This window comes from Halodesulfurarchaeum formicicum (assembly GCF_001886955.1).
Classification (GTDB): domain Archaea; phylum Halobacteriota; class Halobacteria; order Halobacteriales; family Halobacteriaceae; genus Halodesulfurarchaeum; species Halodesulfurarchaeum formicicum.
The window spans coordinates 1995144-2047292 of record NZ_CP016804.1 but is presented as its reverse complement, the minus strand read 5'-3'; the positions used below and the strand labels follow the sequence as shown (position 1 = coordinate 2047292).

At 65.2% G+C, this 52149-nt stretch carries 59 protein-coding genes, 1 tRNA gene and 3 pseudogenes (2 of these 63 running past the window's edge); 29 read left to right on the top strand and 34 right to left on the bottom strand.

Going from position 1 to position 52149, the window contains the following annotated elements:
- Window positions 1-19, bottom strand: the 5' portion of a protein-coding gene (gene thpR, locus HSR6_RS10540) for an RNA 2',3'-cyclic phosphodiesterase (RefSeq protein WP_071933579.1). 536 nt of this gene lie to the left of the window's left edge; only the first 19 of its 555 coding nucleotides appear in the window; it begins with the start codon at window positions 17-19; its stop codon lies off the left edge, out of view.
- 54 nt (window positions 20-73) lie between these two features.
- On the opposite strand from thpR, the gene HSR6_RS10535 reads away from it, so the two are divergent.
- On the top strand, window positions 74-811 hold the full coding sequence (locus HSR6_RS10535) for a tetratricopeptide repeat protein (protein ID WP_071933578.1): 738 nt from the start codon (window positions 74-76) through the stop codon (window positions 809-811).
- On the top strand, window positions 808-1098 hold the full coding sequence (locus HSR6_RS10530; RefSeq protein ID WP_071933577.1) for a DUF424 domain-containing protein: 291 nt from the start codon (window positions 808-810) through the stop codon (window positions 1096-1098). Before HSR6_RS10535 ends, HSR6_RS10530 begins: the two co-directional genes overlap by 4 nt.
- Here HSR6_RS10530 and HSR6_RS10525 read toward each other — a convergent pair whose 3' ends face one another.
- Window positions 1099-2118, bottom strand: a complete 1020-nt coding sequence (locus HSR6_RS10525) for a lysylphosphatidylglycerol synthase transmembrane domain-containing protein (protein ID WP_071933576.1) — start codon at window positions 2116-2118, stop codon at window positions 1099-1101. It abuts the gene before it with no gap.
- A 58-nt stretch (window positions 2119-2176) separates the two neighbouring features.
- Window positions 2177-3052, bottom strand: coding sequence for an alkaline phosphatase family protein (locus HSR6_RS10520; protein ID WP_070365831.1), 876 nt, complete (start codon window positions 3050-3052; stop codon window positions 2177-2179).
- Between the two features lie 123 nt (window positions 3053-3175).
- On the opposite strand from HSR6_RS10520, the gene HSR6_RS10515 reads away from it, so the two are divergent.
- Together HSR6_RS10515 and sufU are read left to right on the top strand one after the other, a co-directional pair.
- Window positions 3176-4423, top strand: a complete 1248-nt coding sequence (locus HSR6_RS10515; RefSeq protein ID WP_071933575.1) for an aminotransferase class V-fold PLP-dependent enzyme — start codon at window positions 3176-3178, stop codon at window positions 4421-4423.
- A 52-nt stretch (window positions 4424-4475) separates the two neighbouring features.
- Entirely contained in the window at window positions 4476-4895 is a 420-nt protein-coding gene (gene sufU / locus HSR6_RS10510) for a Fe-S cluster assembly sulfur transfer protein SufU (protein ID WP_071933574.1), read from the top strand.
- Window positions 4896-4899: 4 nt separating this feature from the next.
- Here the strand turns inward: sufU and HSR6_RS10505 are convergent, their stop codons facing one another.
- The 7 genes from HSR6_RS10505 to htpX form a co-directional block, all read right to left on the bottom strand.
- Window positions 4900-5310, bottom strand: a complete 411-nt coding sequence (locus HSR6_RS10505; protein ID WP_158514146.1) for a DUF1641 domain-containing protein — start codon at window positions 5308-5310, stop codon at window positions 4900-4902.
- Window positions 5311-5322: 12 nt separating this feature from the next.
- On the bottom strand, window positions 5323-6462 hold the full coding sequence (locus HSR6_RS10500; protein WP_070365827.1) for an NAD(P)/FAD-dependent oxidoreductase: 1140 nt from the start codon (window positions 6460-6462) through the stop codon (window positions 5323-5325).
- Between the two features lies 1 nt (window position 6463).
- Complete coding sequence (locus tag HSR6_RS10495) at window positions 6464-6703, bottom strand: sulfurtransferase TusA family protein (RefSeq protein WP_070365826.1); 240 nt, start codon at window positions 6701-6703, stop codon at window positions 6464-6466.
- A gap of 10 nt (window positions 6704-6713) precedes the next feature.
- A complete protein-coding gene (locus HSR6_RS10490; protein ID WP_070365825.1) occupies window positions 6714-7112 on the bottom strand; it encodes a DsrE family protein in 399 nt (132 codons plus the stop codon).
- Between the two features lie 150 nt (window positions 7113-7262).
- Window positions 7263-8297 (bottom strand): DNA repair and recombination protein RadA, encoded by a 1035-nt coding sequence (radA, locus tag HSR6_RS10485; RefSeq protein WP_071933572.1) that lies wholly within the window; start codon window positions 8295-8297, stop codon window positions 7263-7265.
- 126 nt (window positions 8298-8423) lie between these two features.
- Entirely contained in the window at window positions 8424-9020 is a 597-nt protein-coding gene (gene pspAB / locus HSR6_RS10480) for a PspA-associated protein PspAB (protein ID WP_071933571.1), read from the bottom strand.
- A 1-nt stretch (window position 9021) separates the two neighbouring features.
- Window positions 9022-9903, bottom strand: a complete 882-nt coding sequence (gene htpX, locus HSR6_RS10475; protein WP_070365822.1) for a zinc metalloprotease HtpX — start codon at window positions 9901-9903, stop codon at window positions 9022-9024.
- 85 nt (window positions 9904-9988) lie between these two features.
- Here htpX and HSR6_RS10470 point away from each other — a divergent pair, with 85 nt between their 5' ends.
- Window positions 9989-11083, top strand: a complete 1095-nt coding sequence (locus tag HSR6_RS10470; RefSeq protein WP_070365821.1) for a 60S ribosomal export protein NMD3 — start codon at window positions 9989-9991, stop codon at window positions 11081-11083.
- Window positions 11076-12095: a class I SAM-dependent methyltransferase gene (locus HSR6_RS10465; RefSeq protein ID WP_070365820.1), complete on the top strand. Its 1020-nt coding sequence runs from the start codon at window positions 11076-11078 to the stop codon at window positions 12093-12095. The genes HSR6_RS10470 and HSR6_RS10465 overlap by 8 nt, the downstream gene beginning before the upstream one ends.
- Window positions 12096-12375: 280 nt before the next feature.
- Here the strand turns inward: HSR6_RS10465 and HSR6_RS10460 are convergent, their stop codons facing one another.
- Together HSR6_RS10460 and HSR6_RS11165 are read right to left on the bottom strand one after the other, a co-directional pair.
- Complete coding sequence (locus tag HSR6_RS10460; protein ID WP_071933570.1) at window positions 12376-12579, bottom strand: DUF7561 family protein; 204 nt, start codon at window positions 12577-12579, stop codon at window positions 12376-12378.
- A gap of 40 nt (window positions 12580-12619) precedes the next feature.
- Window positions 12620-12793 (bottom strand): DUF5786 family protein, encoded by a 174-nt coding sequence (locus HSR6_RS11165; RefSeq protein ID WP_198400417.1) that lies wholly within the window; start codon window positions 12791-12793, stop codon window positions 12620-12622.
- Between the two features lie 96 nt (window positions 12794-12889).
- Here HSR6_RS11165 and HSR6_RS10455 point away from each other — a divergent pair, with 96 nt between their 5' ends.
- Window positions 12890-13684 carry a PHP domain-containing protein gene (locus HSR6_RS10455; RefSeq protein ID WP_070365818.1) on the top strand — a complete coding sequence of 265 codons (795 nt, stop codon included), beginning with the start codon at window positions 12890-12892 and terminating at the stop codon, window positions 13682-13684.
- Between the two features lie 32 nt (window positions 13685-13716).
- The gene (locus tag HSR6_RS11160; protein ID WP_198400416.1) at window positions 13717-13878 is read left to right on the top strand and encodes a DUF6757 family protein; all 162 of its coding nucleotides are present in this window, start codon (window positions 13717-13719) and stop codon (window positions 13876-13878) included.
- On the opposite strand, the gene alaS is transcribed toward HSR6_RS11160, so the two are convergent.
- From alaS to HSR6_RS11250, 4 genes and pseudogenes are all read right to left on the bottom strand, one after another.
- Window positions 13875-16649, bottom strand: coding sequence for an alanine--tRNA ligase (alaS, locus tag HSR6_RS10450; RefSeq protein WP_071933569.1), 2775 nt, complete (start codon window positions 16647-16649; stop codon window positions 13875-13877). The two genes, HSR6_RS11160 and alaS, sit on opposite strands and share 4 nt — an antisense overlap.
- A 46-nt stretch (window positions 16650-16695) precedes the next feature.
- Window positions 16696-17319 (bottom strand): annotated as a pseudogene (locus HSR6_RS11260) (replication factor C small subunit); the annotation flags it as partial.
- A gap of 3 nt (window positions 17320-17322) precedes the next feature.
- A pseudogene (locus HSR6_RS11255) lies at window positions 17323-18576 on the bottom strand (NUMOD3 domain-containing DNA-binding protein); the annotation flags it as partial.
- 51 nt (window positions 18577-18627) lie between these two features.
- Window positions 18628-18981: pseudogene (locus tag HSR6_RS11250) on the bottom strand (AAA family ATPase); the annotation flags it as partial.
- Window positions 18982-19098: 117 nt separating this feature from the next.
- Here HSR6_RS11250 and HSR6_RS10440 point away from each other — a divergent pair.
- The 3 genes from HSR6_RS10440 to HSR6_RS10430 are packed head-to-tail and all read left to right on the top strand — an operon-like array spanning window position 19099 to window position 20835.
- A complete protein-coding gene (locus HSR6_RS10440) occupies window positions 19099-20226 on the top strand; it encodes a bactofilin family protein (RefSeq protein ID WP_070365815.1) in 1128 nt (375 codons plus the stop codon).
- A 40-nt stretch (window positions 20227-20266) separates the two neighbouring features.
- Window positions 20267-20464 (top strand): ubiquitin-like small modifier protein SAMP2, encoded by a 198-nt coding sequence (gene samp2 / locus HSR6_RS10435; protein ID WP_070365814.1) that lies wholly within the window; start codon window positions 20267-20269, stop codon window positions 20462-20464.
- Window positions 20461-20835: a GNAT family N-acetyltransferase gene (locus HSR6_RS10430; protein WP_071933567.1), complete on the top strand. Its 375-nt coding sequence runs from the start codon at window positions 20461-20463 to the stop codon at window positions 20833-20835. The genes samp2 and HSR6_RS10430 overlap by 4 nt, the downstream gene beginning before the upstream one ends.
- A gap of 59 nt (window positions 20836-20894) precedes the next feature.
- On the opposite strand, the gene HSR6_RS10425 is transcribed toward HSR6_RS10430, so the two are convergent.
- Window positions 20895-21449 (bottom strand): mechanosensitive ion channel domain-containing protein, encoded by a 555-nt coding sequence (locus HSR6_RS10425; RefSeq protein WP_070365812.1) that lies wholly within the window; start codon window positions 21447-21449, stop codon window positions 20895-20897.
- A gap of 48 nt (window positions 21450-21497) precedes the next feature.
- Window positions 21498-22880: a phosphoglucomutase/phosphomannomutase family protein gene (locus HSR6_RS10420; RefSeq protein ID WP_071933566.1), complete on the bottom strand. Its 1383-nt coding sequence runs from the start codon at window positions 22878-22880 to the stop codon at window positions 21498-21500.
- Window positions 22881-23160: 280 nt separating this feature from the next.
- Between HSR6_RS10420 and HSR6_RS10415 the strand changes: the two genes are divergently transcribed.
- Window positions 23161-23328 (top strand): DUF1931 family protein, encoded by a 168-nt coding sequence (locus HSR6_RS10415; protein ID WP_070365810.1) that lies wholly within the window; start codon window positions 23161-23163, stop codon window positions 23326-23328.
- A gap of 18 nt (window positions 23329-23346) precedes the next feature.
- Here the strand turns inward: HSR6_RS10415 and rpiA are convergent, their stop codons facing one another.
- Both rpiA and HSR6_RS10405 read right to left on the bottom strand, forming a co-directional pair.
- Window positions 23347-24036 carry a ribose-5-phosphate isomerase RpiA gene (rpiA, locus tag HSR6_RS10410; RefSeq protein WP_071933565.1) on the bottom strand — a complete coding sequence of 230 codons (690 nt, stop codon included), beginning with the start codon at window positions 24034-24036 and terminating at the stop codon, window positions 23347-23349.
- A gap of 38 nt (window positions 24037-24074) precedes the next feature.
- Window positions 24075-24671 carry a protein sorting system archaetidylserine decarboxylase gene (locus tag HSR6_RS10405; RefSeq protein ID WP_071933564.1) on the bottom strand — a complete coding sequence of 199 codons (597 nt, stop codon included), beginning with the start codon at window positions 24669-24671 and terminating at the stop codon, window positions 24075-24077.
- A gap of 83 nt (window positions 24672-24754) precedes the next feature.
- Between HSR6_RS10405 and priL the strand changes: the two genes are divergently transcribed.
- Window positions 24755-25819 (top strand): DNA primase regulatory subunit PriL, encoded by a 1065-nt coding sequence (priL, locus tag HSR6_RS10400; protein WP_071933563.1) that lies wholly within the window; start codon window positions 24755-24757, stop codon window positions 25817-25819.
- On the opposite strand, the gene HSR6_RS10395 is transcribed toward priL, so the two are convergent.
- The gene (locus HSR6_RS10395) at window positions 25816-26016 is read right to left on the bottom strand and encodes a DUF7472 family protein (protein ID WP_070365806.1); all 201 of its coding nucleotides are present in this window, start codon (window positions 26014-26016) and stop codon (window positions 25816-25818) included. The genes priL and HSR6_RS10395 overlap by 4 nt on opposite strands.
- A gap of 139 nt (window positions 26017-26155) precedes the next feature.
- On the opposite strand from HSR6_RS10395, the gene HSR6_RS10390 reads away from it, so the two are divergent.
- Window positions 26156-27463: a phosphoribosylglycinamide synthetase C domain-containing protein gene (locus HSR6_RS10390; RefSeq protein ID WP_070365805.1), complete on the top strand. Its 1308-nt coding sequence runs from the start codon at window positions 26156-26158 to the stop codon at window positions 27461-27463.
- Window positions 27464-27518: 55 nt separating this feature from the next.
- Window positions 27519-27767, top strand: coding sequence for a hypothetical protein (locus HSR6_RS10385; RefSeq protein ID WP_070365804.1), 249 nt, complete (start codon window positions 27519-27521; stop codon window positions 27765-27767).
- A 506-nt stretch (window positions 27768-28273) separates the two neighbouring features.
- Here the strand turns inward: HSR6_RS10385 and HSR6_RS10380 are convergent.
- The 7 genes from HSR6_RS10380 to HSR6_RS11245 form a co-directional block, all read right to left on the bottom strand.
- Window positions 28274-28356, bottom strand: a tRNA-Leu gene (locus HSR6_RS10380).
- Between the two features lie 38 nt (window positions 28357-28394).
- Window positions 28395-28910, bottom strand: coding sequence for a peptidylprolyl isomerase (locus tag HSR6_RS10375; RefSeq protein WP_071933562.1), 516 nt, complete (start codon window positions 28908-28910; stop codon window positions 28395-28397).
- Between the two features lie 37 nt (window positions 28911-28947).
- The gene (locus HSR6_RS10370; RefSeq protein WP_071933561.1) at window positions 28948-30066 is read right to left on the bottom strand and encodes an ORC1-type DNA replication protein; all 1119 of its coding nucleotides are present in this window, start codon (window positions 30064-30066) and stop codon (window positions 28948-28950) included.
- A 64-nt stretch (window positions 30067-30130) separates the two neighbouring features.
- The gene (locus tag HSR6_RS10365; protein WP_070365801.1) at window positions 30131-30469 is read right to left on the bottom strand and encodes a hypothetical protein; all 339 of its coding nucleotides are present in this window, start codon (window positions 30467-30469) and stop codon (window positions 30131-30133) included.
- A gap of 2 nt (window positions 30470-30471) precedes the next feature.
- Complete coding sequence (locus tag HSR6_RS10360; protein WP_394327103.1) at window positions 30472-31875, bottom strand: sodium-dependent transporter; 1404 nt, start codon at window positions 31873-31875, stop codon at window positions 30472-30474.
- A gap of 257 nt (window positions 31876-32132) precedes the next feature.
- On the bottom strand, window positions 32133-34115 hold the full coding sequence (locus tag HSR6_RS10355) for a helix-hairpin-helix domain-containing protein (protein ID WP_071933560.1): 1983 nt from the start codon (window positions 34113-34115) through the stop codon (window positions 32133-32135).
- Between the two features lie 41 nt (window positions 34116-34156).
- On the bottom strand, window positions 34157-35575 hold the full coding sequence (locus HSR6_RS11245; RefSeq protein WP_071933559.1) for a twin-arginine translocase subunit TatC: 1419 nt from the start codon (window positions 35573-35575) through the stop codon (window positions 34157-34159).
- Between the two features lie 98 nt (window positions 35576-35673).
- On the opposite strand from HSR6_RS11245, the gene tatC reads away from it, so the two are divergent.
- The 4 genes from tatC to HSR6_RS10330 all read left to right on the top strand — a co-directional run bounded on the left by tatC (window position 35674) and on the right by HSR6_RS10330 (window position 39633).
- A complete protein-coding gene (tatC, locus tag HSR6_RS10345) occupies window positions 35674-37866 on the top strand; it encodes a twin-arginine translocase subunit TatC (RefSeq protein ID WP_071933558.1) in 2193 nt (730 codons plus the stop codon).
- A gap of 15 nt (window positions 37867-37881) precedes the next feature.
- The gene (locus HSR6_RS10340; protein WP_071933658.1) at window positions 37882-38610 is read left to right on the top strand and encodes a hypothetical protein; all 729 of its coding nucleotides are present in this window, start codon (window positions 37882-37884) and stop codon (window positions 38608-38610) included.
- 130 nt (window positions 38611-38740) lie between these two features.
- Window positions 38741-38920 carry a ribbon-helix-helix domain-containing protein gene (locus HSR6_RS10335; RefSeq protein ID WP_070365796.1) on the top strand — a complete coding sequence of 60 codons (180 nt, stop codon included), beginning with the start codon at window positions 38741-38743 and terminating at the stop codon, window positions 38918-38920.
- Window positions 38917-39633, top strand: a complete 717-nt coding sequence (locus HSR6_RS10330; RefSeq protein WP_070365795.1) for a queuosine precursor transporter — start codon at window positions 38917-38919, stop codon at window positions 39631-39633. The genes HSR6_RS10335 and HSR6_RS10330 overlap by 4 nt, the downstream gene beginning before the upstream one ends.
- Here the strand turns inward: HSR6_RS10330 and HSR6_RS10325 are convergent.
- The 3 genes from HSR6_RS10325 to HSR6_RS10315 are packed head-to-tail and all read right to left on the bottom strand — an operon-like array spanning window position 39630 to window position 43096.
- Entirely contained in the window at window positions 39630-40394 is a 765-nt protein-coding gene (locus tag HSR6_RS10325) for an RlmE family RNA methyltransferase (RefSeq protein WP_071933557.1), read from the bottom strand. The genes HSR6_RS10330 and HSR6_RS10325 overlap by 4 nt on opposite strands.
- Window positions 40395-40447: 53 nt before the next feature.
- Window positions 40448-41929 (bottom strand): aldehyde dehydrogenase family protein, encoded by a 1482-nt coding sequence (locus HSR6_RS10320; RefSeq protein WP_071933556.1) that lies wholly within the window; start codon window positions 41927-41929, stop codon window positions 40448-40450.
- A 51-nt stretch (window positions 41930-41980) separates the two neighbouring features.
- Window positions 41981-43096 carry an NAD(P)-dependent alcohol dehydrogenase gene (locus HSR6_RS10315; protein ID WP_071933555.1) on the bottom strand — a complete coding sequence of 372 codons (1116 nt, stop codon included), beginning with the start codon at window positions 43094-43096 and terminating at the stop codon, window positions 41981-41983.
- Between the two features lie 240 nt (window positions 43097-43336).
- Between HSR6_RS10315 and HSR6_RS10310 the strand changes: the two genes are divergently transcribed.
- The 7 genes from HSR6_RS10310 (at window position 43337) to HSR6_RS10280 (ending at window position 49100) form a co-directional block, all read left to right on the top strand.
- A complete protein-coding gene (locus tag HSR6_RS10310) occupies window positions 43337-44080 on the top strand; it encodes a DNA polymerase sliding clamp (RefSeq protein ID WP_070365793.1) in 744 nt (247 codons plus the stop codon).
- A gap of 45 nt (window positions 44081-44125) precedes the next feature.
- A complete protein-coding gene (gene hjc / locus HSR6_RS10305; RefSeq protein WP_071933554.1) occupies window positions 44126-44617 on the top strand; it encodes a Holliday junction resolvase Hjc in 492 nt (163 codons plus the stop codon).
- A gap of 143 nt (window positions 44618-44760) precedes the next feature.
- Window positions 44761-45081, top strand: coding sequence for a MarR family transcriptional regulator (locus HSR6_RS10300; RefSeq protein WP_071933553.1), 321 nt, complete (start codon window positions 44761-44763; stop codon window positions 45079-45081).
- A complete protein-coding gene (locus HSR6_RS10295; RefSeq protein WP_071933552.1) occupies window positions 45078-45413 on the top strand; it encodes a hypothetical protein in 336 nt (111 codons plus the stop codon). The genes HSR6_RS10300 and HSR6_RS10295 overlap by 4 nt, the downstream gene beginning before the upstream one ends.
- A gap of 67 nt (window positions 45414-45480) precedes the next feature.
- On the top strand, window positions 45481-46737 hold the full coding sequence (locus HSR6_RS10290; protein ID WP_071933551.1) for a DNA double-strand break repair nuclease NurA: 1257 nt from the start codon (window positions 45481-45483) through the stop codon (window positions 46735-46737).
- Window positions 46738-46821: 84 nt separating this feature from the next.
- On the top strand, window positions 46822-48633 hold the full coding sequence (locus HSR6_RS10285) for an ATP-binding protein (RefSeq protein WP_071933550.1): 1812 nt from the start codon (window positions 46822-46824) through the stop codon (window positions 48631-48633).
- Between the two features lie 50 nt (window positions 48634-48683).
- A complete protein-coding gene (locus HSR6_RS10280) occupies window positions 48684-49100 on the top strand; it encodes a universal stress protein (protein ID WP_070365786.1) in 417 nt (138 codons plus the stop codon).
- Here HSR6_RS10280 and HSR6_RS10275 read toward each other — a convergent pair whose 3' ends face one another.
- Together HSR6_RS10275 and HSR6_RS10270 are read right to left on the bottom strand one after the other, a co-directional pair.
- On the bottom strand, window positions 49101-49568 hold the full coding sequence (locus HSR6_RS10275) for a DUF5813 family protein (protein ID WP_070365785.1): 468 nt from the start codon (window positions 49566-49568) through the stop codon (window positions 49101-49103). It abuts the gene before it with no gap.
- 46 nt (window positions 49569-49614) lie between these two features.
- Complete coding sequence (locus tag HSR6_RS10270) at window positions 49615-49848, bottom strand: Lrp/AsnC family transcriptional regulator (RefSeq protein WP_070365784.1); 234 nt, start codon at window positions 49846-49848, stop codon at window positions 49615-49617.
- Between the two features lie 108 nt (window positions 49849-49956).
- On the opposite strand from HSR6_RS10270, the gene HSR6_RS10265 reads away from it, so the two are divergent.
- Window positions 49957-50190, top strand: coding sequence for an Lrp/AsnC family transcriptional regulator (locus HSR6_RS10265; protein WP_071933549.1), 234 nt, complete (start codon window positions 49957-49959; stop codon window positions 50188-50190).
- On the opposite strand, the gene tmk is transcribed toward HSR6_RS10265, so the two are convergent.
- Window positions 50191-50781, bottom strand: a complete 591-nt coding sequence (gene tmk / locus HSR6_RS10260) for a dTMP kinase (RefSeq protein WP_071933548.1) — start codon at window positions 50779-50781, stop codon at window positions 50191-50193.
- A gap of 102 nt (window positions 50782-50883) precedes the next feature.
- Between tmk and HSR6_RS10255 the strand changes: the two genes are divergently transcribed.
- Together HSR6_RS10255 and HSR6_RS10250 are read left to right on the top strand one after the other, a co-directional pair.
- Entirely contained in the window at window positions 50884-51771 is an 888-nt protein-coding gene (locus HSR6_RS10255) for a complex I NDUFA9 subunit family protein (protein WP_071933547.1), read from the top strand.
- A 153-nt stretch (window positions 51772-51924) separates the two neighbouring features.
- A protein-coding gene (locus tag HSR6_RS10250) for a tubulin/FtsZ family protein (protein ID WP_070365780.1) crosses the window boundary here: on the top strand, window positions 51925-52149 show its 5' end (the start). 957 nt of this gene lie beyond the right edge of the window; only the first 225 of its 1182 coding nucleotides appear in the window; it begins with the start codon at window positions 51925-51927; its stop codon lies off the right edge, out of view.

Genomic DNA, 52149 nt, shown 5'->3' with positions numbered 1-52149 from the left:
CGCTGACGAACAGTCGCATAGCGGCGTTTCGCGGGCCGGTGGCCTTAACCCTCCGTCTCTCATATCCGGCGACATGACTGAGGACGACGAGCGACACGAGTTCTCTTCGGGCCAGGGATTCGAGGAGCCCTACGAGGGGTTCGACCTGGATCCGCCGGAACTCGACGTCGAGGACCCCACGCAGGTCGACCCGGTGGACTCCCGGGCGCTCACGGACCTGCTCGATGACCGAAACATCGCCGCCGACGAGGTCGATCCCGACCAGCTCATCGACGTCGGCATCGAGTACATGTCGATCAACCGCCACGAACAGGCCGTCGAGACCTTCGAGCGGGCCGCCCGGTACGCCGAGGACGACACCCGCGAGGCCGAGGCCTGGGTCAGCAAGGGGATCGCCCACGGCGAACTCGAGGAGTGGGACGCCGCCGTCTCCGCCCATCGCGAGGCGTTGCACGTCGACGAGGACGGCGAGTTCGCCGCCCTGGCCCACACGAACCTGGCTTACGCGCTCTGGGAGCGCGGCGAGACCGAGCCCGCCTTCGAGCACGCCGAGGACGCCGTCAAGGCCGACCGACGGGTCCCGCAGGCGTGGTACAACCTCGGATTCATTCAGGTCGAGCAGGGCCGCCACGAGGACGCCCTGGAGTGTCTGGACAACGCGATCCGCCTGGGCTTTACCGAATCTTCCGTGTACGAGGAGAAGGCCCGGGCCCTCGAAGGCCTCGAGCGCGACGAGGAGGCCGCCGAGATGCGCGAGACCGCGACGGAGATGCAGGAAGCCGAAGAGGAGCGCCTCGTCCAGCAGGAATGATCCTCTCGGAACGACGGACGGATCAGGGGCTGCTGGTCACGGTCTGTGACGCCGAGGTGCTGGGCGAGACCTTCGAGGACGATTCGGTCTCCATCGAGGTCACCGAGGACTTCTACGGCGGTGAGCCAGTCGAGACCGAGACCGTCGTGGAGGCCCTCTCGCGGGCGACGATCGCGAACCTCGTCGGCCGGGAATCAGTGGCCCTCGCCATCGAGGAGGGATTCGTCGACGAGGAGCGAGTCCTCGACGTGGGCGAGACCCGACACGCTCAGTATCTCCGCCTGTAGCTACCCCAACCGGGCCCGCGCACCCAGAGTGAGTGACACGCCGCCGCCCAAAAGCGTGGGCAGCCAGTAAGTCGCCGCCCGGTGGAGCAACACGGCGGCGGTCGCCAGGCCGCTATCGACCGGTGTCGTGGCAACCAAAAGCGCCACGAGTGTGGCCTCGATGCTCCCGAATCCGCCGGGAAGGGGCATGAAACCGGCGAGCTTTCCGACCGGAATGACGACCAACAGCGTCGCGAGTGGGACTGGGCCGCCCAGGCCCCACAGCGCGACCGCGAGTGCCCCGACCTCGAAGAGCCAGCCGGCACTCGAAAAGCCAAGTGCCGTGACGAGCGTCACCCGATCCGACGCCACTCGACCCAGATCGGCCCTGAACGTAACGTATCGCTTCCGGGCCGCCTGCAGGAATCGGGAGGCGGCCGCCGGGAGCGCCTCGCCGAGTCGGTGGAGGCCCCGCTGAATCGGGGATTCGATCCGTTCGATGATCGACCGCCGATACCGCAGCCCGATTCCGGCCAGGGCCGTGAGCAGGGCCGCGATTCCGAACACGGCCAGCACGACCTGGGTCAGCTTGCGGTTCGGCGAGAAGACAGTGACGGTCAAAAGCGCCCCGAACACCGCGATCGAGATCGAGGTGAAGATGTGGGCCGCATCGACGGTCGCGATGGCCGCGAGCGCCGATTCGTATCGCGTGTCGGTCACCCGGTTGATCACGTAGGCGGTGACTGGCTCGCCCCCCGCCTGACCGAACGGGGTGACGTTGTTCGCGAACATCGCCGAGGCGTACAGGGCGATCCCCTTGGGACGGCTGACGGACACGCCGAGCGAGCCAAGCACTGTGCGAAGGGAGAGGCCCCAGGCGGTGATCTGTGCGAGGCCGAAGGCCGCGACAAGCCCGACTAGCTGGGGGTTCGCTGCCGAGAGGGCCTGTCCGATGCGTTCGACCCCGACGAAGGAGAGCAACACCCCCATCACCGCGAGCGAGCCGAGAAATCCGACGAACGCGACCTGGCGGCGTCTCACACTCGCTCACCACCGGACTCGAACCAGCCGGCGACCGTCCGCGACCCCTCGATCGACATCACTCCACGCGAAGCCAGGGGACCTCGACCAGCGGCGGGATGTACGTCTCGATGTGATGCTCCCAGACCCCCTGCTCGCCGAAGGCCTCCCCGTGGTCGGCGGTGACCACGACCTCGCCGTCGAGTTCCGCGACGAGCTTCTCGACCTCCGCCAGGGCGAGTCGGAGGTTCCCCTCGTAGTACTCCCGGAGGGTGTCCTCGATGCCGCCGCTCACGAGGTCGGTGGCGCTCGCGGCGTCGAGTTCGACGAGCATCCCGAGTCGCTGGGCCAGTTCGCTGTCGCCGAGTTTCGGCTCGATCCAGCGCCGGAACCGTCCCAGCAGGGTCTCCGGGTCGGTCTCGCTTGCATTGCCGCTCTCGGGCACGTCGTCGAAGCCGGCCTTGATCCGCTTCATCTTCCGGCCGGTTCCCTCCTGGATGAACGGGGCATGGGGCTGGAGGTAGTGGACGACCAGGCGCCCGTCATAGCCCTCGTTCAGGTGTCTGCGAGCCGACTCGGTCACCGCGCCCGGCGTGACCGCACCGATGTCCTCGTCCCACTCCTCCTGCCAGAGGTCGACGATGGTGTCGATGTGCTCGGTGGCGGTCCACTCGTAGCCCGAGGAGGCTCCCCACTTGAGTTCGTTGAGCGGGATGCCCAGGCTGTTGATGAAGGGGTTCGCCGAGAGGTAGGTCAACTCGTGGTCGCCGGTGAACGTCTTGGTCGCCCATTCGGGCGTTGCAGAGCCCGGACTGCGGACTTTCGTCAGTTCGCCGTCCAGGTATTCCTCGTAGATCCGCTCGAAGGTGTCATAGCGGGCCGCGTCCAGCACGATGAGGTAGTCCCAGTCCGTTCCCACGACGTCCTGCTCCGGGAGTGTGTCGAGTTCGCTCATAGTAGTCTCAACGCGGCCTCGTTGGCCGAACTTCGCCACTCGGCGGGTAAAGTATTGTGATACCGCGATGTTCGCCCGAGCCCACCGGGAGACACTTGGGGATCGGTCCCCAATCGAGGGCCAATGACGGCCACGGAGCACCAGGGACTCGACGTCGAGGCCGTGCGCGCGGACTTCCCGATCCTCTCCCGGACGGTCGGCGAGGACACGCCACTGGTCTATCTGGACAACGCGGCGACGACCCAGTCCCCCACCTCGGTCATCGAGGCGATGAACGAGTACTACCGGACGTACAACGCGAACGTCCATCGGGGCATCCATCAACTCTCGATGGAGGCCTCGATCGAGTACGAGGAGGCCCACGACCGGATCGCCCGCTTCATCGGGGCCGCGGGCCGCGAGGAGATCGTCTTCACGAAGAACACGACGGAGTCGATGAACCTGGTCGCCCAGGCCTGGGGCCGGGAACACCTCGAACCCGGGACCGCCGTGGTCCTCACAGAGATGGATCATCACGCCTCGCTGGTCCCCTGGACACAGATGGCCGAGCGGACCGGCGCGGAAGTCAGGCACATTCCGATCGACGACCACGGGCGACTCGACCTGGAGCGGGCCGCCGAGTTGATCGACGACGACGTCGAGATGGTGAGTGTCCCCCACGTCTCGAACACGCTGGGCACGGTCAACCCGCTGTCCACGCTCGCGGATATGGCCCACGAGCACGACGCCCTGATCCTGGGCGATGGAGCCCAGGCCGTGCCGAACCGACCGGTGGACGTGGCCGCCCTCGACGTGGATTTCTATGCCTTCTCCGGCCACAAGATGGCCGGCCCGACGGGCATCGGCGTGCTCTACGGGCGGGAGTCCCTGCTGGAGTCGATGGTGCCCTTCCAGTTCGGCGGCGGCATGATCGAGCGGGTCACCCTGGACGGGGCGACCTGGGCCGAACTGCCCTGGAAGTTCGAGGCCGGGACGCCGCCCATCGCCGAGGGGGTCGGGCTGGCCGAAGCGGCCGATTATCTGGATCATCTCGGGATGGACCGCGTGCAGGCTCACGAGGAGCAGATCACCCAGTACGCCCACGAGCGTCTCGCGGAACGGGACGACGTGACGGTGTACGGGCCGCCACCGGGCGAGGACCGTGGCGGGCTGGTCTCGTTCACGCTCGATGGGGTCCACCCACACGACCTCTCCTCGATCCTGAACGAGGCCGGCGTGGCCGTCCGGGCCGGTGACCACTGTACGCAGCCGCTGCATGACTGTCTCGGCATTCCCGCCTCGGCCCGGGCGTCCTTTTATGTCTACAACTCCACCGAGGAGGTCGACGTGCTCCTTGAAGGCCTGGACACGGCCCGAGAAATTTTCGCGTAAACTCGGCCCTCCGTAGCACCCTTGTACCCCGCTCGCCTACCCCCGTGTAATCATGAGTATGGGATCGGACATGTACCGCCAGCAGATCCTGGATCACTACAAGAACCCCCGCAACTACGGCGAACTCGACTCCCCGACCTTCAGCCACCGGGGGTACAACCCCTCCTGTGGGGACGAGATCGAGTTCGACATCGAACTCGCTGATGACGGGGAGACCATCGAGGCCGCGACCTTCCACGGCGAGGGCTGTGCCATCAGCCAGGCCGCGGCGAGCATGCTCGGGGAGCGACTGCCGGGGATGACACTTGCTGAAGTCGAGGCGATGGATCGAGAGGACATGACCGAGATGCTCGGCGGGGACATCAGCCCCATGCGGATCAAGTGTGCAGTGCTCGCGGAGAAAGTCGTCCAGGACGGTATCGAGATCTATCGCGGCGAGCGCGACCCGGAAACGACCGAAATCTCGGAGTAAGGGTCTAGGACTGGTCGTAGGCCTCGGCACGACGGTCGATCTGTCGACCGAGCGCACCCAGGAAAGCCATCAGGAAGCCCAGCCCGCGCTGGACGTCCTCGTCACGCATTTTCCGCACTGCGCCCATCATGCCGACCTTCTCGGGATCCTCGAAGGTGTCGGCCTCGTCCATCGCGTCCATCATGGCCTGGAGCGTGCGAATCGTGTTCGTCTGACTCGCGCTTCCGGCAACCAGGCCCAGGTCGTTCGCCAGCCCGGCGACCTCGACGACCATCTCGTCGTCGAGGGCGTCGGCCAGAAGCGAGATGGCCGTGGCCGCCTCGGTGAGGTCATCGAGAGTTCCGTCCTGCTGGAGTTCGACCATCGCGTCGGCCGCCTCCTGAATCGCTTCGGACTCGGCTTCGAGTTCGTCCATGTCATCTCCCATTTACATCACCCCTCTGGCGGTGAGCCAGTAGGCCTCGTTGTATCCCAGTTTCGACCAGTGGAGGAAGCGGTTCTCGTCCCGCACCACGGGTTCGCGGTCGTACGCGAACTCGATAAAGGTGCCCTCCTCCGTGCCGGCCTCGATGAAACAGATCGTCTTGCCGTCGAAGGTGGCGGTTGGGACCTGTCCGCGGACCTCACTCGCGATCCGGGAAACCAGTGTGCCGGACGCGTAGTGGGCCACGCTGCCGGCCTTGCTGGTCGGGAGGTTGGTCACGTCGCCGATGCCATAGACGTCTTCGGCGTGGTCGGATTCGAGCGTGTGACGGTCGACTTCCATCCACTCCTCGCCGAGGCCGGCGTCCTGCACGAGCGAGGACGCGGTGAACTCGGGGACCCCGACCATGAGGTCGAAGTCCAGTTCCTTGCCCTCGAGGGTCTCGATCGTGCCGTCCTCGACGCTGTCGACGTTGAAGAACGTCTTCGAGTCGATGTCACGCTCCTCGAATCGCGGGACCATCCACTCCGCCGTGGGGCGAACCCCGTGGAGGCGCTGGATGGGGTAGGTGTACGTGATGTCGATGTCCTCGCGGACGCCGCGTTCCCGGAACCACTGGTCGACGATCATGGGGAACTCCACCGGCGCCGCCGGACAGACGTGTGGCGTGCCGATGACCGAGAGGACGAGATGCCCCTCGTCGAAGTTCGCCAGGGCCGTCCGGAGGTCCTCGGCGGCCTCCGGGCCGTAGAAGTGATGGCCCGGCTCGTCGTCCCCGAGTCCGGGTGTCTCCTCGGGCTGGGGGATCGCGCCGGTCGCCATCACGAGGTAGTCATACTCGAGTTCGGACCCGGCGGCCGTCGCGATGGACTTGCTGTCCGTGTCGATGTCGGTGACGTGCTCGAAGACCAGGTTCACCCGGTGGTCGACCAGGTCGACCAGCGGTCGGCTGGCGTCTTCGAGGGTCGCCTCCCCGAACGGCACGTACAGATACAGCGGCTTGTAGATGTGGTTCGGGTTGTCACTGACGATCGTGATCTCGACCTCGCCGGCCTCGATCTGCGGTTCGAGCTCCTCGGCCAGGCGGTTCGCGGTGATCGTGCCACCGCTCCCGCCCCCGACGATGACGATTCGCGCTGTCATATCAGGTCTTTTTCACGTAGATCGTGTAGTACTCCCCGTTATCGTCGATGTCGAGGAGTTCGTGGTTCGCCTCTTCGACCCATTCGGGAACGTCGTTCTTCGAGCCCTCGTCGCCGGTCAGAAGGGCCACGACGGTGCCTTCCTCGACGTCTTTGATCTTGCCGATCAGGTCCATGAGGGGGCCCGGGCAGGCCGAGCCGCGTGCGTCTACCGTTTCGTCAGCTTCGATGGATTCGCTCATTGTTGTGTTGTTAGACGAAGATGATCTGTTTGTCTTGTGCGCGATTCAGGAACCCGGAGACGCCAAGCGTGTCGTCAAAGACGTCGACGTAATCGTCGAGGTCGTTGCCGAGCACGTCCATGGCCATCTCACAGGCGTACACCGAGAGCGGGCCGATGGCTTTTGCCTTCTCCAGCTGCTCGGTGAAAAGTGGGCTCTGCTGGTCCTCGGCCGCCAGCATCGCTTCGGCGACCCGACCGCCTTCGAAGTCCAGGTTCTCGACCGTGTCCTTCTCGAAGGCGTTGAGTCCGTTCATCGTCACGAACACCTCGACGGGGACGTCCGAGGAGGCAGCGACGCTTCCGATCATACTCACTGCCTGTACCCGCTCGAACTCCTCGGAGGCGAGGACGATTGCATAGCCGGTCATTCTGTTTTCACCACAGAGGCCCTACGGGTGCGAGTGTAGTAATGCATTTTCATTCCAACATTGTAGGAATCCGCCGGCCATAGAGAAACCCTTTAGTATATCAAAACGGGCTGGCTGCCTGGAGTGTACCCGCAAACGGAGAAAACGGCGTTATTCGGGCTTGAGGCCCCCGTCTTCTACACGCATCACGGCCTCACCGTCGGCGAGGTTCGGCGCGTCGACGAGTCGGACGATGCGTTTGTCCCCTTTGGACTTCCGGAGGTAGATTCGGAACGTGGAGGTGTGTCCCAGGATGTTACCGCCGATTGGCTTGGTCGGGTCACCGAAGAAGGCGTCGGGGTTTGACTGAACCTGGTTGGTCACCAGGACGGCAGTATTGTAGAGATCGCCGATCCGCATCAGGTCATGCAGGTGTTTGTTGAGCTTCTGCTGGCGGTCCGCGAGTTCGCCGCGACCCACGTATTCGGCCCGGAAGTGGGCGGTGAGCGAATCCACGTTGAGCAGCCGAACCGGCCACTCGCTGTCCTCGGCCTCCGAGGCGACCTCCTTTGCCTTCTCGGCCAGCAGGATCTGGTGGTTGGAGTTGAAGGCCTTCGCGACGTGGATCTTGTCGAGGATGTCCTCGACCAGTTCCTCCATCGCCGCCTCGTCGTCCGGTCCGCCCTCGATCTCGCGCTGTTCCATCGTCGCTTCGAGGGTGGCATCGGGTAGCCCCCGGACCATGTCGTCGATCCGCTCGGGGCGGAAGGTGTCCTCGCTGTCGATAAAGATCGCGCTGCCAGCCAGTCCGCCGTGTTCCTCGGGGAGCTGGACGTTCACGGAGAGCTGGTGGGTGATCTGGGACTTCCCGGACCCGAACTCGCCGTAGACCTCGGTGATGGACTGGGTCTCGCTGCCCCCACCCAGGAGCTCATCTACTTCATCGACCATCCAGGAGAGCTTCCCGATCTGCTCGCGGCGTTCGAGAACGTCACTCCCGGTCTCGAAGCCACCCACGTCGGCCTCCTCGCGGGCCGCGTTGATGATGTCCGCCGCCGTCGACTCGCCCACGTCGGCCGTGTTCGAGAGCTCGCCCGGGGAGGCGACCGCGAGGCCCTGGTAGGACTCGAACCCGGCGTCCTTGAGTTTGTCAGCCGTCGCCGGCCCGACTCCTGGCAGCTCCTCGAGATCCGCGTCACTTGCCATGCTCTCGGATTGTTCGGCCCGGGGGATAAACCCTCGTAAACACCAAAGTGAAAGTGAAACCGCCCGATGGAGCCGTGATAACTCGAGCCGAACGGGAACGTTTATCGGGAAAAACGAGTCGGCCGGTCACTCCCAGGGATGGGATCCGCGTCGGTCGGGCCAGAGGGGATACCAGTACTGCGTGTCCTCCTCCACGTCGAGTTCCTCGTCCATCACCGACTGGAGTTTGACCTCGCGAGCGTCGTCCCGGGCGGACGGGCCACTTGGGGCGAACGGGTAAAACGAACCACGGCGGAAGGAGTAGATCCAGTAGACGTCCTGGCCACTCGATTGGGGCTCGAAGTGAAAGACGGCGGCGAGGAGTCGGTCGCCGTAGCCCCGGTCGGCGAGCGTATCGGCAGCCACGTAGATGTCGGCGACGAGTTCCTCGAAGCCGTCGCGGGTCGCCACGGCCCAGGTGTACCCGTGGTCGTCCTCGTGCACGCTCGACCAGCCCGACCCCTCCAGGACGGCTTCGACGTCCCGCAGCGCGCCCTGGAAGTCCGTCGAGTCCATCGCCGAGAAGACCAGGCCGGCGGTGTCTCCCGGCTCATAATCCAGGTCGACGGTCATCGTGACCGAGGCGGCGGTCAACTGGAAGAGGTCGTCCGGGTCGGCGTCCCGGGTGGCATCAGCCTCGGCCTGGCTCCCGAAAAGCCGCCGAAATCTGTCGAACAGCCCCATCTCAGGCCGTCTCCAGTTCCCGTTCGAGTTCGCGGAGCCGTTCGACCCGGTTCTCGGTGCTGGGGTGGGTGCTGAAGAGTTTGCCGACGATCCCGGCCTTGATCGGGATGATGAAGAAGGCGTTCATCTCGGCCTCGTCCCGGAGATCCTCCTTGGGAACCCGATCGATCCGGGTGTCGATTTTCAGCAACGCCGAGGCGAGTTTCGAGGGCTTCCCGCTGATCATCGCGGCCCCGCGATCCGCCGCGTACTCGCGATATCGCGAGAGGGCCCGGATCAGGAGGAAGGAGATGATCCAGACCACGATGGACACGGCGATCGCCACGAAGACCGGGGCCCCCCCGCCCTGGCGGTTCCGGCCGCCGGCGAACAGCCAGCCCCAGCGAACGACGATAAAGGCCATCGTCGAGAGGAACGAGGCGATCGTCATCACGGCCATATCGCGGTTCTTGATGTGGGAGAGTTCGTGAGCGAGGACCCCCTCTAGCTCCTCCTCGTCGAGGGTCTGCATGATCCCCGTCGTCACCGCGACGGCGGCGTGGTTCTTCGAGCGTCCGGTCGCGAAGGCGTTTGGCACCTGGGAGTCGACGACGGCCACTTTGGGCTTTGGCAGGTCTGCCTGCTGTGAGAGTCGCGAGATCGTGGCGTGTAGCTGTGGGTACTCCTCCTGGGTGACCTCTGTTGCGCCCATGCTCCAGAGGGTGAGTTTGTCGCTGAAGAACCACTGGACCAGCGAGAACCCACCGAAGAAGAGCAACATCATGGTCGCGCCGCCACCCAGATAGGCGGTGATCACGCCGGCGAAGACGATGTAGAGGGCAAACAGGAGGAACATCGTCACTCCCATCCGCAATCGCAGTCCCCAGTCCGATTTCCACTCCATGTGAGCGGTGTTTGCACATCGAGGTAGAAACCCCTTCCGGCCCATCGCGGGCCACTTAACAGCCTCCACGGCCTACCCCGGGCCAATGACGACCGAGTCCGGGGTCTTCTGTCCCCGCTGTGGTTCGCCCGTCGACCCCGAGCAGGCCGCGGCCTCGGAGCGCGGGCTCTGTACGGACTGCTATCTCGAAGATTTCGAACTGGTCGATGCCCCCGACACCGTCGAGGTAACCGTCTGTGCCCGGTGTGGGGCGGTCAAGCGGGGCGAGAAGTGGGTCGACGTGGGCGCACGTGACCTCACAGACGTGGCGATCGAGGAGGCCACCGCAGCCGTTTCGGTCCACCGCGAGGCCGAGGACGTTTCCTGGACGGTCGAACCCGAACAGATCGACCGCAACACAATCGTGTTGCACGCGACGTTCACGGGCGTGGTGCGTGGCCGCGAACTCACCGTCGAGCGACCGATCCGGGTCGCGATCGGCCGGGGCACCTGTCGCCGGTGTGGGCGCATCGCGGGCAACTCCTATGCGAGCATCGTCCAGGTCCGGGCGAGCGGCCGCAGGCCACGCGAGGCGGAAGCCGACCGGGCCGTGGAACTGGCCCACGAGATCACGACCGAGATGGCCGAGGGGGGCGACCGCGAGGCCTTCGTCACGGAGGTCAACGACTCGGGACACGGTCCGAACATCAAACTTTCGACCACCAAACTCGGACGCCGGGTGGCCACGAAACTCCGCGAGGAGTTCGGTGGCTCGATCTCGGACTCCGAGACCCTGGTGACCGAGGACGGCGACGGCAACGAGGTCTACCGCGTCACCTACGCCGTGCGACTGCCGGCCTTCCGGCCGGGCGATGTCATCACGGTGCCTGAAGCTACTGGCCCGGTGCTGGTCCAGGGCGTGCGGGGCAACCTCAAGGGGGTGGAACTGGGGAGTGGGGAGCCATTCGAAACTGCCTTCGACGACGGTCGAGTGCCCGATGCCCAACTGGTGGGCAACCGCGAGGACGCCGCCGAGACGACGGTCGTGTCGGTGCTCGACGAACATGCAGTTCAGGTGCTCGATCCCGAGACCGCCGAGACCCGAACTGTTCCCCGGCCGTCGTACTTCGACGCCGACGCCACAACCGTCTCCGTGATTCGCATCGACGGCGACCTCTATGTCCTCCCCGACAATGAGTAATCTCGCCGCAGTCGTCGCAAAACCGGACGTCGAGGTCGCCATCGCCTCGCTGCAGGAGGAAGGCATCCACGACGAGAGCCGTCGCCTGGTGGAACAGGACGAGGAGACGGTCGCGATCCCGGTCACCGAACCCCCGGCTGCCACCCGGGTCCGGGACGTGATCGAACAGGTCGATCCGGAACCCCGAGCGTCGGATCTCCCGACGCTGCTCGAAGCGCGTGGGTTCTCGCCCGCGGAGATCGAGGCCGCCCCGAGTTCCTGGGCGGTTATCGGCGACGTGATCCTCGTCCAGTTCGGGGAGTGCGGGCGTCGCGAGGCCGTGGCCGAGGCGCTTCTGGAGCTTCATCGCGGCGCGGACACCGTCCTCCACCGGGCGGGGATCGCGGGCGAGAAACGCGAGCCCACAGTGGAAGTCGTGGCCGGGTCGGGCGACACCGAGACTGTCCACACAGAACACGGGACGAAGTACGCTCTGGATCTCGCCCGGGTGATGTTTGCACCCGGAAACAAGACCGAACGGGCTCGTATGGGCGAGGTCGTCGAAGCGGGCGAACGCGTCCTGGACATGTTTGCGGGCATCGGCTACTTCTCGCTCCCGATGGCCCGGGCTGGCGCGCAGGTCACGGCCGTCGAGAAGAACCCCACGGCCTTCCAGTACCTCTCGGAGAACGCCCGGCTCAACGATGTGACAGACCGCCTGGAACTCATGCTGGGAGATTGTCGCGATGTCGTGTCCGTTCGCGCCGAGGCGGGCGAGCAGTACGACCGAATCGTGATGGGCTACTACGACGCCTTCGAGTACCTCGACCCGGCCATGGCGGTTCTGGCACCCGGCGGCACACTTCACATGCACGAAGCCACTCCCGACGCCCTGCTCTGGGACCGGCCGGTCGAGCGCCTCGAAACGGCGGCCGAAGCGGCCAACCGGACCGTGCTCGAAATCGACCGCAGGCGGGTGAAGACCCATAGCGAGGGCGTCACCCACATCGTGCTCGACGCCACGATCGAATGACTGGGGCCTGCTCGACGGGCCGATCGAATGACTGGGGCCTGCTCGACGGGCCGATCGAATGACTGGGGCCTGTGCTCGATGTCCCGATCGAGTGACTGGGCCTGTGCTCGATGTCCCGATCGAGTGACTGGGGCCTGCTCGACGGGTCGGCGAGGACGGGGAAACGGCTAACTCGCTCCAGGAGAACCATTCCGTATGGATCGTGAACAACTCATGGCGCTGTTTCTGGTCGTCCTGATGCTCGGCTCCGTCCTGGCCTACGGCGTCTCCTTTTTCTGAGCTACGAGTCCCCGAGTGCTGCGACGTCGGCTGCCGTCGCTTCTTCGGGCAGGGCCTCGATACAGTCAAAACAGAGCAGGTGCTCGGATCCGTCGGGTAGTTCCAGGGTCATACCGCTCGTGTGAGTCGGCTCCGTCGACCAGATGTTCGCGATGCCGCCGGCGACGGAGATCTCGACGCCACACCCATCACACGTCTGGGTCATGCCCTGATCTGGGGCCCGTCCGGGAAAACACTGGGGGCGATCACCCGTCGCTGATCTCGTGGAACTGATCGAGCAGCGCCTCGGCGGACTCCCCCGAGTCGAACTCGACCGAGCCGTGATAGGTCGACCTGGTATCCGCTTCCGAGAGGTCGACGGACGAGTTCTTCCGCTCACGCCGCTCGTGTTCCTGCTCGTCGTAGGCACCTAGTGACATGGGAAGTGTACCCACTACTTGTGTGGGTGTGGTTATCAATGTATCGGCGATTTCCGCCGGCGAAAGGCGTATGCACTCGCCCGTTCCCGGTCCGGTATGGTCTATGCGGATCTCCACGTCCATACCGAGAACTCCGATGGCACCCTCTCCATCGAGGCGGTGCCGCGGGCCGCCAGGGCTGGGTCAGTGGCTGTGGTGGGCGTGACCGACCACGATCGGCCCCATCCCGACCTCGAGGCGCCGGTCGTCGAGCGGGACGGCGTAACTATCGTGCACGGCATCGAGTTGCGGGTGGAGACTCCGTCCCAGCGGATCGATCTGCTGGGCTATGGCCTCGACCCGACGCCCGAGCTCCGGGCTGAGACCGAGCGGTTGGCCCGGAATCGTCGAGAACGGGCTCACGAGATCGTGGCCTGTCTGGAGGCCGAGTTGGGCATCGACCTCGACCTCGGGATCGACGGCCGAACCGGTCGCCCACACATCGCCCGGGCGGTGGTCGAGCACCCGGAGGCGGACTACCAGACGGTCGAGAGGGTGTTCCAGGACCTGATCGGGACCGACCGCCCCTGTTTCGTTCCGCGGGCGATCCCGGATTTCGACCGCGGCGTCGAACTCCTCTCGGGGGCCGCGGACCTGCTCAGCCTGGCCCACCCGTTTCGGTACGCCGACCCGGCCGCCGCGCTCGCTCGCTGTAGCCGGCTCGATGCGGTCGAACGGTACTATCCCTACGGGGCTGACGTGGTGGACCAGCCGCTGCTCGAATCGGCTATCGAGGACCACGGGTTGCTGGTGACTGGCGGGAGCGACGCCCACGGCACCGAAATCGGGGCCGCCGGCCTCGATCGCGCGGACTACGAATCCATCGCGGCCCGGATTTCGCCCGAGCCGTGAGGTTCAGGGTGCTCGGGCCGCTTGGCTCTCGTATGGAGTGTCACTACTGTGGGCGCACCGCCGATGTCACCGTCGAATCCGACGGTGTCCGGGTCGGACTCTGTGAGGACCACTTCAAGGAACGGCTCGAGGAACTCTCCGAGTCGGCGGCGTTCGAGGACCTCCAGGACGAACTCGATATCGACCGCGCCTAGTTGGCTTCGGCCCGTGACTCCAGGAGTTCGGGCACTGCCTCCAGAGCCTCGTCCAGCGCGTCGACGTTTGGCCCGCCACCCTGTGCGAAGTCGGCCGGGCCACCCCCGCCGCCGCCGACTCGACTGGCGAGTTCGGAGACGACCGCACCGGCGTTGACCGGGGCCCCGTCCGGTGCGGCGACGACGAACTGCGCCCCGTCGACCCCGCTTGCGACCACTGCTATCGTGCCGTCTTCGGCGAGGGCGTTGGCCGTCGCCCGGAGTTCGTCCATGTCCACGTCCAGGCGTTTGATTACGGCCTCCCACTCGCCGACCGAGACCCGTTCGCCGCTCTCGGCTCCGGCGGCCCGGGCTTCTGCGAGTTGTTCTTTCAGCTGTTCGATCTGCTTGCCGCGTTCCTTCCACTCCTCGAAGAAGCGTTCGGCAGTCGCCGGTACGTCGGCCGGCGAGACGTCGAAGGTTGCTGCAGCCGCCAGGAGATCCCGCTCCATCGACTCGACGTGCTCGACCGCGGCCTCGCCGGCGGCGAAGGTGAGTCGCTCGACCCCGTCCTGCACGCGTTCGGTCGAGAGGATCTTGATCGCCCCGATCTCGCCCGTGCGAGCGACGTGGGTGCCGCCACAGGCCTGGACGTCCTCGCCGACGTGGATCAGGCGGATGTTCTGCCCGGCCGGAATGCCACCCTGATAGAGGTCAAAGCCGTAGGTCTCCTCGGCCTCGTGGCGGTCCGGCCACTCCTGATGGACATGGAGGTCCTCCATCACGGTCCGGTTCGCCCGCCGCTCGATCTCCTCGACTGTCTCCCGGTTCAGTCGCTCGAAGTGCCGAATGTCGATTCGCGAGGAATCCGTGCCCTTCTGGGCTCCGGCCTGTCGGACGTGATCGCCCAGGACCGACCGGGCGGCGTCGATGACCACGTGGGTGGCGGTGTGATGGCGCATCAAGCGTCGCCGGCGCTCCACGTCGATCTGGCCGGTCACGAACTCGCCCTTGCCGGGGTTGTCGTCCGTGTGGTGACGTATCACGCCGTCCTCGATCTGCACGTCCAGGACCGTGACGGTGTTCTCGCCGGTCGAGAGGGTGCCATGATCGGCCGGCTGGCCCCCACCTTCGGGATAGAACATTGTCTGATCGAGGACCACGTCATACCCCTCCTCGCGCTCGAAGACATCGAGGACGATGGCCTCGAACTCGGTCCGGTACTGGTCGTCGTAGTAGAGTTGCTCGGTCTCGGGCAGGTCGGCAAACCGGGAATCGCGGGTCTCCTGGGCTGTCTCCCCGCCCTCCTTGTCGTGGCGTTCGGCGACGAGGCCGTAGAAGTTATCGGGGGTCTCGACCGCAACGCCGTACTCGGCGGCGATCTCCTCGACCATGTCCGGCTGAATGCCATGTGAGTCATAGAGCTCCACGAGGGCCGACTCGGGAATCGGCGTGCCGGATTCGGCGTGCTCCTCGGCGAGCTGGCGCACCCGTCGGCCGCCCCGTTCGAGGGTCTCCTGGTACTTCTCGACCTCCGAATCGACGATGTCCCGGATCGTCTCCCGGTTCTGATACTCCAGGCGCTCGGCCTGCATGTCGACCAGGTCGGCGATCGGAACCTCGATGTCGACCGATTCGAGGAGCCGGACGGTGCGACGGAGGACCATCCGGGCCAGATAGCCCGTGCCCACGTTCGACGGGACGATCCCGTCCCCGAACATGTATGCGAGCGTGCGGGCGTGGTCGGCGATCGCGTAGATGTCCTCCAGGGGCGACATGAGCTCGTCGATGTAGGCGGCCTCGACGTCTAGCTCCGCGGCGATCGTCTCCCGGGCGGCGTCCACGTCCTCGACCTCGTCGATGTCGAGTCGGCCGGCGAGCTTTGAGGCGCGATGGATCAGTGCCTCCTCCTCGGCGGTGAGCTCGATCGCCGCTTTCTCCTTGAGGAACTCGATCATCTCGGGGTAGATCGCCTCGTAGACGGTGGGTGTCCCCTGGCTCACCCAGGTCCACCGCTCCAGCCCGTAGCCCGTGTCCACGATGTAGGTGTCCATCGGGCTGTAGCGGTTGCCGTCTTTCATCTCGTACTCGCCCTCGGGGTCCTGCTCCATCGACATGAAGACGAGCGTGGCGAGTTCCGCCCCGCGATACAGCACCTCGAAGGCCGGGCCGGCGTTGCCCCCGCCGACCCACGGATCCTCGATGTAGGTGATCTCTTCGGGGTCCACGCCCATCTCGACGAAGAACTCATCGCAGAGTTCGACGGTCTCGTCCTTCCAGTAGACCTCGCCGTCGTAGGCGTACTCCTGGTCTGCGTCCTCGCGGACGTTGAAGGTGTGGTGGGCCATCATCTCGAAGGCCATCGTGTGTCGACCCGTCTTGCCCACGTTGTCGATGTCCTGCATCCGGATGCAGGGCTGGCTGATCGTCAGCGGATTCGCCGGTGGCGGGGTCTTCCCGCTGGTCACGAGGGGCTGGAAGTCATAGATCGAGGCCTGAGTGAGCAACACGTCGTCCCGCCAGCGGTTCGCGGCCACTGGGTAGGGCTCGATACGCTCGTGATCGTGGGCCTCGAAGAAGGAGAGGAACTTCTCGCGCATCTCCTCGAGGGTGTACTCCCGGTCGAGGCTGGGGTTGTCGATGAACTCGTACTCGTCACAGGGGGGCTCCCCGCAGGTCTCCCGGTCGGGATCGCGAGTCCAGAAGAAGCTGCCACACTCCGAACACTGCTTCCGGACAAAGTCCTCCGTCTCGAAGTATTCGAGACGGTAGGCCTCCTCGAGGTCGCTCATTGCAGGGTAGTGGCCGATGCTGGGGTAAAACAGTTCCGGGAGCGTGTTACTCCTGGTCGTTGGCGGCCAGCGCGACCGAGGCCAACAGCGCTTCGAGCTGAACCTGCTCGTTGGCCCCGGCACTGATGCGGTAATCGGCCTCGCCCAGCCGATCCATAAGCTGCACGGCGGCCGCCTCGTCCAGATCGAACTCCCAGACCGAGCGATGGAGCTGATCGATGATGTCCCCGCCGGCCAGACCTCGTTCGGTGATCAACTCGACCAGCCGCGCCCGCGCCCCCGTGAAGTCCCCGTCGAGGGCCCGCTCGATCATCGCCTCGATCTCCTCCGGGCGAGCGGTGCTCGTGATCGCATAGACGGCCTCCTCGTCGACGACGCCGCCCGATGCCGCGGCGGCCTGCAAGGCGTTGATGGCCCGTCGCATGTCCCCGTCGGCGGCATACGCCAGGGCCTCCAGCCCCGTCTCGGTGAACTCGATGCCCTCGATCTCGGCGATCTCACGGATCCGGTCGATCACTGCCGCGTCGTCGATCGGCGAGAATCGGAAGACGGCACAGCGGGACTGGATCGGGTCGATGATCTTCGAGGAGTAGTTACAGGAGAGGATAAAGCGGGTGTTCTTCGAGAACTGCTCCATCGTGCGCCGAAGCGCTGATTGAGCGTCCGAGGTATTATGCGTCAAGATACCATTACCCAGCATGAAGTTGGGCGTCCCCTCCATGCTGATATTGTAGGCTTTGCCCCGGTGGCTATATTCGATATTGCTCACCTCGACTGTGTCTACTGATTGTGCACCACCATCGGCGACAAGTGACGGCTCGAATTCGTCCCTCGTGTAATGTTCGTGATGGGGGAGCTCTTCATCACCGATGACGACGAACTGGTACTCCTCACCGTAGGTCCGCAGGAACTCCTTAACCTTCTCAGTTTGGCCCCATAACTCGGCAACTCCTTTCACTTCGATGACTGTTTCACCGACGAGAAAGTCGGGGTGGAACATCGAATCGGACAGCTCAAACTCCGGCTCGTATTCGTACTCTACGTCGGCGTCCTGTAGTGCTTTGGCGACTTCGTATTCCCAGTTTGACCGAACCAGATGGCCGAGTTCCTCGCTGTACCTAACGTTCGACCCCCCCGTGGGTGGGTGGCCTTGTAACGCCTCGGAGACCTTCTGTGCGACCTCCGGGTCACGCATCGGATTGTTATCTCCGCTGATGTCACAGACCGGATAGTCACAGCTCTCGGCCGTTTCCGCAACTATCCGTTCTTTCTCATCCGCATCAAGGCTGTCCCACCACGCTGCGGAGGACCGGCCGATCTGTTCTTTGACCGCTTCGGCATCCGCATCAACGACCCAGTCCTCCCAGGTCGTCTCGGATCGTCTCTCACTGATCTTCTCCCGGAACGCCTCGATGGACTCCTCGTCCATCTCCCAGATAGAGACCCCGTGGAACTCACCGCCGTAATTCGGGTTGTTTTCGCCTTCGAGTCGGCCATCAGAGAGCTTTTCGACGATTTTTTCCCGACGCTCGTCCGACCAGGATGTTCCGTACATGGGGTTATCCTCCCCTTTCATCTCCTGGCTGTGCCCCTCGTTCTTACATTCGACCGAGCAGAACCGTCCCGCCGTCCAGTCGCCACAGGTCTCACAGCGCGAAACGCCGATGTCGTCCTTGAAGTCGGCGATCCGGTCCCCCGCTGAGAGTTCTTGGAGTTCTTTCTCGACGAGTGTCCCGTCTTCTCCGACGACAAAAAACGGGTGGCTGAGACTCGCTAGGACATCCCGCCCGTCGGACAGTTCGACCTCGAAGAAGTCTGCAACGCCCGAGTCGACGAGTTTCCCCTTGTCTGATTGAACCTCGTTCGTCTCGAAGTCGACTGATGGTATCGGTTCGCCGTCTTTGGCCACCTCTTCGATGGGCTTCACTTCTGGAGCTGACGGGTACCCTGTGACGACGTCGGTACCGGGAGGGACACAAAGCGCGTCTGCCTCATCAAGGAAGATGATCCGATAGTTGTACCCGCCAAAGGAGGTGCGGGCAAAATCCTTGATCCGCTCGCGAACGACGTCGATCCCGCGCTCGTCGGAGGCGTTGAGTTCGAGGAAGTTCTCCTGCCAGTCCTCGCCGTACAGCTCTTTGGCGATGGCCTGGGCTGTTGCCGTTTTCCCGGTCCCGGCTGGCCCCGCAAAGAGCAAGTTCGGCAAATCGTCCCGTTCGACGTAACTTTGCATCCGCGAGATGATATCCTCGTGGCCGACCACGCCGTCCAGGCGCTCGGGCCGGTACTTCTCGACCCAGATCTCGTCGCGCCCGGCCGCGGACTCTGTCATGGCCCGAATTGGGTCCCTCGTGCTCTTAAAGTCCCCGAGACGGTGTGGCGGGCTGGTTTCGGCCTGCCATTTCGTGTCAGCCCACATTTATTGTTTGTCCAATCTAATATAGGGGACATGAACCACCACACTTCGCGCAGTCGAATCGCTGTCATCCTCCTCGTCGTCTTGCTTTCGCTGGGTCTGGGGATCGGCCCGGCCGCCGCCCAGACCGGCAGCACCGACTCGACGATGATGAGTGGCACCGTGATCGTCGACGCGGACGAGACCGTCGAGGGCTTCACGGTGATGGCGGGGACGATCGTGGTCCGGGGCACCGTCACCGGCGATCTAGAGGGCTTCGGCGGTGACGTGGTCGTCGCCGAGTCCGGGGTCGTGCAAGGCGATTTGAGCGTGGCGAGTGGCTCGCTCCGGATCGCCGGGGCCGTCGATGGCAGCGTCTCGGCCGGGACGGGTTCGCTCGTCCTCACGCCGACGGGCCGGGTCGGCGGTGACTTCTCGGCCGGTGCCGGGTCGGTCCTCATCGAGGGGCAAATCGACGGCAACGCGGACGTCGGGGCCGAGACGATTACGCTGGGCCCGACTGCGGTCATCGGTGGCGAACTCCGGTACGACGGCGCGCTCACCCAGCAAACCGGCGCGACCGTCGGCGGGTCGGTGGTCCAGGACTCCGAACTCGGCACGTTCGGGCCAGTGGGTGTCTCCGGCTACTCCTGGCCGACGATGGGCTGGCTCGACGCCGTCTATGGGCTCTTCGCCAACCTGCTACTGGGCGCGGTCTTGCTGTTCCTCGTCCCCTCGTTCTCCGAGGGGGTGGCGACCCGGGCCACCGAATCGACCGGTCGCTCGGCGCTCGTCGGGCTTCTCGCCCTGTTGGGAATTCCGGTCGTCCTCGTGCTCATCGCGGTGACCATCGTCGGTATCCCGCTCGCGGTGCTGGGCGTTTTCGCCTACCTCTTCCTGCTCTGGGCCGGGGTGGTCTATGGCGAATACGCCGTCGGCCACTGGCTTTTGGCCCGGCGAACCGACCCGCCGAACCGGTGGTACGCACTCGGCCTCGGACTCCTGCTCTTCACGATCCTCGGGGCCGTCCCCCTCATCGGTGGCCTGTTCGTCCTGGCCGCGCTGCTGGTGGGGATGGGCGCGCTGGCGTCGGCACTCTGGGGTTCGGCCCGTCGGCGACGTGGTTCGGGTGCGACGCCGACGACGGCCACTGACGACACGGACACGGCCAGCCCGGCCTGAGCCGGCACCCCTATTATCGTCGGTCCAATATCCCGCGCCAATGCAGGTGACCGTAAACGTGATCGGCGAGGGAAGCGAGACGGTCACAGTCGATGACCCCGCCTATGGGGACCTCCTGGCGGCCGTCGATCTCAGCCCGCACGAGGCTAGCGTGTTCGTCGACGGCCAGCCGAAACCGGCCGATGGCAGCGTCACCGAGGCCGAGGTGCAGGTCGTCCGACTCGTCCGCGGGGGATGATCGTCGAACCGGCCCAGGCGGGTGAGCTGGCGGCCGTGATGAACGTGCTCGACGGGGCGGACCTCGCCATCGAGGTCGGACACGTGGAGCAAGCAATTGGGGCGGAGCAGGTACTTCTCGCCCGATCGAGGGCGGGGACGGTGCTGGCCGCGCTCGTCGGCTGCGCTCGGGAGGATTCGACTCGAATCGAGGCCATCGCGGTTCGACCGGGCCGGCGGGGACAGGGCATCGGTACGGCACTGATCCGCGCGGCGGGTGAGCGATGGGGCACGCTGACGGCCGAGTTCGACCCGCCGCTCGCACCGTTTTACCGGCAGGCCGGGTTCGAGATCGAGGGCACTGATCGGTGTCACGGCCGGCGGTGGCCGTGACATCCACCTCGCCTGAAGCGGGGGTTTCTCGCTGGTCTCCGCAATCTGTCCAGCAGTTCCTACTGTTCGGCCCGCTGGGTCCAGCGCTTTTCGACGTCGCGGTTCGCGACGACGACCAGGTCCTCGTTTTCGGTTCGGATCCGTGTCTTTCGGAGGTCGACCTGGACGATCGTCCCCGTGATCGAGGCCGTCTCCACGGCATCGCCGACGTTGAAATCGGGATCTCGGAGGAGATACACGCCGGCAACGGTGTCAGCGATCATCTCCTTGAGTGCGAAGGCCACTCCAAGCGCGATGAACCCGGTGGCGGTCCCCAGGCTGGCCGCGACCTCGCCCATCCCGAGGATCTTCAACAGGACGAGCAGCGCCCCGAACCAGAGCAACCCGCCGATGATCACGATCGCGAGATCCACGATCATGTCCTGTTCGGCCGGATACGCCCGATCGAGCACCCGACGCAGGACGCCCAAAATCGATTTGATCGCCACCCAGGCCAGACTCACGAAGAGCAGCCCGGAGAACAACCGCGGCAGCGACTCGCGCAGGGCCGCGAGGAACTCCGCGAACGCACCGCCCAGAAGTGCGGTGGCTCCATTCCAGGCAAGCAGGGTCATACCATACGCTGCGTGCAGGCGGTGCAAAAAGGGCGGGGCCTCCGGGGGTTACGAGTTCACGAGTGGTTCGACGAGCTCCTGACCGGCCGCGAGGAGGGCCTGGACCCGCTGTTCGCTCTCCGCTTCGGCGTAGACCCGCATCTTGGGCTCGGTCCCGCTGGGCCGGACCAGCAGCCACGAGCCGTCGTCGAGGAGCGCCTTGACGCCGTCGGCGGGGTTGACCGACTCCACTTCCCGGTCGGCGATCGTTTCGGGGAGGGTCTCGGCCAGTTCGTCGATCACCCGGGTCTTCGCTGCGTCGGGGCAGTCCACGCTCACCTTGTCCTGGTGGATTTCGCCGTGTTCCGCCCGCAACTCGTCGAGCCGGTCGTCGAAGGGCCGCTCAGACTCGACGGCGGCTGCGAGCAGCCCCATCAGCACCCCGTCTTTCTCCCGGATGTGGCCCCGGATGGAGAAGCCGCCGGACTCCTCCCCGCCCATCAGCGCGTCGTGCTCCGCCATCGCCTGGGCGACCCACTTGAACCCGACCGGCGTCTCGATCACGTCCTCGCCGTGGGCCTGGGCCACCCGGTCGATCAGGAAGGTCGTCGAGACGGTACGAACGGCGGGTCCGGACTGGCGTTCGAGCAGGTGATCGTAAGTGGCGGCGAAAAACAGGTTCTCGTCGAGTGTGCCCCGTTTGGGGGTGACGATCGCGACCCGGTCCGCGTCGCCGTCGTTGGCGATCCCCAGGTCGGCCCCGGTCTCCCTGACCACCTCGGCGAGGCCCGCGAGATTCTCGGGACTGGGTTCCGGCGGCGTCCCGCCGAACGCCGCGTCGAGTTCGCAGCGCCGGCGCCGAACACTGGCACCGGCCGCTTCGAGCAACTGGTCGGTCACACCGCGGCCGCTGCCGTGCATGGCGTCATAGACGATCGAGAGCCCCGAAAGGTCCGGATCGAGCAGGTCCATCGCGTGCTCGGCATGGGGGCCCTGGAAGTCCACTTCCCGAATGGTGCCCCAATCCGCCTCCGGGGCCGGGTTCGGCGGTGCGAGCCGCGATTCGATGTCCGCCGTGACCGCTGGCATGGCAGGGGCGGCGTCCGCCGGGAAGAACTTGATGCCGTTGTACTCCGGTGGGTTGTGCGAGGCCGAGATCACCAGTCCGCCGGCCAGGTCTCGGTCCCTGATGGCGTATGCCACGAGCGGCGTCGGGACGTCCCGCTCGGGGAGCAACACCTCGTGGCCATTGACCGCGAGCACGCGGGCGACCTCCTCGGCGAAGCCCCGTGAACTCTCCCGGGCGTCATAGCCCACCGCGACTGGCTCGCCGGCCGCCCCCTCGGCCGCGAGGTGGCTGGCCGTCGCCTGGGCGACCATCCGAACCCGTCGGTTCGTGAACGTATCCAGGGTCGCCCGCCACCCCGAGGTGCCAAAGGAGATCTGCTCCATAGCCGGTGGCTAGGGGCCGGTGGAAAAAACCGCTCCGGTCGCCAATCCCGGTGGAAAATCGCCGTTCCGTCGCCCGATTTCGCCGTTCGAGCCCGCCCGTTTCGAATCGTAAAACGGTGGCGTTGGCTCTTTATTGGGCCGAAATCGGGGGTTTCGCCGTTTCTGGAACCGATCGTGGCCGGGCCCCATTCACGTAGCATTTGCGGTGTACGGACAGTTCGGGCTCTATGCTGCTTGATTTGAGAACGTTTATTACGGGCCGTAGGGAAAAACGAGGCGTATGGCAGATCTGATCGTCAAAGCCGCCGTGAAGGAAGCACTCGACGACAAAAACGTATCCTCTGACTTCTACGACGCGCTCGACGAGCGTGTCGACGACCTCCTCGCCGACGCCGCCCGTCGCGCCGAGGAGAACGGTCGAAAGACGGTGCAGCCGCGCGACCTGTAACCCGGCTCACCCGTCTTTTCAGTTCGTTTCGAGGACCCGTACACCGTTGGGTCCGCCCACGACGATTTCGTCCGCGAGATCGACGAACAGCCCGTGTTCTAGCACGCCCGGCACCGAAGCGAGCGAGGCTCCCAGCGCCGCTGGGTCCGCAATTCGCCCGAAGTCCACGTCGAGAACGACGTTCCCGTGCTGTGTGATCACGGGTCCGTCCTTCCGGCCCGCGTCCCGGAGGGTTGGCTCGCCGCCCAGATCCCTGATTGCGGCCATCGCCGTGGGCCGGGCTTCAGGAACCACTTCCACGGGGACCGGATGGGTGAGTTGATCGGCCAGTTTGCCGTCGTCGACGACCACGACGAACCGATCGGCCGCCGCGTCGACGATCTTCTCCTGGGCGTGGGCGGCCCCGCCGCCTTTGATCAACTGCCCCGCGACCACCTGGTCCGCCCCGTCGATGGCGATGTCGACGCCGTCGACGGCATCGAGGGCCGTAAGCGGAATACCCGCATCGAGTGCGAGTGCCCGGGACTGGTAGGACGTGGGGATTCCCTGGATATCCAGGCCCTGTTCGACCGCCTCGCCGAGCGCCTCGATCGTGTAGGCCGCGGTGCTTCCGGTCCCCAGTCCAACCACGTCACCTGTCCTGACCATTTTGGCCGCTCGCTCGCCGGCCCGTCGCTTCCGCGCGGCCCTGGTACCCCCGTCGCTCATAACTGGGTGACCGCCCCCGACCGACAAAAAGCCGCGGATCAGTGCTGGGGGTCCTCAGCCAGCACGGACTCTCCGGCCCGAACCGTCTCGCCTGTCTTGACGGTGACATCAGCCATCTCGAATCGCGGTGGCAGCAGCACGTCGGCCCGGCTCCCGAAGGAGACGTGACTGATCCGCTCGCCTCGCGACACCGTCGCCCCGGACTGGACGTGGGGGTGAATCCGCCGGGCCACGGTGCCGGCGATGAGTGTCACTCGCAGCTCCTCGTAGTCGATGTGAAGCCGTTCGTTTCGCTCTGCCTCCTTCGAGAACGCCGGCCAGTGGCCGCCGGGAACGTGCTCGACGCCAGTGATCTCCCCGGCGACCGGCGAGCGGTTCACGTGCACGTCGGTGACGTTCATGAACACGCCCACCCGAACCCGATCCCCCTCAGTGCGGAGCACCGTCACCGTGCCGTCAGCCGGCGACAGGACGCCCGAATCGGGGGGCTCCCGGTCCGGGTCGCGGTGGAACCAGACGACGAACCCGCCGAGTACCAGCCCGAAAAGCCCCCAGATCGGGGCGAAAACGAGCCCGAGCCCGCCGAGTGCCAAAAGCGGCGCGGCGAGTCGCCAGGTACCGGGAGCCAGATCCATACCCGTCCTTCACCGCCCGCCGAGTAGGGCCTTTCGAACGATCGGGCGAGGCCTTTATCGGCATCGAGTGGGAACTCCCGTCGATGGACGCCTACCACGCCCGTTACCCGTTCCTCCGGGCGGCCAGAGCGGCCGTCGAGGAGGCCGGCGTGGACCTCTCGGAGCTTGTCCGGACCGACGACGCAGTTGTCGATCGGGCCCGCGAGCGCGTCGAACGGGCGCTCACGGATCGGGAGATCGGCCCGGCGTCCCGATCGACCCGGGTCGAGTTGCTCTCCTATCCCGTCGCCCGCGTGATCGCCTCGCTCGTCGACGCGAACATCGTGAGACAGCGCTACGCCGAGGCGGAGGCCACGGCCGCCCGCGAGCGGTTCCAGGCCGATTTCGCGGATAGCGAGGAGATCAATTCGGTCGGGGCCCCCTCGCTGGACCGGGAGACGCTCCTCCGGGAGTTCGACCTGGAGTCGGCGGTCCGCCGGGCCGACGGGGGATTCGAGATGGCCGTCAGCGACTATCTGACCTACGCGGCGTCGCTCCGCCCGAGCAAGTGGCGACTCTCGACCCGTGTTCTCGCGGACGGCTGGGTTTCGATCACGGCCGACGAACTGGACCGGTTGCTCCAGCAGGCCGTGGAAACGCGAGTCGAGAGCGGGCTCCCGCTGTCGGTCCCCGATTCGATCGCGACGGAACTGACCGCGGCTGTCACCGCGATCGAACGCACACTGGAGGAACTGGATCTCACGCGGGAGATCGACACGGTCGTGCCGGAACTGTTCCCGCCCTGTATGCAACACCTGCTCGACCGGGTGCAATCCGGTGAGCACCTCGCCCATCACTCCCGCTTTGCGATCACGTCCTTTCTCACGAACATCGGCCTGCAGACCGACGAGATCGTCGAACTCTACCGGACGAACCCGGGGTTTGGCGAGGAGATGACCCGCTATCAGACCGATCACATTCGGGGCGATTCCAGCCCGACCGAGTACACGGCCCCGGCCTGTGCGACGATGGTCGCCTACGGCGACTGTGTCAATCCCGACGATCTCTGTGATGCGATCTCACACCCGCTCTCGTACTACGAGGTCAAACTCGACGACGAGGCCGAGGACCACACCGACTGGCGCGAACGGGCCGAGGCCGAGGACTAGTCCTCGTCCAGAAAGAGCAGTCCAAGCGCGCCCATGACGACGACGAAGGCGACGATCCCGCCGACCATCACGAAGGTCCCCATCGGTTCTCCCTCGCCGGCCCCCATGAGGCTTCCGACGACGAGAAACCCGACGAAGACGGCGACCCCGATCACGGCGAGCCCCGCCTCGCGGAGGGCCTGGCCTTCGATTTCCATGCCACCTGGTTCCGGACCGGCGGCAAAAAAGCCGTCGAAGGTCGGCTGGGGGAGTGCGCTGACCGTGATCCGCTCCGGTACGTATTAAGTCGGCTGCAACCATTGGTACTTGGTAACGGAGCTAAAGCGACCACGACCGATGGACACCCACAACTTCCTCTTCGTCTCGGCCGACGCGGCACTGATCACCGACCTGGCCTGGCAGGTTCACCGGGAGGGCCACGACGTGAAGTATTACATCGAGGCCGAACGTGATCGGGAGATCGGCACCGGGTTCGTCCCGAAGACCGAGGACTGGCGCGCGGAGGTCGAGTGGGCCGACGTGATCGTCTTCGACGACATCTGGGTCGGTTCGAGCGTCGGGACGGGGGCGCTCGCCGCGGAGCTTCGGGAGGCGGGCCAGGCCGTGATCGGCGGCACGCCCAACACCGACCGCCTCGAGGACGATCGCGGATATGCGATGGACGTGCTCGAAGACCATGGGGTGACCACCGTCGAACACCATAGTTTCAGGGACTTCGAGGCCGGCATCCAGCACGTCCGGGACCACCCGGCTCCGTACGTCATCAAGCCGCTCGGGGAGGTCCAGAACGTCAAGCGACTCCTCTACGTTGGGCGCGAGGACGACGGCAGCGACGTCATCGACGTGCTGCAGGCCTACAAGACGGCCTGGGGCCACCGGATGAAGGGATTTCAGCTCCAGCGGCGTGTCGAGGGCGTCGAAGTCGCCATCTGTGGCTTCTTCGACGGCGAGCGCTTTGTCGATCGAGTCAACTTCAACTTCGAGCACAAGAAACTCTTCCCGGGAAACATCGGGCCCTCGACCGGCGAAATGGGTACCTCGATGTTCTGGGCCGGGAAGAACCGGCTGTTCCGGGAGACCCTGGGCAAACTCGAAGACTGGCTCGCCGCGGAGGGCTATGTGGGGAGCATCGATCTGAACTGCATCGTCAACGAGAACGGGATCTATCCACTGGAGTTCACCCCCCGGTTCGGGTACCCGACGATCGCCCTGCAGGAGGAATCGATCGAGTCCTCGACGGGCGAGTTCTTCTACGCGCTGGCTCACGGCAACGACCCCGAGCCGACCGTCCACCGGGGCTATCAGGTCGCCGTTCGCATCGTCCTGCCACCCTTTCCCTTCGACGACGAGCAGACCTACGACGAGAACTCCCGGAACGCGGCCGTGGTCTTCGAGGTGGGCCGCGAGGGGATTCACCTGGAGGACACCAAACGGGTCGACGGCCAGTGGCGGGTCGCCGGCGAGAGCGGCATGCCACTCGTCGTGACCGGCAAAGGCGAGACGATGCAGGCGGCTCGCCAGCAGGCCTACGAGCGTGTCGACCACGTTTTGATGCCCAACATGTACTACCGGGACGATATCGGCGAGCGCTGGATCGACGGCGACGGCGACCGGCTACAGGCGTGGGGGTATCTGGGTCCGTAAACGAACGGGAGTGGGACCGGGAGGCTTATCCGGCGATCCAGCAAACCGGCTGACGATGGCAGCCGAACGACACTTCCAGCTACACCCCGAGTATACAGACGACGACGGTAATTTCTTCGCCGTCGATACCAGCGGCCAGTTCTACCTGCTCTCCGACACGGCGCCCACCGACGACCGGGTCGACGTCAGCGAACTCAGCGACGGCATGCGAATGCTCGCGATCGACGATGAGGAGGTCGTCGCCGATCTGGTGCTGTCCGACGATCTGGGGCCCGACGAGGTGCCCATCGTCGACGGGTTCTGACTCAGAGTGGCGGAGAACCAGCCGTTCGAAAACCCGCTCACTGCAGCCTGAAAGTCGTGACAATGGCCAGCCGCTAGCGGTCTTTTTCCTCACGCTTTTGCGAGGGGCTGCGAAGCACCCGCTCGGAAAAAGTGAGAGCGGCTCACGGGTCGTCCCTCCCCGTTCGCCATCGAGGTCTCACGAACTTCAACAGCCGCTAGCGGTCTTTTTCCCCAAGTTTTTGCGAGGGGCTGCGAAGCAGCCCCTCGGAAAAAGTGGGAGTTGGCTCGCGGTTTCACCGCTCGCCATCGAGGTCTCACTGCGTTCGACCTCGCATGCGAGGGATGGGATTCGAACCACGGTCGGAGCAAAGCACCTCCCTACTTCGAATCTGCGTCTGCTCGTTCGCTCATAAATTCGCTCACTGCGCGGGTCAGGATTCGAACCGGAGGAAGATTCGCTCCCGCTGGTCGCTCGTCTTCCAGGGCTCGAACCCATCCGTCTCGTTCGCTCGAAAACTCGCTCACTGCGAGGGATGGGATTCGAACCCACGGACTCCTTCGAGAGCGGGTCTTAAGCCCGCCGCCGTTGGCCACTTGGCTACCCTCGCGCGCTATCGTTCGTGAAGAAGTGGGTAAGCCCTTTCGCTTACTCTTCGATCGTGACCGATTCGAGCAGGATGTCCTTTTTGGGGTAGTCCTGACGGTCGGTCTTCGCGCCGGCGATCTCCCGAACGACGTCCATCCCGTCGGTTACTGTCCCGAAGACGGCGTGCTTGTCATCGAGGTGGGGCTGGGGGGCCAGCGTGATGAAGAACTGCGAACCGTTCGTGTTTGGGCCGCGGTTGGCCATCGAGACGGTCCCGGCCTCGTCGTGGCGCAGGTCCTCGTGGAACTCATCGTCAAAGGTGTAGCCAGGGCCGCCGCGCCCGGTTCCGGTCGGATCGCCGGTCTGGATCATGAAGTCCCCGATGATCCGGTGGAACGGAACGTCGTCGTAGAGCGGTTCGCCCTCGACCTCCGTCTCGGTCTCGGGGTCGACCCAGGTCTTCTCACCGGTCGCCAGGCCGACGAAGTTCTCGACGGTCCGGGGCGCTCGCTCGTCGTAGAGTTCGATCTCGATGTCGCCTTCTGTCGTGTGCAGCACTGCAGACAGGTCTCCCATGGGTGAAAATGCCGCTCTGCGGGGAAAACCCTGCTGCTTAGCCCAGTCGATTCAGCACCGCCTCCGGGTCGTAAGCCAGGCGCAGCGACCGGGAGCGCCCGCGCCCCTCCAGGGACTCGTACTCGGCCTCGATGAGTCCCAGATCGTCGAGTTTGTTGACGATCTCGGTGTACCGAGTATACCCCAGGTCCGTCTCCTCGTGGAACGTCTCGTAGACGGCCCCGGCCTGCTCGGCGTCGGTCTCGGCGATGACTGTGAGGAGGATGCGCTCCGGGTCCGAGAGCCCCTCCAGGTGTCGTTCGAGGTGGACGTGACGGGCGGTGTCGAAGGTCTGCTCGATGTCTCGATGTTCGATCGTCTTGCTGGCCCGTCCCTCCGCGTTGAGCCCGGCCCGTCTGAGCAGATCGATGCCCACCCGAAGGTCGCCGGTTTCGGCGGTCCGCGCGGCCACCTCGTCCAGGACGTCCGGCGGGACGACGTCGGGCCGGAACCCGACCTCGATACGGTTCGAGAGGATGTCGACGATCTCCGAGGTGTCGTACACCGGGAAGTACGCCTCTTCCGGCCGAAACACGCTCTGCACCCGACTGTCGAGGCCCTCGATGATGTCCAGATCCAGGTCCGAGGAGACCAGGATGACCCCGATCTTCGTCCCCGGGTGAGCCTCGTGAGCACGTAACAGCGAGTAGAGGGTCTCGGAGGCCTCGTTCTCGTAGAAGAGGTAGTTCACGTCGTCGAGGGCCACTACCAGCACGGTCTCTTCCTCGGTGAGCTTCTCGGCGATCTGGCCGAAGAGCTTCTTGAAGGAGATGCCCGACGCCGGCGGCTCGTAGTCGAAAAGCGCCCGGAAGATCCGGGAGAAGACCGCATACCGGGTCGAATCCACCTGGCAGTTCACCCGGACCGCCCGCACCCCCGGCTGGGCGTCGAGTTCGCCGAAGACTTTCTGGATCGCGGTCGTCTTGCCCGTCCCCGGTGGCCCGGTGGCGAGGACGTTGAGCGGTCTCGCGCCCCGGGTCGCTGGTCGCAGGGCGTGGGTCAGCGTCTCCAGTTGCGTGTCCCGGTGGTCGAAAACTTCCGGGACGTAATCGATCTCGAAGACGTGCTCGTCCCGGAAGATCGACTCGTCCCAGGAGAGCATGTCTTCGTCCGCCATGCTGTCAACCGAGCCACCACGGCCACTTAACCCTTCCCGCCAAAAAATCAGTCCGCGAACCGATTCAGTCGGCTGCCGATTCCTCGCCGATGGTTTCGAGGGCCCTGATCTCGCTCTCGGACCAGTCGTAGAACGGCTCCTCGTTCTCCCGCAGGATCTCGACACACTCGTCGTGACGGTCGACCGCCTCCTCGTGGTATGGATCGCCGGGGTTGTTCTCGATCCAGTTTCGCAGGTCTGCCAGCGCGGTCGGGGAGTAGGTGTCGATGGTCCCCTGGCGTCTGATGAGATCGAGTTTGCGGTCCTCGTCGGTCAAGGTGCGATACATCGCCCAGCCGCCGACCCCCCAGAGGAGGACGATCGAGCCGAGCATCATGACCCACGTGATTGGTGCCAGTGCCATGATCAGTCACCTCCCGAAACGGCCGGCCGTTCGTCCTCTGTCTGCATGTTCAGTGCCTGGGCCAGTCCGAGACTCGTAGCGAGGATGATCGCCATGAGCGCGAGGCCGCCGAACATGAGCGTCTCGTTTTCGGTTCCCAGACTCGTCACCGCGCCGTAGGCCATGATGAACAGCATCACGGCCGGAATGACAAAGCGGACGATCGGGTTCCACCACTGGCCGATGTGGATGTCGGCGTTGCGGTTCAGATCGAGCACGCGACCCCGCTCGGGTTTGAACTTCCAGCCGACAAGCGAGATGACCGCCAGCGTGGCGATCGGCAGGCCGAAGTTCCCGAACATGTAGTCCATCGTTCCCAGGAAGTTCTGGGAGAGCGCGCTCGGCACGCCCAAAAGCCAGATCAGGCCGACGACTCCCACGACGGTCTGACTCCGGGAGAAGCCCAGTTCTTCGTCGAGCGTGGTCACGATTGGTTCGGTCAGCGCGAACGCGGACGTGAACGCGGCGAAGAAGAAGCCGAGGAAGAACACGATCGCCCAGAGGCCGCCACCCGGCATCTGCGGGAAGACCTCGACCAGCGAGATGAAGGCCAGACTCGTCCCCGCGGTGGGCTCAAGCCCGAAGGCAAAGACCACCGGGAAGACTGCGAAGATCGCGAGCAGGCCGATGCTGGTGTTCCCGACGGCCGTGAACAGTGCACCGCCGAGGGGCACGTCGTCGTGCTTGCGGAGGTAGCTCCCGAAGGTCAGGGCGACCCCCCAGCCGAGGCCGGTGGAGAAAAGCGCCTGCCCAAGGGCCGCGACCCAGGTCTCCCCGCGCAGGAAGTAGTTCCAGTCGGGGTTGAAGGCAAAGGAAAGGCCCTCCATGCCGCCGGGAAGGGTCACGCCGCGGATGGCGACCGCGACCAGCGCGATCGCCATCAGCGGGATCATGTACTTCGCCATCCGCTCGACCCCGTCCTTGATCCCCAGGGAGAGGACGGCGGCCACGCCGATGGCCACCGCGGTGTGGGTCCCGACGGTCAGCGCGGGCGAGTTGATGAAGCTATCCCAGAAGACCTCGGGCTGGAACGCGGAATCCATGAAGGTGAAAAGCACCGAGTGGACCGCGTAGTACAGGATCTCGCCCACGAGCGGCAGGTAGTAGGTCATCAGCGCGAAGTTCACGATGACCACCACGAACCCGAGCCCGCGCAGGGTCTTGTCGTCGAAGATCTGTTTGAACGTCCCGATGACGCCTTTCCCCGTGTACCGACCGATCATCGTCTCGGCCATCAGTCCCGGGATGGCGATGACATACAGCAGGATGATGTAGGCGAGCAGGAACGCGCCGCCGCCGTTCATCCCGGTCGTATAGGGCATTCGCCAGATGTTGCCGGCACCGACCATTGCCCCAATCATCGCCATCATGAACCCGAAACGGGTCCCCCACTCCTCACGCGACGTGGTCGCTTCTTCTGTCATGTGTCACCCATTGCCACAAGACTTCCCATTTCACTTAACTGTTGTGCCGCTCTGCAATAGGGGGATTTACGGGCAATGTCCTGTAATATTATACTAAGATTTACTTGTCCAAAATTTATGATAGGCTGTTTCGGCAACAGCTGATTTCTACGCTCAAAAATCGGCAATATAGTCCGTCTTATTTTGCCGACCTGTTTCGATCAGAACTTTTCGAGCAGCGCCCGGTAGAACGCTTCCGTCCTGCCCTCGGTGTCTCCCTCTGCCAGTTTCTCGACGATCAACTCGGGTGTCGAACGGGCCAGGTGGTCTTTCTCCGGGGAGCGTTTGACCTGCAATTCGCCGTTTTCGAGCCCGAGCGCCCGAATCCCGTCGACCGTGACCGGGGTCTCACAGGCTTCCCGCACCCCGGCCGCGAGATGGGAGACGATGACCGCCGTGGCCTCGCTCTCCTGGAGGGCCTCGATGATCCCGGCGATGATCTTCGCCGAGGCCCCCGGCTCGGTGATGCTCTCGAGTTCGTCCACGAGGACGAGTTTGGTCGCTCCGCCCGCGGACAGCGAGGCGAAATCCCGGAGCGTGGTCTCCAGCGCGCCGGCGTCGAGGGTGCCACTGGATTTTGCGTGGTAGTGAATCTCCTCGATTTCGGGCACCCTGGCCGCGGTCGCCGGCACGGGTAGCCCCATGTGGGCCAGGATCGTGATCGCGGCGATCATGTCCAGGGTCGTGGTCTTGCCCCCGCTGTTCACTCCGGAGAGCAGCGCCACGTCCTCGACCGCGTAATCGACCGGTTCGACGGCCTCGGGCGGTTCCGCAAGCAGGGGTGACCGACCGCCCTCGATCTCGAACCCGCGTCCAGAGCGGTCGGCCATCACACAATCGAAGTCCGCCGCGAATCGCGAGATGGCCTGCTCGACGTCGAGTTCCAGCGCCCGCCGGACCAGTCCCCGGACTGGCTCGCGAGCCCCCGCAAGCTCCTCGGCCAACTCGCGCTTGACCTGTCCGGCCCGGCGGTCCCGGGCGGTCGTCAATGTCTCTTCAAGTCGGGACAGCGCCGACTCGTTTCGCTCGACCGGAAACGTCGGCTCCTCCGGGAAGACCCGCGCTGCCGCGGTGGCTTCCTCGTCCTGGAGATCGAGTGCCTCCACGAGGTGGTTCCGGGCGGCTTCGATAGCGCCATCGAACTCCTGGGTCAGCTCCCGGGCGAGGATCGAGTCCACTCCCGCTCCCCGCTCGGCCAGCGAGAGCAGGTCGGCCCCGTCGACGGTCACGTCGGTTTCCGAAATCGCCTCGGTGAGCCGGTCGTTCGCGATCGATTCGGCCGTCGAGACGGCCTCCTCCAGGTCATCGACGGCCGCAGCGAGCCGGGTCAGTTCGGCGTCGGAACTCACCTGCCCGTCGTCCTCGATCCGGGAAAGCGACCCCGCAAGTGCGTCCAGGTCGAGTTCACACTCCAGGTTCGCGACGCGATGCACCTCGATCGCGGCCCGGATCGACTCGCGGTTCGCCCCGTAGAAGGCGAGCACTCGCTCCGGAACCAGCTCGGCAGGATTCTCCAGGGCGTCGGGTTCGACTCGAACGTCACCGTCGACCTCGACACCCGCAAACTCCCGGTCGAGGGCGATCACGGTCGCATAGCCTCGCGCGAGGTCGGCGAGCGCCCGGGCGTCGGAGACCAGCTCGACGCTCAACTCCGGGACCGCCTCGGTCGCCCGACTGTAGGTCTCGGCGTCGGTCGTCGCCAGACAGCGGTCTCGTACTCTGACCGCCCCGGGCTCGGAGAGCGGTTCCAGCCCCGTCAGGGCCTCCCGAACGGGCTCCCCGAACTCTCGCGCCATCGCCCGTTCGGCGACGGCACGGGTCTCCGCGATGCGGGCGGGCACCGCACTCGGATAGAAGGTCTCGATCCGTTTTCGGCCGTAGTCGGTCACGGCACGCTCGGCCAAAAGCGAGCGCAGGCCGTCGTAGACCGCTTCGGCGCGGTCGGTCGCGAGAAACCCGCCGGGATCGTCGTGGCGGTGACGAATCGCGTTTCGGACGATGCGGACGGCCCGCCCCTGTGAGATTCCGGGGACTGCAGCGATCGCGGCGACGTCACCGCGCTCCAGGGCCTCGACCGGGTCCTCCAGGGTGGCAAGCGCCTCGCGGGTCTTCGGGCCGATCCCGGGGATCGCCTCGAGCTCCATCGAGTCCACGGTTCACCCCGAGGGGCTAAACGATTGGGGAGTCACCCGTTCCCGCGGCCGGTCCAGCGGAGCAAGAGCAACGTGCCCTCGAAGAGCCCGATCATGGTTACAGCGACGAGGAACGGGGCCATGCCGGTCGGGTCCGGGCTGAAGAGGAAGGCGATCGCCAGGAACACCCCCCAGATGATGAGTCGGCGCTCCTCGAGCCAGGTCCGGGTGGTCAGGCCCATCATGATCGCGAGCATGACGAAAAGCGGGATCTGAAAGACCACCGCGAGAAAGCCCAGGAGGACCAGCATGAGCGAGAAGGTCTGTCCGAGCGCGAAGGCGATGTCCACCACGTCACGCGAGTACTGCAGGAAGTAGGTCATCACCGCCGGCAGGATGAGGAAGTACCCAAAGAGCAGTCCCACGAAGGCAAGGACCAGGCTCGTCGGGACGGCGGCGAGATAGTAGCGTCGCTCGTGGGGGTAGAGTCCGGGTCGCATGAACGCGTACGTTTCGTAGACGAAGACGGGTAGCGCGAGAACCAGCCCCAGCAGGCTCGCCGCCTTGAGCTGGGTGACCACGAGCTCCAGTGGGTGATAGACGTGGGGCTTCGAGATGTCACTCGGGAGCACCGAGTACCAGAGGAAGTTGATGAACTCCTCGCCGTAGGGGAACGCGAGCAGACTCACCGCGCCCGCGATGACGACGACCACGGCGACCCGCTTGACCATCTCCTCGATGTGCTCGGTCAGCGGTTGTTCCTGGTCCTCGGCCGGGCCGGTCTTGCGCTCGATCGGCGTCGTTTCCGTCTCGCTTTCGGGAGTTTCGGTGTCGGACTCCTCGTCCGTGTCTTCTGGCTCGTCGGTCGTCTCTTCGGCTTCGTCCGTGTCTTCGGCTTCCTCCCCCGTGTCCGCCGTCTCGTCGGTCGTCTCTTCGGCTTCGTCCGTGTCTTCGGCTTCCTCCCCCGTGTCCGCCGTCTCGTCTTTCGTCTCTTCAGCTTCGTCCGTGTCTTCTGGCTCGTCGGTCGTCTCTTCGGCTTCGTCCGTGTCTTCGGCTTCCTCCCCCGTGTCCGCCGTCTCGTCTTTCGTCTCTTCAGCTTCGTCCGTGTCTTCGGCTTCCTCCCCCGTGTCCGCCGTCTCGTCTTTCGTCTCTTCAGCTTCGTCCGTGTCTTCTGGCTCGTCGGTCGTCTCTTCAGCCTCGTCGGCACCCTCCGCTGGCTCGGTGGTCGAGCCGTCCGCATGCGTCTCCGCTTCTCCAGAATCGTCGGATTCGTCCTCGGTTTCCGCCGCCTCGCTTTCATCGTCGGTCCCGCCTGTGGCGTCGAAAGCGTCCGTCTCGTTCGGTTCCGCATTGTCCTCGGCGTCGAGATCGACGATCTCGGTGCGGGAATCCTCGGAGTCCTGACGGTCCGCTCGCTGCTCGTCGGCGTCCGTCGGCTCCTCGTCCGAGCCCTCGCTCGGATCCCGCGACATGACCCCAGATAGGCAACGGCGTCGTTATGGGCCTTTTCGTTTTCCGACCGTCCCCAGAGAAGAAGATTGATAGTGGACACTGGGATAGGCCCAACACGATGAGTGCCTCGGGGCCGATAGACGCGGATACCGCTCGATCGATCGAGAGCGGTCGGCAAACCCTCGGGGCGATCCTCAAGACCGCACAGAACCGCTTGAAGGTGGTTTTCGTCGCCTTCGTCGTGGGCCTTTTCGCCGGTGTGATCGCGATGCGGCTCTACATCTGGCCGACACTCAAGCGGGACCTGCTCGCCCGCGGGGCCGCAGTCATCGCCCAGACGCCCTTCGACGTGATCCTCCTCCAGGTGAAGATCGGGCTGGCGGTCGGGATCATCTTTGCGCTGCCGGTGCTCCTGTACTACTCGAAGCGACCGCTGGCCGAGCGAGGCCTGATTCCCGATCTGCATGTCCCCCGCTGGAAACTCGCCATCGTGGCGCTGATGGCGGTTTTCCTCTCGACCATCGGCATCGTCTATGCCTACTTCCTCTTCTTCCCGATCATGTTCACGTTCCTGGCGGGCAACGCCCTGGGGGCCGGACTCGCACCGCTTTACTCCATCGTGCACTGGACGGAGTTCATTCTCGTGCTGGCGCTGTCCTTCGGGCTTGCGGCCCAGCTCCCACTGTTGATGACGGCTCTTTCCTACACGGAGATCGTCCCCTACGAGACCTTCCGGGACAAGTGGAAGTACGCCGTCATCGCCATCTTCTCCTTCGGCGCGATGTTCTCCCCGCCGGACCCGTTCACCCAGCTCATGTGGGCCTTCCCACTCCTCCTCCTCTATGCCTTCAGTCTCTATCTCTCGAAACTGGTGACTGCCGGCAAGCGTGGCCGTCGCAATCTCGACTTTTTCGGGGCCCTCCGCCGCCGGCTCCACCGGGTCGCCGGCACGGCGGTCCTGGGCGGCGGGCTCGTCTACTGGTTCTACGGCGCGGGCGGTCTGGAGCTTTTTAACGGGTCGATCCGCCCGGCGCTCCCGACGCTCGTTCGACCCGGGCCCGTGCCCTCGGCTGCGGCCGCGCTTGATCTCTCGCAAGGGCTGGCTCTTCTGGTCGTCGTGCTGATCGGGGCTGTCGTCTTCGCCATCCTGGGCGCGCTGGTGGTGCTTTACCGGGCGACGATGCAGGCCCAGCCCGAAAATGGACTCCCGCCGAAAGCGGCGACAGGCGAGCCAGCGCCCGAGTCCGAGGAATCGCTCCCCGACATCGACGAGGTCGAGGGGGCCGAAGCCGTCCGGGCGCTGCCCATCGAGGTCTTTGCCGGCATGAGCGAGGAATCGGCGCTGGCGGCAGCCCAGCGGGCCATGGACGACGGCGACCCGGAGAAGGCAGAGGCGATCTTCGAGCGGTTCGACGACGCGCCCGAGGAGCTCAAAGCCGAGGAGGAGTCGGGCGGAACGTTCTCCCAGACCACCGCGGGCATGGTCAACGCTTTCACCGAGGAGGAGACGACCGAGGACGATATCGGCGGGTACTACCACGACATCGCCTTCATCCTCGACAGTCTGCGCTCCCGCTCCTTCCACCTGATCGGCATCTTCATGGTGGTCATGGCCGGGCTCTTCATGTTCCTCTATCGTGGTGGTATCGGCACCATCCGCGCGGATTTCATCTCCCGAATCCCCCCAGAGGTTCGACCGGACCCGGCTGCGACCCAGTGGCCGATCACGCTGCACCCGGTGGAGGCGCTGGTCTTCGAGGTCAAGATCTCGATGGTCATCGCCGCCATCGTCACGCTGCCGGTGCTGTTCTACTACGCCTGGCCGGCCCTGAGTGAGCGGGGCATCATCAGAGGCGACCGGCGTGCGGTCTCCTTCTGGGGTATCTCGATCATTCTCGGGATCCTCGCGGGGAGTATTATCGGGTATCTGTATGTCGCCCCGCCGATCATCTCGTATCTCGTCGAGGACGCGATCCGCGCCGGAATGGTGGTGAGCTACCGGGTGAACAACTTCTTCTGGATGGTGTTTTTCACCACGGCCGGGGTGGGCCTGCTCGCGGACATCCCCATCTCGATGTGGCTGTTCCATCGCGGCGGGATCATCAGCTACGAGCGCATGCGTCGGAGCTGGCGGGGGGTCGTCCTCGTGATCTTCGTGTTCTCGACGTTCTTCTCCTCCAGCAGCATCTGGACGATGTTCCTCCTCGCGGTCCCGACCTCCGCGGCCTACGTCTTTGGTCTGGGCGTGCTGTGGGTGGTCACGCTGGGCGGTAGGCGCGGCGGGAAACCACGAGCCGCCGAGCCGGCGTGACTGGAGGTGACTGACGTGAATCGTCGGCAACACCTCGACCGATTGTATGCTCTCCTGAAGGTGCTCGAAAACCGACTCGGCGGTACCCGGAAACTCAAAGACTGCACCGGCTACATGGACTGGCCCGACCGCGGGGTCTACTTCTTCCTCGAACCGGGCGAACGGCGGGACTCGACCGACCAGCTTCGCGTTACCCGGGTCGGAACCCATGCCGTTTCGGCTGGGAGCAGCACAACGCTTTGGAACCGGCTGAAACAACACTACGGGACCGGCAGTAACAGCACCAACCATCCACACGGCGGCAATCACCGGGGGTCGGTGTATCGCAAGCGAGTCGGCGAGGCGATCATCGAGAAACACGACTTGCAGGAGGACTATCCGAACTGGGGGGACCGCTGGTCGGGAATCGATCGCGACCGGGCGGAAGTTCGGGACGAGGAGTACCCCCTCGAACGCCGTGTGAGTGCATACATCCGCGAACAGCCGTTTCTGTGGATCGAGATCGAAGACGAACCCGGCCCGGACAGCGACCGGGCACTCATCGAGCAAAACGCCATCGCGCTCCTCAGCAACTTCGAGGACCAGACGATTGACTCCCGAAGAAACGATTGGCTTGGGAAACACAGTCGGAGTCGAGAGATTCGAGAATCGGGCCTCTGGAACGTGAATCACGTCGAGCAGACCCACGATGCTCATTTTCTGGACGTGCTGGCAGAAGCGATTGACGAGATGCCCCGGCGATAGCCGAATTGGGGCTCTGTTCGTTGTCTGTTCTCACCACCCCCGCGCTGCCATCGCCAGAGCCTTCAACGATGCTCTCCGAGTATTCTCTCACGAACATCATGACGCCACATTCGACTCGGGGTGAACGCTAATGCCCAAGATTAGCGTGGAGATTCCGGCCGAACTCCTTTCGGACCTCGACGAGCACGTCGGCGAGGACGGGAAGTTCGTCAATCGCAGCGACGCGATCCGGGCCTCGATCCGGAAGACCCTGGACCGACTCGACGAGATCGACGCCCGACACGACCGGCTGGAGGCCGAAGAGCAATGACTCGCCAGGCGATGCCCGCGCCGCAGGTGGCGCTGATCGGCCTGTTCGTCACGGCGTTGATCACCGCGCAGCTCACGGCCTCGAAGGTCCTCGGGTTCGAGCTGCCGTTCGCGATCCCGGTGGCCGGCGAGACCCTCGCGCTACCCGGGGCAGCCCTGGCCTACGCGCTGACCTTCTTCGCGTCGGACGTCTACGCGGAGCTGTATGGTCGGAACGCGGCCCAGATCCTCGTGAACGTGGCCTTCGGGTTGAACTTCGTGATGCTCCTGCTGGTCTGGAGCACGATCGCCGCCCCGGCAGCAGGTAATTCTCCGGTCGCGCCGGAGACCTTCGCCACGGTCCTCGGGTCGAGTACGAACATCGTGATCGCCAGCCTGGCGGCCTACCTGGTGAGCCAGAACTGGGACGTGCTGGTCTTTCACGCCCTGCGCGAGCGTACCGATGGCGCGCATCTCTGGCTGCGAAACATCGCGTCGACGGGCACGAGCCAGCTTCTCGATACCGTGATCTTCGTCGGCCTGGGCTTCTACCTGGTCCCGCGCTTTCTCGGGACCGGGGATCCGGCCCCGCTGGCCGTGGTCGCGTCGCTTTTGGTCGGGCAGTACCTCCTGAAACTCCTCATCGCCGTTCTCGATACGCCCTTCGTCTACCTCGTCGTCGGAGCGCTCCGCCGCCGAGAACAGGGCAGTAGTGCCGCGTCGACGGCCGATTAGACCGGTTCGGCGAACCCGAACCGTGGCTTCACACCGGTCACTTCGACTTCGATTTCGTCGCCGACCGCTGTGTCGGGCACAAAGAGTGTGTACCCCTCGACGTAGGCGATCCCGTCGCCGTCCTCGCCCGTCGCCTCGATGGTGACCGTCCGCGTTTCGCCAACCGAGACCGGGGCGGTCAGGTAGCCGATTCCGACCACGTACACCTCCGAGGAGGACTCCCGGGAGGCATCCGGGCGAACGATGCTGACCTTGTCGAATTCGTCCTCGACGTCCGCGACGAAGGCATCGAGGTCCCGGCCCTGGAAGACCTTCACGACGAAGTTCCCACCCGAATCCAGGAAGTCCTGGGCGACCTCGAAGGCCGTCCGGGCGAGGTGGACCGACCGGGCGTGGTCCAGGTCGTACTCGCCGGTCATGTTCGGGGCCATGTCGGAGACGACCACGTCGACCCCTTCTGGGGCCGCCTCTTCGATCTTCTCGGTCGTCGAGTCCTCGGTCATGTCCCCGCGGATCGTCTCGACGTCGTGGTCTTCGAGCGGGTCGATCCGCTGGAAGTCGACCCCGATGACCCGCCCCGTTTCGCCGACTCGCTCGGCGGCGACCTGCAGCCACCCGCCGGGAGCCGCCCCGAGATCGAGTACCGTGTCGCCGGCCGCAAGCAGCCCGACCTGGTCGTCGATCTGGGCAAGTTTGTAGGCCGAGCGGGCCCGATAGCCCTGTTGCTTGGCCTTGTTGTAGTACTGATCCTTCCGTCCCATATCCGTCAATCGAGATCAGCGGGGAAGTGGCTGACGATGGGCCAAAACCTGAGTTAGTACGGGTACTCCCGCGGCTCGTGCTGGAGGCTGATCCACTTGGTCTGGGTGAACTCGGAGATGACCTCTTCGGCGTTGTATCGGCCGATACCCGAGGCCTTCATCCCGCCGAAGGGGACGTGTGGTTCGTCGTTGACGGGCTGGTCGTTGACGTGTACCATTCCTGTCTCCAGCTGGTCGGCGATCTCCCGCCCGCGGTCCAGATTGCCGGCGTAGACGCTGCTCGAGAGCCCGTACTCGGTGTCGTTGGCGATCTCGATGGCTGCATCGACGCTTTCCGCCCGAATGACCGGGGCGACCGGGCCGAAGTGCTCGTTCGCCGCGACGGGCATGTCGTTTGTCACCCCGGAGAGGACGGTCGGTGCCAGCACGAGTGAATCCTCGACGCCTTCGACGGGCACCGTCTCGCCGCCCGTCTCGACCGTGGCTCCGGCTTCGATACTGTCCTCGATGAGCCCACGGACGCTTTCGCGCTGGGTCTCGTCGATGATCGGCCCCACGATCGTCTCCGGGTCGTGGACGCTTCCGGTGGGGAGTCCCGCCGCCTTCGCGGTGAGTTTCTCGACGTACTCGTCGTAAACCGCCTCGTGGACGACGTGGCGGTTGATCGACATGCAGATCTGGCCCTGGTGGGTGTAGGTGCCGAAGGCCCCGGCCTCGACGGCGGCGTCCACGTCGGCGTCGTCGGTGACGAGGTGGACGCCGTTCCCGCCGAGTTCCATGGCGGGAACCGCGAGGTTCTCGCCGGCCAGGCCCGCGACGTGCCGGCCGACCGCGGTCGAGCCGGTGAACGCGACCACGTCGCTCTCCGGGTGACTTGCGACGTGATCGCCGATAACCGATCCCTCGCCGGTCACGACGTTCAGGACCCCGTCGGGAAGCCCCGCCTCCTCGTAGAGTCGTGCCAGGAGGAGCCCTCCGGTGATGGGCGTGTTCGAGGCCGGTTTCAGCACGACGCTGTTCCCGGTCGCGATGGCGGCGTCGACCGCCCGCATCGAGAGGATGAGCGGGAAGTTCCAGGGCGAGATCACCGTGATGACTCCCTGCGGGACCCGCTCGACGATGTTCTCTTTCTCCGGGACGATCGAGTCGGCGTGTTCGCCCTTCATCCGCGAGGGGAACGACGCCGCTTCGAGCACCGATCCGACCGCACTCTCCAGTTCGATGTTCGCCTTGACCGTCGAGGACCCGCCTTCCAGCCGGAGCAACTTGATGATGTCCTCGGCATGTGTCTGGAGCAACTCGGCGACTTCCTGGGTGACCGCTGCCTTCCGGGTGGGCGGCTGGTCGGCCCAGTCGGCCTGGGCCGCGGCCGCTGCCTCGTAGGCCGCGTCCACGTCTGCCTCGCTCGCGGCTGGGACATCGGTAATCGGCTCCCGTGTCGAGGGGTCCTCGACGGACATCGTCTCCTCGCGGTCGGTCCACTCGCCGTCGATGTACAGTGCGTTCCAGTCGGCGTCGATCGAGAATTCGGACATTGGTGACATGTTTGTTGGTAACGTGGTTGAATGGTTCGGTTGGTGGAATGGTTACGGTTCGCTCACCCGCAGGACGGGCTTGATTACGTCCCCTGCCTCGTGATCGGCGACGGCCTGCTGGATCTCCTCGAAGGGGTATTCGGTGAGCAGTCGGTCGAAGGGGAACTTCCCTGCCCGATACAGCGCCAGCAGGTCGGGGATGAACTCGCGCGGATCGGCGCCGCCCATCGTGACGCCGGTCACGGTGCGCCCGGAGAGCAGGTCGTTCACGTCGAGACTGACCGCCGCTCCCATGGGTGGGGCCCCGACCGCTGCGACAGTTCCGGTCGGGCGGAGCACGTCGGCGGCCTGGCGCAGGACCGCCGGTTTGCCCGCCATCTCCGCGGCGTACTGCGCCCCGCCGCCGAGGTGCTCGCGGACGGCCTCGACCACGTCCTCGGTCTCGCTCGCGTCGACGGTGTGGGTGGCTCCCAGTTCGCGAGCGGTCGCCAGCCGACCGGGTTGGACGTCCACGGCGATGATGTCCGTGCTGCCCACCGCGTTGGCGGCCATCACCGCGCTCAACCCGACCGAGCCCGCACCGAAGACGGCGATCGAGTCCCCCGGCCCGACTTCGAGGGTGTTCATGACGGTGCCGGCTCCGGTCATGATCCCACACCCCAGCGGACCGAGTTTTGCCAGCGGGAGATCGTCGTCGACGGGGACCAGGCTTCGCTCGTCGACGATGGCGTGGGTCCCGAAGGAGGACTGGCCGAAGAACAACCCGTGAACCGGTTCGCCGTCTGTGTCCGTGATCGGCGTCGAGCCGTCGGTCAGCCGCTGGCCAGCGAAGTTGTACGCCTCCCAGTCCGCACAGTAGGCTGGGCTGCCCGTCCGACAGTTCGAGCAGGTGCCGTCCGACCGGAAGGACAGGACGACTCGATCGCCGGGTGTCACCGCGCTCACCTCGTCGCCGACGGTCTCGACGACGCCGGCACCCTCGTGGCCGAGGACCGCGGGCAAGGGGGTGGGCAGGTGCTGGTCCCGGACCGCCAGATCGGTGTGACAGATCCCGACACCGACGATCCGGACCCGGACCTCGCCGGCCCGCGGGGCTTCGAGTTCGACCGGCTCGATCTCGAAGGGGCCGCCCGCCTCCCTGACGACGGCCGCACGTGCAGTTGTCATTGCCGTGCCTCCGCGCCGGCTGGCGGTCTTCCGTCGCCGTGCCGTCCGGCCAGCGGTGTGGTGAGTGGTTGCATGACACTTTAGATATACTGGCCGCTTCCGATAAATTTATTCACGACATCGTCGCCGGTCGCTGACGACGGCGGGCCGAACGGATCGCTGCGAAGCCGAGAGATTCGGGTGACGGTGGCCGCCCGGGAAGGAGTGGCTTTTTAAGGCGGGTGGTCGTACTCCGGAGATATGTTTACGGCCATCGTGAGCGCCGAGACGCTCCGGACCACACTCGACTCCGTGAGCGTGTTGGTGGACGAGTGCAAGATCCACCTCACCGAAGACGGACTCGAAATCCGGGCGGTCGACCCGGCGAACGTGGGCATGGTTGATCTCGAACTCGAGGCCGCGGCCTTCGAGTCCTACGAGGCGGACGGCGGAATCATCGGCGTGGACCTCTCGCGACTGGAGGACATCGCCGGCATGGCCGATGCCGGCCAGCTCGTCCAGCTCGAACTCGACGAGGAGACCCGGAAACTCCACATCCACATCGACGGCCTGGAGTACACCCTCGCGCTCATCGATCCCGACTCCATCCGCCAGGAGCCGGACCTCCCCGACCTGGACCTTCCCGCCCGCATCGTGATCGAGGGCCGGGACATCGACCGCGCCGTACGAGCGGCGGATATGGTCTCCGATCACATCGCGCTGGGCGTGGATACGGCCGCCGAGCACTTCTACGTCGACGCCGAGGGCGACACCGACGACGTGCATCTGGAACTCGGTCCGGAGGATCTGATCTCCCTGGAGCTGGGCGAGGCCCACTCGCTTTTCTCGCTTGACTACCTCAAGGACATGAACAAGGCCATCCCGGCCGACGGCGAGGTCGTCGTCGAACTCGGCGAGGAGTTCCCCGTGAAGTTCCACTTCGACATCGCCGAGGGCCTGGGCAACGTGACCTACATGCTCGCGCCCCGGATCCAGAGCGAGTAGTCGAGCCGGTTCAGTTTTCACTTCTCACCCCGTGCCATCCGGTAGATGTCCGCCAACCGAAAGGGCGACCGCCGGGAGCGGGAACTGGTCAACGCCCTCGATGCGGCCGGATTCGCCGTCATGCGAGCCCCGGCCAGCGGAAGCGCCACGGAGCGGGAACTCCCGGACGTGCTCGCGGGGAACGGCACCGTCTTCTATGCCATCGAGGCCAAGGCCAGCGCCGCCGACCCGATCTATCTGACCAGCGAGGAAGTCGAAGCCCTGCGATATTTCGCAGAGTCCTTCGGCGCGAAACCCCGGATCGCCGCCCGGTTCGATCGGGAGGACTGGGCCTTCTTCCACCCCGCCGAAACCCTCACCGAGAACGGGGCCTACCGCGTGAAACACGACCGGGCGATCGAGGACGGCGAGCGGATCGCTGATCTCTGGGTCGAGGAACCCGATCCGGAAGCCAGACGCGAGGACGTTCGTGGAATTCTCAACGCCCTCGATACGGGCGTGATGTCAGTCGAAGAGGCCGTCGAGTCGCTGTTGTAGCTCTTCAGAACCGATCTCGGACAGTTGGAGTTACGGTGGTCGGTGGGTCTGAAATCTATTGCAGATTACCAGATTGGTTGATCAAAGCAACTTGCCTTGCTATCACCGGAAGGTCTATTACATTATATTGCGTTCTATTACACATGCCAATCAGCATCGATCGTCTCGAAAACGAACCGCCCGAGGTGTTGGCCGTCCGGGAGGGGACACAGCCCTACACGGTGCTCCAGTTCCTCGCCAAAAACGACAACCAGGCGTACACACAGACGGAGATTGCGGAGACAACGGGGATCGACCGAGGGAGTGTCGGTGCTGTTCTCTCGCGTCTCGATGATCGGGATCTCGTCCGGCACAAAGGCCGGTACTGGGCGATCGGGACGGACGACCGTCTGGCGGCGTTTGCGGCCCAGCAGCAGGCCAGTTCGATGTCGACGACCGATGATTACTACGCCGGGGAGAAATGACCGGGTACCAGCGTGGAGACGTTTTGAAAGGCCCGGACTTCTTCGGTGCTTCGCGGTTTCGGCCGTGGGTCTGTGTACACGACTCCGCTCATCCGTTCGGTGATCAAGAGGGTATCTTTGTCGCGATCACGACGACCCGTCGATCCGAAGCGATCCCGCTCACCGATACTGACTTCCAGACTGGCGGGCTGCCAAAAACCAGCTACGTCAATCCCTGGACCGTAACGACGATCAAACACGCCGATATTCAATCCCGGGAGGGCGTCCTCATCGAGCAGACGACAAACACCATCGCCGAGAAATTATGCGACTACCTCGGCGTGAACTGCTGAAGCAGGACGACTCATCATCCGCCGCCAACCCGAGGCGTGATTACGGTGGGGCCAGAACTGGCCGCTGATGACAATCGACCCCGTCCACTACGACGGGATCGCCGCCCTCGCCAGTCGCATTCGCCACGACGCCGACCCCGAGGCCCACCGGGACCTCGCCGAGACCGTCTGGGCCGAGCATCTCGATCCGCTCCGGACGGACGGGGACCCGGTGCTGGAACCGATCGAGTCGGTGGCTCGCCGGGCCGCGCCGATCGACGACCTGGCCCTGCAGGCGGCCCCCTTCGAGACGGCCCACGGCCTCGATTCCGGCACGATCAACCCGACGACGTTCAAGAACGGGCTCCTGCTCGACCTCGCGCAGGCGGCGATGGCGGCTGTGCCCTCCGATCTGGACCTCCATCGCGCCCGGACCTACATCATGCCGGTCCACTCCAACGACGCCTCCGTCAATCACGGGACGGATGGGTGGGACCCCTTCGACGAGGATCACGGCCGGGGTCGGATCGTCCAGACCGAGGCCCTGGCCCGCGACGAGGAGCGGATCGTCCACGGCCTGGCGCTCTACCTCGCCGAGAGCCACCACGCACTCGAACACGCCCACCGGGTGGAGGACGTGCTCTTCCTCGATGGCCCGCTGTATCCCAAAGGGCTGCTCCACTGGCGGGGCCGCCACGGTTCGATCGCGGAACTCGCTGGGGAGAACGATCTGGTGGCGGAGGTCCTCGAGAACTACGTCGCCCTCGTTGAGACGTTCCTGGAGCGGGAGATTCCCCTGGTCGGCTTCGTCAAGAGTCCCCAGTCCCGTGGGCTCATCAGAGCCCTCGCCGAGACGGGCCGACCGAGTCCCTGGGCGAGCGACGCGGCGTTTTTCTCGCAGGTCCTCGAACAGCGCGAGGGCGGGGGCCGCCGAAACGAGCGGGTCACGGACCAGCTTTCCTGGACCGGCTGGTTCCGCTCCAGACTCGGGGCCGATGCGGTCTTCGCCGGGCCCGAGGCGGACCTGGGGGTCACCCGCGACCGCCCGGCTCCGGACTACGAGGTCGCCTTCTTCGTGATCTACGACCCCCGGACGGAGCTCCTCTTCAAGGCTGAACTCCCCGGCGGGTTCGCGGAGGACCCGGCGGTTCGGTCGGCAGTCGAACAGTACGTGCTGCGGGGGGTGGCAGCCGAGCGTGGGCCACCGCTGCCGATCGCGAAGGCCGACGAACTGGCCCGGATCGGAAGCGAGGGCAAGGCGGAACTCGTCCGACGGCTGGAGGTCGCCTTCGACACGAGCGAGGATCGGAACTACGACGCCGAGCGGTGGGGGCCGGAGTTCTGATCGGGAGCGAGATCAATTGTTCTGGGGGGAGGGTGATCGTGCAGCGGGGGAAAGGGGTTAGTTACCTCCGAACGGAGCAGTGCCATGAGCGATCTCGGATCGTTTTCGGACTTCCGGGACAGTGAGTCGTCCGGGGACGAGGGCGGTGAGGAGCAGTCCGGCGGGAGCGGTCCCGAGGGGCGCGAGTTCGACCGCCCAGACGTGACCGCAAGCGGCAGCGATACCGGTGTCGGCGCGCTCGCCGTCTCGGAGGGCCTTCGGGTCGCCGAGGAGGCAGAGGAGAACCGGTTGCGGGCCTACGTAACGGCCCAGAACCGAACGGATATCCGCCTCGGCACGTACCTGCTCGCGCCGTATCCGGACGACGAGACACTCTTCTGTCGTATCACCGGCCTGGAGTACGCCCAGGCTTACCGGAGCGACGACGCCACCGAGATCCACGCCCGCCGGGCCATGCGCTCCTCGGGGATCGACGAACAGGATTACAAACTCATGGCCGACCTCGATCCCCTCGCGGTTCTCTATCCCGACGGCGACACCCTGCGACGGCGGGCCCCGGACCGGGTCCCGAAACCCGAGACGGTCGTCAAACACGCCAGTGACCACGAGAAGATCCGGACGGGGCTGGACCTCCCCGAGTCCGGGGCCTTTCTCGGCCACCTCTCCGTGGGTGGCGAGCGGGTGCGCACCCAGGCCACGCCGCCGACGGTGGCCTACCGCCTCGAAGACGGGGATTCGGGGGCCGACCCGCTGATCTTCCGCCACGTCCTCATCGCGGGTGGCACCGGCTCGGGCAAGACCCACACCGCGAAGAACGTCCTGCGCCAGTACCTCACCGAGGACCGGCGATACGCCATCGAACCCGGGAGCAATCGCACGCCGCGAGCGGCCGTCGTGCAGTTCGACCCACAGGACGAGTACGCCCAGATGCACGACGACAACCCGGATCTGGACGCGGCGACCGAACGCGAGTACGACCGCCAGAGCGTGGCCTCGGGCGGCCACGATGACACCGTCGCGTTCGTCCCGCAGGTCGGCACCGCCCGGTACGCTGCGGGCCACCACCGCGCCGAACAGCAGGCCTTCACCATCCCGTTTTCGATGGTCCGGGCGAACAAGTGGCTCGTCGCCGGCGGACGCCTCAACGACAACCAGTACAACGCGTTGAGCTATCTCCTCGATCGCTTCTTCGACGAACGGAGCGGCGAGGCTACCTACCAGGCCTTCCTGGATTTCCTCGACGATCCGGCGCTCAGACAGGAACTCGACGAGAGCGGCCGCGTCCACGAGGCGACCTTCGACGCCGTGAAACGCCGGGTCTCGGCGGTCCCGCGGGGGGTCTTCGACCAGGACGCCAGGCCGATCACCGACCTGGTCCACGAGTTCGTCCGGCCGGGCCGGCTCTCGGTGGTCCCGACCTACCACCTCTCCTCTACCCGGGCCGCCGAGATGGTGGTCCTCGCGCTCTCCAGTCTCCTCGTCGATCAGAAACTGTCGAGCGATCCGACCTTCGAGCGGATCAAGGAGACCCCGCTCATTCTGGGGATGGACGAGGCGCACAACTTCCTGGCGGATGCAGACAGCGTCCAGGCCCGGCAGGTGATCGGGAAGTTCACCGAGGCGGCCAAACAGGGCCGCAAGGAACGGCTGGGACTGTTCTTGATCACCCAGGATCCACAGGACATCGCGGATCCGGTGTTCAAACAGCTCAACACCCGGATCGCACTCACCCTGAGCGACGAGGACGCCGTCTCCAGTCTGAACCTGCCGACCGCACTGGAATCCCGAATCACGGACATGGAGCGGGGCAACATGGCCGTTTACTCGCCGGACAACTCCAAACCCGTCGAAGTGATGGGGCTCTCGACCTGTCTCACGCGTCACGGCCGGGATTGAACCGCCGATTGGCCCGTGGATATATGCCCGCCGCCGCCGAAATCTCTCCCATGCGAGTATTGGTACCGATCGACGGGTCCGCCCAATCGAATGCGGCCCTCGAGTACGCCGTCGACACGTTCGCCCCGGACGAACTCGTTTTGCTTCACGTCATCGACCCGGTCGAGGCCGGGTACAGCGCCGCCGCGACCATGCCCGGCTACTCCGAGGAGTGGTACGAGAATCGCAAGGAGGAGGCCGAAACGCTCTTCGAGGAGGCCACGGCCAGCCTCGACGGCATCGACACGACGACGGTCACGGAGGTCGGCCGGCCCTCCCGGGCGATCGTCTCCTACGTCGAGGAGCACGACGTCGATCACGTGGTCATGGGGAGCCACGGCCGCTCGGGGATGACCCGCATCCTGCTCGGGAGCGTCGCGGAGTCGGTCGTGCGCCGGTCGCCGATCCCGGTGACGATCGTCCGCTGATCAGGCACCCTCGCCGCCGGTCTCCCGCGCCCGGTTGCGGATCGCCTGCACTCGCTCGTCGTAGTCGTACCCGGGGACGATGCCCTCGACCCAGGTTCCTTCGACGTAGTTTGCCGCACCGAGCGCCGCTGCTGGCGCTTCGGTCGGGTCGGCCGGGAGTTCGATCGTGACCCGGAGGCTCTCACCGTCCCGCTCGACCGCTGGCTCGCCGCCCGGACTGGCGATGACCTTCCCGACATCCGCCACGCGCCGGCGGAACGTTTCCTCCCACCCGTCGGCGACGACTTCGGCGACGGTCTCCCCCTGGACTGTCGAGTCCAGCGTGGGCAGCTCCTGGGTGAGAGTCACGGTGTCGGACTCGACCGTGACACGGGCCTCGAAGTCGGTCCCGTCGATGATGAAGTCGCCGCGTTCTGTCTCCTGAAACTCGGGCCGGGAGCGGAAGGCGTCGGCGAGGGCCGCAGTCATGGCCGTTGCCATGGGCCGGGTGGCAAAAACCTCCCGGGTTGGGGCGCTAGGCCCCGCGGCTGATGTAGGTCTCCGTGTTCACCACGCCGTCGATGCGCCCGATCTGCTTGGCGACGACCTCGGAGACGGCCATCGGATCTTCGGCCTCGATCCGGGCGATCAACTCCACGTCCCCCGCGACGATGTGAGCGGTCTGGACGGCCTCGATCCCAGCGACGGCTTCGAGCAGGCGATCCGTCTCGGGCGTGTCGGCCTCGAGCAGTGCGTAGGCGACGACCATGGGACACCTTCGCTCGCCTCGCTATAAATTGGTTCGCCCCGGGCGAGGACTGATCGGTTCGCCCGGATCGGCGCGAGGATTTTTGGCGGTCCGCTCCAACTGAGAGCCATGGTACACGCCTACGTCATGGTCAGGACCGAAGCGGGCACTCCACAGAAGGTCCGGGACGCGGTCGCGGATCTGGATGCAGTCAGTGCCGCTCACGTCGTCGCCGGCGACTACGACCTCATCGTCGAGGTCGACGCCCCCGAAGTCACGGACGTACTGGACGTGGCGACCGATCAGATTCAGGGCCAGGCGGGAGTGCTGGAGACCAAGACCTACGTCGGGATGAGCGAATAGTCAGTCGGTCTGTCCCGCCGTTTCACGCTCGATAATCGACGCGACGGCCTCGAAGACGGCGTCCAGGGGCTGTTCGGCGTTCACCCTGACAAACCGATCCGGCTCGGCGTCGATGAGCCGTTCGTAGTTCGCTTCGACCGATTCGAGAAACGCCTGCTGTTCAAGTTTGTTCGTCGCACCGCTGCGCTCGACGCCGGTCTCCGGGTCGATCTCGAAGTAGATCGTGAGATCCGGGGGCCGCGTGAACGGCTGGTGAATCTCCTGGACGTACGCGACGGGGTCGGGGACGAGGCCCTCGATCGCGGCCCCCTGGTAGGCATACCGGGAGTCCGAGTACCGGTCCGTGACCACCACCTCGCCCCGGTCGAGGGCCGGTTTCACGACTCGCGAGAGGTGATCGGCGTGATCGGCGGTGAATAAGAAGAGTTCGGCTAGCGGGTCCGCGCCGTCGGTGTCGATCGACTGCCGCACGGCGTCGCCGTACCAGGACCCCGTCGGCTCGTGGGTGAACGTATACGTCTCGCGTTCGGCGAGCCGTTCCCACACCGTCGTCTTGCCGCTACCGTCAAGCCCCTCCAGAGACACGAGCATGGCTTCGCGTTCGCCGACCGCTCACATAATCGTTCTGAGAGCAACCGGCAACCCAAGCCCGTCGCGACAAGCGTTATCCCGCATCCAGCCGAACCGTGGGGTATGAAGGTACTCGTCACGGGCGGCAGCGGCTTCGTCGGGACCCACTTGAGTCGCGAACTCGCCTCGCGAGGCCACGAGGTGACGGCGCTCTCCCGCTCACCCGACGGTGAGGAACTGCCCGATGCGGTCGAGACTGTCTCCGGGGACGTCACCGAGTATGAGTCACTCGTGGATCCGATCGAGGGGCAGGACGTGGTCGTCAACCTGGTCGCACTCTCGCCGCTTTTCAAACCGAAAGGCGGGGACGAGATGCACCGGAAGATCCACCTGGAGGGCACCCGCAACGTGGTTCGGGCCGCCGAGGCAGGTGACGTCTCCGCGATCGTCCAGATGAGCGCACTCGGGGCCGATCCCGAGGGTGCGACGGCCTACATCCGGGCCAAGGGTCGGGCCGAGACCGTCGTGCGGGAGTCGGACCTGGAATGGACGATCGTCCGCCCCTCGGTCATCTTCGGGGACGGAAGTGAGTTCCTGCAGTTCACCCGGACGCTGACGACCCCCTACGTGACCGCGCTCCCGGCCGGGGGCTCGACCCGGTTCCAGCCCATCTGGATCGGCGATCTGGCTCCGATGCTCGCGGACTGTGTCGAGTCGGCGGAACATCGCGGCCAGACATACGATATCGGGGGCCCGGAGGCGCTTTCACTGGCCGACGTGGCTCGATTGCTCTACGAGGCCGAGGGCAAGTCACTCTCCGTGATTCCGGTGCCGATGTCGCTGACCGAGATCGGGATGAACCTCGCGGACCCACTTTCCTTTGTGCCCTTCGGGCGAGATCAGTATCGCTCGTTACAGTTCGACAATACGACGGCCGAGAACGACATCTCGGCCTTCGGGCTGGAACCCGCTGATCTGCTGTCCCTCGCGGAGTACATCGAGTCGACCTGAGGACTCGGCACAGGTGCCAAAATTGTCACGTTTTGTGCACGTTCGCCGACCGGTCCCAGTCGACGCACGCCCCGTGTCTGACACATCTTGATAATCCCAACAAAAGCCTTATGGCCGCCATCACACGTGTTTTGACGTAGAGTACACTGTAGCATGAAACTCGCAATGATCGGGATCGGCCAGGCGGGGGGCAAGATACTCGACAAGTTCCTCGAGTACGACGAGCGAACTGACTCGGGGATCGTCCGGTCCGCCATCGCGGTCAACACCGCGAAGGCCGACCTCATGGGGCTGGAGAAGGTCCCGGAGGACAACCGGGTACTGATCGGGCAGTCCCGGGTGAAGGGACACGGGGTCGGAGCGGACAACGAACTCGGC

What these genes read in the sequence shown, in the direction of transcription:
- HSR6_RS10280 (WP_070365786.1), top strand. Translation starts at nt 48,684, where the DNA reads ATGCGAGTATTGGTACCGATCGACGGGTCCGCCCAATCGAATGCGGCC.
- tmk (WP_071933548.1), bottom strand. Translation starts at nt 50,781, where the DNA reads ATGCTCGTGTCTCTGGAGGGGCTTGACGGTAGCGGCAAGACGACGGTG.
- HSR6_RS10460 (WP_071933570.1), bottom strand. Translation starts at nt 12,579, where the DNA reads ATGACCCAGACGTGTGATGGGTGTGGCGTCGAGATCTCCGTCGCCGGC.
- HSR6_RS10360 (WP_394327103.1), bottom strand. Translation starts at nt 31,875, where the DNA reads ATGGCGATGATTGGGGCAATGGTCGGTGCCGGCAACATCTGGCGAATG.
- HSR6_RS10295 (WP_071933552.1), top strand. Translation starts at nt 45,078, where the DNA reads ATGACCGGGTACCAGCGTGGAGACGTTTTGAAAGGCCCGGACTTCTTC.
- HSR6_RS10465 (WP_070365820.1), top strand. Translation starts at nt 11,076, where the DNA reads ATGAGTAATCTCGCCGCAGTCGTCGCAAAACCGGACGTCGAGGTCGCC.
- HSR6_RS11165 (WP_198400417.1), bottom strand. Translation starts at nt 12,793, where the DNA reads ATGTCACTAGGTGCCTACGACGAGCAGGAACACGAGCGGCGTGAGCGG.
- HSR6_RS11160 (WP_198400416.1), top strand. Translation starts at nt 13,717, where the DNA reads ATGGAGTGTCACTACTGTGGGCGCACCGCCGATGTCACCGTCGAATCC.
- HSR6_RS10285 (WP_071933550.1), top strand. Translation starts at nt 46,822, where the DNA reads ATGAGCGATCTCGGATCGTTTTCGGACTTCCGGGACAGTGAGTCGTCC.
- rpiA (WP_071933565.1), bottom strand. Translation starts at nt 24,036, where the DNA reads ATGAGCGACGGGGGTACCAGGGCCGCGCGGAAGCGACGGGCCGGCGAG.
- HSR6_RS10310 (WP_070365793.1), top strand. Translation starts at nt 43,337, where the DNA reads ATGTTTACGGCCATCGTGAGCGCCGAGACGCTCCGGACCACACTCGAC.
- HSR6_RS10420 (WP_071933566.1), bottom strand. Translation starts at nt 22,880, where the DNA reads ATGGAGCAGATCTCCTTTGGCACCTCGGGGTGGCGGGCGACCCTGGAT.
- HSR6_RS10270 (WP_070365784.1), bottom strand. Translation starts at nt 49,848, where the DNA reads ATGGTCGTCGCCTACGCACTGCTCGAGGCCGACACGCCCGAGACGGAT.
- HSR6_RS10425 (WP_070365812.1), bottom strand. Translation starts at nt 21,449, where the DNA reads ATGACCCTGCTTGCCTGGAATGGAGCCACCGCACTTCTGGGCGGTGCG.
- tatC (WP_071933558.1), top strand. Translation starts at nt 35,674, where the DNA reads ATGAGTGCCTCGGGGCCGATAGACGCGGATACCGCTCGATCGATCGAG.
- HSR6_RS10330 (WP_070365795.1), top strand. Translation starts at nt 38,917, where the DNA reads ATGACTCGCCAGGCGATGCCCGCGCCGCAGGTGGCGCTGATCGGCCTG.
- HSR6_RS10440 (WP_070365815.1), top strand. Translation starts at nt 19,099, where the DNA reads ATGAACCACCACACTTCGCGCAGTCGAATCGCTGTCATCCTCCTCGTC.
- HSR6_RS10520 (WP_070365831.1), bottom strand. Translation starts at nt 3,052, where the DNA reads ATGAGCGAACTCGACACACTCCCGGAGCAGGACGTCGTGGGAACGGAC.
- HSR6_RS10455 (WP_070365818.1), top strand. Translation starts at nt 12,890, where the DNA reads ATGGTCTATGCGGATCTCCACGTCCATACCGAGAACTCCGATGGCACC.
- hjc (WP_071933554.1), top strand. Translation starts at nt 44,126, where the DNA reads ATGTCCGCCAACCGAAAGGGCGACCGCCGGGAGCGGGAACTGGTCAAC.
- HSR6_RS10320 (WP_071933556.1), bottom strand. Translation starts at nt 41,929, where the DNA reads ATGTCCGAATTCTCGATCGACGCCGACTGGAACGCACTGTACATCGAC.
- HSR6_RS10395 (WP_070365806.1), bottom strand. Translation starts at nt 26,016, where the DNA reads ATGGAAATCGAAGGCCAGGCCCTCCGCGAGGCGGGGCTCGCCGTGATC.
- HSR6_RS10375 (WP_071933562.1), bottom strand. Translation starts at nt 28,910, where the DNA reads ATGGGAGACCTGTCTGCAGTGCTGCACACGACAGAAGGCGACATCGAG.
- HSR6_RS10335 (WP_070365796.1), top strand. Translation starts at nt 38,741, where the DNA reads ATGCCCAAGATTAGCGTGGAGATTCCGGCCGAACTCCTTTCGGACCTC.
- HSR6_RS10325 (WP_071933557.1), bottom strand. Translation starts at nt 40,394, where the DNA reads ATGGGACGGAAGGATCAGTACTACAACAAGGCCAAGCAACAGGGCTAT.
- HSR6_RS10530 (WP_071933577.1), top strand. Translation starts at nt 808, where the DNA reads ATGATCCTCTCGGAACGACGGACGGATCAGGGGCTGCTGGTCACGGTC.
- sufU (WP_071933574.1), top strand. Translation starts at nt 4,476, where the DNA reads ATGAGTATGGGATCGGACATGTACCGCCAGCAGATCCTGGATCACTAC.
- HSR6_RS10495 (WP_070365826.1), bottom strand. Translation starts at nt 6,703, where the DNA reads ATGAGCGAATCCATCGAAGCTGACGAAACGGTAGACGCACGCGGCTCG.
- HSR6_RS10290 (WP_071933551.1), top strand. Translation starts at nt 45,481, where the DNA reads ATGACAATCGACCCCGTCCACTACGACGGGATCGCCGCCCTCGCCAGT.
- HSR6_RS10535 (WP_071933578.1), top strand. Translation starts at nt 74, where the DNA reads ATGACTGAGGACGACGAGCGACACGAGTTCTCTTCGGGCCAGGGATTC.
- alaS (WP_071933569.1), bottom strand. Translation starts at nt 16,649, where the DNA reads ATGAGCGACCTCGAGGAGGCCTACCGTCTCGAATACTTCGAGACGGAG.
- HSR6_RS10470 (WP_070365821.1), top strand. Translation starts at nt 9,989, where the DNA reads ATGACGACCGAGTCCGGGGTCTTCTGTCCCCGCTGTGGTTCGCCCGTC.
- HSR6_RS10365 (WP_070365801.1), bottom strand. Translation starts at nt 30,469, where the DNA reads ATGGCACTGGCACCAATCACGTGGGTCATGATGCTCGGCTCGATCGTC.
- priL (WP_071933563.1), top strand. Translation starts at nt 24,755, where the DNA reads ATGGACGCCTACCACGCCCGTTACCCGTTCCTCCGGGCGGCCAGAGCG.
- HSR6_RS10300 (WP_071933553.1), top strand. Translation starts at nt 44,761, where the DNA reads ATGCCAATCAGCATCGATCGTCTCGAAAACGAACCGCCCGAGGTGTTG.
- HSR6_RS10255 (WP_071933547.1), top strand. Translation starts at nt 50,884, where the DNA reads ATGAAGGTACTCGTCACGGGCGGCAGCGGCTTCGTCGGGACCCACTTG.
- HSR6_RS10405 (WP_071933564.1), bottom strand. Translation starts at nt 24,671, where the DNA reads ATGGATCTGGCTCCCGGTACCTGGCGACTCGCCGCGCCGCTTTTGGCA.
- HSR6_RS10490 (WP_070365825.1), bottom strand. Translation starts at nt 7,112, where the DNA reads ATGACCGGCTATGCAATCGTCCTCGCCTCCGAGGAGTTCGAGCGGGTA.
- HSR6_RS10430 (WP_071933567.1), top strand. Translation starts at nt 20,461, where the DNA reads ATGATCGTCGAACCGGCCCAGGCGGGTGAGCTGGCGGCCGTGATGAAC.
- HSR6_RS10355 (WP_071933560.1), bottom strand. Translation starts at nt 34,115, where the DNA reads ATGGAGCTCGAGGCGATCCCCGGGATCGGCCCGAAGACCCGCGAGGCG.
- HSR6_RS10505 (WP_158514146.1), bottom strand. Translation starts at nt 5,310, where the DNA reads ATGGACGAACTCGAAGCCGAGTCCGAAGCGATTCAGGAGGCGGCCGAC.
- htpX (WP_070365822.1), bottom strand. Translation starts at nt 9,903, where the DNA reads ATGGAGTGGAAATCGGACTGGGGACTGCGATTGCGGATGGGAGTGACG.
- radA (WP_071933572.1), bottom strand. Translation starts at nt 8,297, where the DNA reads ATGGCAAGTGACGCGGATCTCGAGGAGCTGCCAGGAGTCGGGCCGGCG.
- HSR6_RS10385 (WP_070365804.1), top strand. Translation starts at nt 27,519, where the DNA reads ATGGCAGCCGAACGACACTTCCAGCTACACCCCGAGTATACAGACGAC.
- HSR6_RS10265 (WP_071933549.1), top strand. Translation starts at nt 49,957, where the DNA reads ATGGTACACGCCTACGTCATGGTCAGGACCGAAGCGGGCACTCCACAG.
- HSR6_RS10515 (WP_071933575.1), top strand. Translation starts at nt 3,176, where the DNA reads ATGACGGCCACGGAGCACCAGGGACTCGACGTCGAGGCCGTGCGCGCG.
- HSR6_RS10315 (WP_071933555.1), bottom strand. Translation starts at nt 43,096, where the DNA reads ATGACAACTGCACGTGCGGCCGTCGTCAGGGAGGCGGGCGGCCCCTTC.
- HSR6_RS10390 (WP_070365805.1), top strand. Translation starts at nt 26,156, where the DNA reads ATGGACACCCACAACTTCCTCTTCGTCTCGGCCGACGCGGCACTGATC.
- samp2 (WP_070365814.1), top strand. Translation starts at nt 20,267, where the DNA reads ATGCAGGTGACCGTAAACGTGATCGGCGAGGGAAGCGAGACGGTCACA.
- HSR6_RS10370 (WP_071933561.1), bottom strand. Translation starts at nt 30,066, where the DNA reads ATGGCGGACGAAGACATGCTCTCCTGGGACGAGTCGATCTTCCGGGAC.
- pspAB (WP_071933571.1), bottom strand. Translation starts at nt 9,020, where the DNA reads ATGGGGCTGTTCGACAGATTTCGGCGGCTTTTCGGGAGCCAGGCCGAG.
- HSR6_RS10415 (WP_070365810.1), top strand. Translation starts at nt 23,161, where the DNA reads ATGGCAGATCTGATCGTCAAAGCCGCCGTGAAGGAAGCACTCGACGAC.
- HSR6_RS10275 (WP_070365785.1), bottom strand. Translation starts at nt 49,568, where the DNA reads ATGACTGCGGCCCTCGCCGACGCCTTCCGCTCCCGGCCCGAGTTTCAG.
- HSR6_RS10500 (WP_070365827.1), bottom strand. Translation starts at nt 6,462, where the DNA reads ATGACAGCGCGAATCGTCATCGTCGGGGGCGGGAGCGGTGGCACGATC.
- HSR6_RS11245 (WP_071933559.1), bottom strand. Translation starts at nt 35,575, where the DNA reads ATGTCGCGGGATCCGAGCGAGGGCTCGGACGAGGAGCCGACGGACGCC.